Here is a 55,557-nt window from a genome sequence, read left to right as displayed (position 1 = left end):
TCCGATCCATCCCGAACTGTTCGATCAGCTCTACACGAGCTGGGGCTCGCTCGAAAAATTCCAGCGCACACGCGGCGTACTGCGCCTGATGGCGCAGGCCATCCACGAGCTGTGGATGAGCGGCGACCCGTCGGTGATGATCATGCCCGGCAGCGTGGCGGTGAGTTCGCCACGCGTAGAACCCGAACTGCTCCACTATCTGGACGTGAGCTGGCAATCGATCATCGCCGGCGATGTCGATGGCACGGCATCCACGCCCTACAAGATCGATCAGTCGGCCCCGAACCTGAATCGCTACTCGGCCACGCGGCGAGTTGCCCGCGCGATCTTTATGGGAACGGCGCCGACACACCAGCAGCAGAACACCGGCCTGGACGACAAGCAGATCAATCTCGGCGTCGTGCAGCCCGGAGAGCGCCCGGCAATCTTCGGCGATGCGCTCCGGCGGCTGACCAACCAGGCCAAGTTCATGCACGCCGATCTTGGCCGGTACTGGTACTCGATGTCGGCGAGCCTCAACCGCATTGCGGCAGACAAGGCAGCCCAGGTAGAGGCTGCTCTTGTCGACGTCACGATCGACACCGAGCTCGGAAAATATGTCAATGGCCTTGCAGATCGCGGGCATTTCGACGCCGTGCAGGTAGCCCCTGCCTCCTCGGCCGAGGTGCCTGACGAAGCTGGCGGAGTGCGAGCAGTTGTGCTCGGCGTGGCGCACCCGCACAATGGCCGTGACGGCTCCGACGCCCTGATCGAGGCGAAGGACATCCTGATGCAGCGCGGCAGCACGCCGCGCGTCTATCGCAACATGCTGGTGTTCATCGCTGCGGATGCCCGTCAGCTCGACAACCTGAAGGACGCCGTGCGCGCCTCCCTGGCATGGGGTGAGATCGTTCGTGACACCGAACGGCTCAACCTCACCCAGAGCGACAGCGCGCTCGCAAAGGCCAAGCTGGCTGAATCGAACGAGACGATGAAAACCCGCCTCAAGGAGGCGTGGTGCTACCTGCATTATCCAGTGCAGGAGAGTGCTCAGGCCGATGTAGAGTGGGCTTCCGGCAAGATTCCGGCGCAGGATGGGCTGCTGGCGCGCGCGAGCAAGAAGCTCGTGGCGGAGGAAGGTCTGCTGACCGAGTTGGGGCCAGCGCGGCTTGATCGCGATCTCCAGAAATACATCTGGAATGGCAAGCCGCACCTCTCTCTGAAAGACCTGCGGGAGTACCTCAACCGCCACATCTATCTCCCGCGCGTGAAGAACCAGGACGTCCTGGTCAAAGCCGTGCAAGCGGCCGTTAGCGCCATGATTCCTGGCCCCTTCGCATATGCCGAACGATGGGATGAGAAGGCGGACAGCTATCTGGGTCTGGCAATTGAGCGCGCCGGCAACGCCGTTGTTGTCATCGATAGCGATAGCGTCATCGTAAAGCCGGACGTCGCGGAGGCGCATCGTCCGACACCCGTTCAGCCGGGGCCGGCGGGCACTCCCGCGGAGCCGGGGGACGGAACGCCGGTTCCGGGCGAGCAGCCCAGTGGCGGCACATCCGAGCCGACTCCCGCCGAACGGAAGCCGACCCGATTTACCGGTATGGTGATGATTTCCGCCGAGAGACCGGCGAGAGACATGCATCAGATCGTCGAGGCCATTGTCGAGCAGCTCACGATACTGCCCGGAAGCGATGTGAAGCTCAGGCTCGAAATCGAGGCCGAAGTTCCCTCCGGTCTCGACCGCGCCAAAGTACGAACGCTCGTCGAAAACGCCAACACTCTCGGATTTGTCGAAAAGTCGGTCGAATAGCCAGGCGGACCGCGGCGTGGTCTGTCCGTCACCGATGTCAGGCCGGCGGGTGAGATACCCTTGGCGTGTGGCCCAGGGTGCGCGCCAGACTCAGCAGCCGTCGGCATGCGGGGTTATCGTTTCGGGCGGACCAGACCATGCTGAACGGCAATACCTCACCAGCGAGTTGCCGATAAGCGATGCCAGGAAACTGCGCGACGGTCGTAGCCTCGCTCGTCAGCGTGAGGCCGCGACCTACGGCAACCAGGGAAAGGATGTTGTCGCGTCCGACCTGTTGGGGGTGAATCTCAGGATGGCTGCCGAGGTCTGCAAGGTGTGCAACCAGGTAGTCGTGGATTTCCTGGCCCGGGGCAACATCGCTCACGATGAACCGCTCCGACACCAGGTCCGGCCATCCGAGTTCGACCTTGTTTGCCAGGGGATGATCGTCGGGCAACACGACGAAGACCCTCTCGTACCACAGATGCTCGGTCTCACAGCCGTCCCAGGTCTTCGTGCCCGTTATAAAGGCCACGTCGAGTTTCAATGTCCGGACGGCAGCGACGTGCTCCGCCGGGTTTCCCTCGATGGGATCGACCCGGACATTCGGATGGAGTTTACCGAACCGTCGCAGCAGGTCGAACAGGAAGCCGGACGCAAGCGACGAGAAGACGCCGACCCGGACGTGTCCCTCCTCGGACCGGCCAACCGCAGCGACTTCACTGGCGCCTGCGTCGATATGCCGGAGCGCCGTTCTCGCTGGCTTCAGAAACCGCTGGCCGGCAAGCGTCAAGCGAACTCCGCCCGCATGACGCTGAAACAGGGACGCGCCGAGTTCATCTTCCATGTCGCGAATGCGGCGGCTGATGGCCGACTCTTCGATATCGAGTGCTCGGCCCGCTTTTCGGAAGCTGCCGTGCTCTGCCGCCGCCACGAAATAACGGAGGTGTTGGAGCTTGATGCGGCTGCGCGGCAGCTCGGGTATCAGGATTTCATCTGGAGCATTGTCGCTCGGACGCGGAACGATATTTTCCGCCCCATCCACGATCACAGGTTCCCGTCTGCCCGAGGGTTGCGGCCAATGCCATCCATCGGGCAGGATGGTCGCGCCCTACCCTCGAAGCCGCTTGATGCTCCTGCCGCGCGGTTTTCCCTGCGTCGTGTCGTCATATTTCGCCCACGCAAGAAACTTAACAATATTCAGTTAGCGGTATCGTGCAGATTGACATTGCCAACGTCAACGGAAAATTAATGGCATTAAGTAAACTCCGGTCAGCCGTCCGCCAGCAGGAGAGAAGCAATGTGCCTTCCGAAACGATGATGCCCTGGTCCTTGGAACCGCAGTCGGCACCCGGGGCAGTGCGACCGCAGCGCGGGCAGTACTGATGGCCCGCCCGAAGAAGGAAGACGCGCTCGACATTTCCCGAAGAGCGGTCGAGGAGACCATCCGGCTCCTTGGCGAGAGGGACGATTTCGATGTGCCGCTGGCGGCGGTCGCCGAGGCGGTCGGCTGTACCGCGCCCGCTCTCTACGGGCATTTCCGCAACAAGGACGCATTGCTGCGGGCGGTGCACGATGCTGGATTCCGGCGGCTTTATGAGGAGAAGCTTGCGCTTTCGAAGCGCTTGCGCTCCGATCCGCTCGCATATCTGCGTGAAGGCACCCGCGCCTATGTCCAGTTCGCCTTCAACAATCCGACGCTATACCGCCTGATGTTTTCTCCACCGCCGGGCGTCGCCGCGGACCAGGATCCACTTTCGTCCGATGCCGGAGCGTCCGTGCTGGAACTGGCTGTGAAGGCGATTAAGGCCTGCCAGAAGCGGGGCTTTCTCCCCGGAATGGACCCGAACCGGTACGCTTTCACCTACTGGGCAGCAGTTCACGGCGCGGTCACCCTTGCGCTGCAGAACCGAGCGCCGGGTGACGAAGCCCGGTTCGACGCGGCGATCGTCGTCATTGATACGCTTCTCGAGATCATCGCGGCCACCGCTCCTGATCGCAGGTAGTACAGGTCATTGGTGGCCGCCCGACCTGCTGCGCTTCTCCTTCGCGAAACCCCGGTCGGTGGCGATGAACCGCTCCAGCATCGGCACGATCAGCTTGGCCGGGTCTGTGGCGGGCTGACCGGACTCGCACGCCAGGACCTCGGAATAGGCGACGAGGTCGCGATGAAGCGGTCCGGGCAGTTCCACCGTCACCTTGACCGGTCTGTCCTCGACGATGGGTCCGAGTTTCAGCTTCGCCATGGTCAACTCCTGTAGGGTTCGAGAACGAGGTCGCGGGTGACGATCACCCTGACCGGGAAGCCCGGCCGAACGGTGAGCGTCGGCGCAACCTGCAACTGGCGCTGGATGATCTGCTGACCCGCCTGGTTGATGGTGTCCTGCGCCCCGTCGCGGATGGCGCGGATCAACCGATCTTCGTCACTGGTGGCGAGTTCCGTGCCGACCGCGAGCAGCGTGGAGAGGCCCGCAGCCTTCATCAGATCCCACCAATGATAGTCGACTCCATCCTCGAGACCGGCATAACCGCTGGCATCCGCGCCGGGCTGGCGTTCGAGCACGACCGAGCGGCCGTTGGGCAGGATCAGACGATTCCAGACGAGCAGGACACGGCGCTGGCCGAAGGTCACGCCGGCATCGTATTGCCCGATAATCCTCGTGCCTTGCGGGATGAGGAGCAGCGATCCGGTCGGGCTGTCATAGACGTTTTCCGTAACCTGTGCGGTGATCTGTCCGGGCAGATCGGACCGGATGCCGGTGATCATCGCGGCCGGGATAACAGCTCCCGCCTGAAGGATGTAGGGCGATGCCGGCGGCACGATGCGATCGAGCGCAACAATCTGGCGATCCACAGGGCCGTTGAGGAAAGCCGTGTGCCGATCCTGTCCGGCCGTCTCGCCGGTTTGCGAGCCAAGGTCGAGACCGGCCAGACCCGGACCTCCGGTGGCAATTGCCGTGCCCGGAGCGGTTTGGAAGAAAACGCGGCTGAGGCGCGCCGCCTCTTCCTCGGCAAGCCGGCGCTGCTCCTCCGGGTCGACGGCCGGCGCCGCCACGACAGGTGGTGCGACCGGCTGTCCCCGGTTTTGCGCATCAAGGATCGGGCCGCCGAGATCACCTGGCAAAGGTGGTCCAAGGACCGGGCCGGTATAGTCCCTCGGCAGGCCGGACAGGCCATCGGCCGTGGGACGGTTCTCGGTTGAATAGAGTTCTTCGCCGCCCTGCCCTGCGTCCCGGGTCTGGAGCGCATAGATGAGCGCTCCGCCGATCCCGAGCAACGCGACGGCGCCGACACCGGCAAGCATCTTGCGGGAAAGCCGCGTCACGCGCGGCGGATCTGCGCGCAAGCGCATGGGTGTGGCCGTTGCCGCGCTCGTGGTTGTCGTGGTGGTTGCTTCCTCGGTCATGATGAGGCGCCTCCGGTCGCGCGGGCCGGTCGGGCGGCCGCCTGCCGCTGTTCGATCCGGACGATCCGGACAGTCTGCTGGCGCTCACCGCTTCCGAGGCGCAGCTCGGCCGCGCCGAACAGGCGGTCGACGATCAGGATGTTCTGGTGGATGCGGCTGTTGACGATCTGTGGCTCACCATCCGAGCCGAGCACAAAGATCGGCGGCATCTCGCCCTGGACGATGCCGCGCGGGAAAACGACGTAGACGCGCCGGCCATCGTCGAAGACCGAGATCGGCCGCCACGGCGGGCTGTCGCCGGTCAGACCATAGCGATAGTTGCGCGAGGCCTCGGCCGGGATGACGGGCGCGGCCGGGACCGACTGACGCTGCCCCGCCGGCGGCGCGGGATAGGCCCAAGCGACGGCAGGCATGTAGAGCTCCTCGCGGGCGCGCAGCTCGATCATGTAGATGCGGCGATCCGTGGTGATGACCAGATTCGTCGAGATGTCCGGCCGCGTCGGCTTCACCAGCACATGAACGCGCCGGTGCGCACCGCTTCCGCTCTCGGTATCACCGATGATCCATCGTGCGGTATCGCCCGCCGCGATCGGACCGGCGCCAGTGAGGCCCTCACCTGGCTCCAGGGCGATATTGGTGATCTGCCCCGGCGCCGCATAGACCTGATAGAGGGCGCCCTCGGACCACGGGTAAATCTGGATGGCGTTGTAATAGCCCTCGCGGCGCGGTTCGACGCGGGCGGCGGCATTGGCGTTCTCCACCCGTCCCGCCGGCGTGCCTGCGGCTGCACCGCCCCGCGCGACGTTCCAGGAGGGAGGCGTGTGCAGCGGACGCGGCCGGTCGTCGGTGACAGGTGCCTGCGCCACAGGGAGCGGCGGGACGTCGGCATCGTAACTGAACTGAGGAACCCGATTGGTGGCACATCCAGCCAGCGCCGTCGCGGCCAGCAAGGCCACGGTCGCGGGGTTGCGGAGAGCCGGAAAGCCGGACTTACGGATCCGCGTGCGGGTCATTGGCTCATCTCCCGCGACCAGTTGATGGCGTTGACGTAAATGCCGAGCGGATTGGCACGCAGCCGTTCGGCGTCGCGCGGCGTCTGGATCACGATGGTCAGGATCGCGGTCCAGCGCTCGGTGGTGGAGAGTTGGCCGTTCTCGTATTGGCGTTCGGTCCAGGCGACGCGGAAGGAGTCCGGTGACGCCCGGATCACCGAGGAGACCTCGACCGCCACCTGCTGGCGACCAACGCGCGTGAAGGGGTCATTCGCACGGGCATAGTCGTTGAGCGCCGCCGCTCCCCGGTCGGTCGTCCATTCATAGGCGCGCAGCCAGTTCTGGCGGACAATGATTGCGTCGGCCGGAATGGCCCGCACCTGCTCGATGAAGCGGCCGAGATGCCAGGCGATTTGCGGGTCGGTCGGGCGGTAGTCCGCGGTTGCGGGCGCTACCGTCTGCGCCTGACCGAGATTGTCCACCTGCACCACCCAGGGCACGATCGTCCCCTGCGCCGACTGCCAGACCAGGGCGGCGGCGAAGCCGGCCGAGAGGACCAGCGAGCCGAAGGCCATGTAACGCCAGTTCCTTGCCTGAACGCGAGCCGAGCCGATGCGCTCGTCCCAGACCTGCGCGGCCTTCTGGTAAGGCGTCTCGGGTTCGGGTGTTTTGCCGTAATGTGTCGATGATCGTTTGAACAGATTCATGAGCGGTCGCTTTCGGAAAGATTGACGGAAGAGCCGGAGCCGTGGCTGTCGCCGGAGCGCACGGCATGGCCCGCCATGGTCGTGCCGTGGCCAAGCGCTTGTCGGCGCTGCATCTGCTGCGCCCATGCCGGAGGACCGCCAGCGGAGGCCGAGGCCAATGGGGCGGCGGCATCGCCTGCGCCGCCGACGGTGCCCATGGACGATGACCCGCCTGTCGCGCCGAACCCGGCGCGAACACCATCGGAGAAACTGGACCTGACGCTCTCGTTTGCCCTGGAGGCGGCGCGTTTCAGCGGCGAGGCGGCGGCGGAACCGGCTGCCCGGGCGACACCTCCAACACCGGAGACGACACCTGCCGCACCGGACTGGCCCAGCGATCCGACGCTATAGGCGGCTGTGGCGCCTCCCGCGGCGGTCGCGCCACCACGGACGGCCGCGGCTCCTCCCGACAGGGCGGCCGCGCCTCCCCTTGCGGCCATGCCTGCGGCGGCGCCGCCCGCCAGGACCATGCCACCGGCGGCAAGCCCGGTTCCGACAGCCGAGCCGGCGCCGAGCTGCGGCCCGCCCGACACGAGGCCCGAGGCGATACCGGGGCCGAAGATGCCGAGGCCGAGAAGGGAAAGTGCGGCCAGCACGATCGCCATGGCGTCATCGATGGTCGGGGTCGTGCCACCAAAGCCTGCGGTAAACTGGGAAAACAGCGTCGAGCCGATGCCGATGATCACGGCGAGGACGAGCACCTTTATGCCAGAGGAGACGACATTGCCGAGCACACGCTCGGCCATGAAGGCGGTCTTGCCGAACAGACCGAAGGGAATGAGGACGAACCCTGCAAGCGTCGTCAGCTTGAACTCGATCAGCGTGACGAAGAGCTGGATGGCAAGGATGAAGAAGGCGAGCAGCACCAGCGCCCAGGCGAACAGCAGGCAGGCGATCTGGATGAAGTTCTCGAAGAAGGAAACGAAACCCATCAGATCCGAGATCGCATCGAGCAGCGGTCGGCCTGCATCGAGGCCGGTTTGTGCGACGCGGCCCGGGCGCATCAGATCGGCCGCGGAAAAGCTCGTGCCCGAGGCCTGCAGGCCGAGACCCGCAAAGCTGTCGAAAACGATCTTCGCGAGATTGTTCCAGTTGCCGATCAGGTAGGCGAAGACACCAACGAAGAGGGTCTTCTTCACCAGCCTAGCGATGATGTCATCGTCGGCACCCCAGCTCCAGAACAGTGCCGCGAGCGTCACATCGATGACGATCAGCGTAGTCGCGATGAAGGCGACTTCGCCGCCGAGCAACCCGAATCCGCTGTCGATATAGCTCGTGAAGACGCCGAGAAAATTGTCGATGACCCCCATCCCGCCCACGGCTCATCGCTCCCCTTCGACTGCCGGGGCGGCGGGCGCCGGAGAACGGCCAAGGAAGCGGTCGCGGGACTCTGCCCAGGCCGAAAGACACTCGGCGTCGCTGGTGGCGGCTTCTCCGAGTCGCTGGCATCGCCGAAGCGTCAGGCGCAGAGGATCCGCCTCGGGCTGGAGCTCCGGCGCGGATCTCACCCGCGCCGGTTCCTCTTCCCGGGTCATCTCGATCACCGTGGCGGTGATCGCTATGGCGATGAATATGATCGCCCCGATCCGGGCCAGCATTTTCCCATCCATGGGAAACCCTCCCGGGATCAGTTACCGCGGTTGAACATCTGCGCATTGCCAGGCTGATAGCCCGAGCCAGGTGTCAGAAAGCGCTCGCGCTGGATGCGGCCTTGTTCGGCGGCTGTCGCCCGGTCGGCCTCGAGCATGGCTGTGGCGCGGCCATTGGCGGAGATCACCGCGATGAGGTCCGAAAGCTGTTGGGATTGCAGTGCGAGAAGCTGGTTACCCGCCTGCGTCGCTTGCAGCGCACCGACCGCATTCTGGCTCTGATCGACCAGCGCGGACATCGCGCTGCGATTGCTGTCGATATTGCCGACCACGCCGGCCTGGACGCGCATGGCGTCCTGCAACCCGCCCACGGTGTTTTCCCAGCGCGAACGGGCATCGGCGATCAGCTGCGCGTCGGTGGCCGAGATCGACAGCTTGCCGTAGTCCTCCTGGAACATCCGGTCGATCTGCTGGACGTCGAATGCGATGCTCTGGGCCTGGCTCAAGAGCTGCTGGGTGCGCTGGATGTTTTGCTGAAGCTGCTGGAGCGAGGAGAACGGCAGGCTCGCCAGATTGCGGGCCTGGTTGATCAGCATCTGCGCTTCGTTCTGAAGCTGGGCGATCTGATTGTTGATCTGCTCCAGGGATCGAGCGGCTGTCAGCAGGTTTTCGGCATGATTGGTCGGATCGTAGACGATGCGGCCGAACCCGCCGAAAAAGGCGTGTGCGGGTGTGGTAAGCACCGGCGCAAGCGGCGTCGCAAGCGCCAGGGCGAGCAGCGAGACACGCGTGAAACGGTGCATTTTGGGAAAGGTCACAGGTCGATCTCCTCTTGGTTGAACTATTCATCGATTGAGAATTCGTCTTGGGGCCCGGCTTGGCTCGAGATGCCTGGTGCCGGCTCATCCTCCGGGCCCGAAGGTGGCCCCGGGACGAGATTGGGGAGGCCGGGGATCAGGTCGGCGGCCCAGTCCACGCCGCGATGGCGCAGCCAGGCGGCAAGGAAGCCGTCGGCCCCATGCTCGGCGTGGACGCGCTCGATGGCGGCCTGATCGGATTTGGAAGACGCGGCGCAGAGCGCGAGTCCGACTTCGCTGAGGCCCAGCTCGAACAGCCGGTTGCCGCGTCTCGACTGGCAGTAATAGTCCCGCTTGGGTGTCGCCCGTGCGAGGATCTCGATCTGGCGATCGTTGAGACCGAAGCGGCGATAGATGGCCGTGATCTGCGGCTCGATCGCGCGCTCGTTCGGCAGGAGCAGCCGCGTCGGGCAGCTCTCGATGATGGCGGGCGCGATCGCGCTGCCATCAATGTCCGACAGGCTCTGCGTGGCGAAAATGACCGAGGCGTTCTTCTTGCGGAGCGTTTTCAGCCATTCGCGGAGCTGGCCGGAGAAACCGTCATCGTCGAGGGCGAGCCAGCCCTCGTCGATGATGAGCAGCGTCGGGCGGCCATCGAGCCGGTCGCCGATCCGATGGAACAGGTAGGACAGGACCGCAGGCGCCGCCCCCGTTCCGACCAGCCCCTCGATTTCGAACGCCTGCACGTCGGCAGAGCCGAGGTGCTCGGTCTCGGCATCGAGCAACCGGCCATAGGGACCGCCGACACAATAGGGTCGCAGCGCCTGTTTGAGGTCATTGGATTGCAGCAGCACGGCGAGGCCGGTGATGGTGCGCTCCCCTGGGGGCGCGGACGCGAGCGAGGACAGTGCCGTCCAGATGTGTTCCTTCACCTCCGGCGTGACGGCGACACCCTCGCGCGCCAGGATGGCGCCGATCCATTCGGCAGCCCAGGAACGCTCATAGGCGTCGTCGATGCGGGCGAGCGGTTGCAGCGACACCAAGGCCTCCGACCCTTCGGTCAATCCGCCGCCCAGATCGTGCCAGTTCCCGCCCATGGCGAGCGCCGCGGCCCGAATGGAGCCGCCGAAGTCGAAGGCGAAGACCTGGGCTCTCGCGTAACGGCGGAACTGGAGCGCCATCAGCGCCAGCAACACCGATTTGCCCGCGCCGGTCGGGCCGACGACAAGCGTGTGGCCGACATCCCCGATATGGAGGGAAAGCCGGAACGGCGTACTTCCCTCGGTCTTGCCGTAGAACAAGGGGGGCGCACCGAGATGGTCGTTTCGTTCCGGCCCCGCCCACACAGCACTCAGGGGAATCATGTGGGCAAGATTGAGCGTCGAGATTGGCGGCTGCCGGACATTGGCATAGGCATGACCAGGCAGAGAGCCGAGCCAGGCGTCGACGGCATTGACAGTCTCGGCCATCGCCGTGAAGTCGCGGCCCTGAACGACCTTCTCGGCAAGCCGCAGCTTTTCGTCGGCGATGCGCGGATCGGCATCCCAGACCGTGATCGTGGCCGTGACATAGGCCATGCCCGCCATGTCCTGCCCGAGTTCCTGCAGGGCCATATCGGCGTCGGCGGCCTTGTTGGCCGCATCGGTGTCGACCAGCGCGGATTGCTCGTTGGTCATCACCTCCTTGACGATCGCGGCGATCGACTTTCGCTTGGCAAACCATTGCCGGCGGATTTTGGTGAGCAGCCTTGTCGCCGCGAGCTTGTCGAGGAGGATCGCCCGCGTGCTCCAGCGATAGGGAAATGCCAGCCGGTTCATTTCATCCAGCAGGCCGGGCGTCGTGGCGGTGGGGAAGCCGATGATGGTGAGGACACGCAGATGCTGATCGCCGAGGCGCGGCTCCAGCCCGCAGGTCAGCGGCTGGTCGGCAAGCAGCGCATCGAGATGCATCGGCACCTCCGGCACGCGTACGCGATGCCGGTTGGTGGAGATCGTCGAGTGGAGATAGGTGAGCGTCTCTGGGTCATCGAGCCAACGGCATTCAGGCATGAAGCCGTCGAGTAGGGCCAGAACGCGGTCGGTCCGATCCACGAAGCCGCGCTGCAGTTCCCAGGGGTTCACGCCCGATTGCTCGCGGCCCTCATAGAGCCAGGTCTCGGCACGCGCGGATTCCTCGGCCGGCGGCAGCCAGAGGAATGTGAGGAAGTAACCCGACACGAAATGCACGCCGGCCTCCTCGAATGCCGCCCTGCGCTCGGCGTCGACCAAGGCCGATGCCGGGTCGGGAAACAGGCTTTCGGGATAGGTCGCGGCCTCGCTGCGCTGAGCCTCGACAAAGATCGACCAGCCGGAGCCGAGACGACGGAGGGCATTGTTGATGCGGCCAGCCACGGCGACCAGTTCGGCGGCGACCGACGAATCCAGATCCGGCCCGCGAAACTTCGCCGTTCTCTGGAAGCTGCCATCCTTGTTCAGCACCACGCCGGAGCCGGCCAATGCGGCCCAGGGCAAATAGTCTGCCAGGCGAGTGGCGGTGCGGCGGTATTCGGCCAGGTTCATCATCGCCGCGCCCTCACACCGCCAGGAAAGCCGGGATACGCAGATGCCGGCGGCCGACTTCGACGAAGAGCGGGTCGCGTTTTGCCGCCCAAACCGCCACGAAATGTCCCACCGCCCAGATCGCCAGACCGACCAGCCAGAGGCGCAGGCCGAGGCCCACCGCCCCGGCGAGCGTTCCATTCAGGATCGCAATGGAACGGGGAGCGCCGCCCAGCAGGATGTGTTCGGTCAGCGCCCTGTGAACCGGGATGGTGAAGCCCGGCACGGCATCGAGCTGTTCGAGAACAGCCGCCATCAGATGAGCGCTCCGCCGCCAAACGAGAAAAAGGACAGAAAGAAGCTGGATGCAGCGAAGGCGATGGAGATGCCGAAGACGATCTGGATCAGCCGTCGGAAGCCGCCGGAGGTGTCGCCGAAGGCCAGCGTAAGGCCGGTGACGATGATGATGATGACGGCGATGATCTTCGCGACCGGTCCCTCGATCGATTCGAGAATGCTCTGGAGCGGGGCCTCCCAGGGCATGGATGAACCGGACGCATGCGCGGCCGGGGCCATGAACAGGCTGACATAGGTGACGGCCGCGGCTGTCGCGATGTGACGGCGAATGCGCAAGGCGTGACGGATCATTCGGGCTTCCCTTCTGAACTGGTTGCGGGGGTGATGCGGTAGTCGCCGTCAGGACCGAGCCCATCGACGCGCGCGAGTTCGACAAGCCTTCGCGCGGACCCGCGCCCGGCGAGGACGGCGACCAGATCGATCGTCTCGGCGATCAGGGCGCGCGGCACGGTGATGACGGCTTCCTGGATGAGTTGTTCGAGGCGGCGCAGCGCGCCGATGCCGGAGCCGGCATGGATCGTGCCGATGCCGCCCGGATGTCCCGTCCCCCAGGCCTTGAGCAGGTCGAGCGCTTCGGCGCCGCGCACCTCGCCAACGGGGATGCGGTCCGGGCGAAGCCGCAGAGAGGAACGGACGAGGTCGGAGAGAGTCGCCACGCCGTCTTTCGTGCGCATGGCGACGAGGTTGGGCGCGGCGCATTGCAACTCGCGCGTGTCCTCGATGATGACGACGCGGTCCGAGCTGTTGGACACCTCGGCAAGAAGAGCGTTGGTCAGGGTCGTCTTGCCAGTCGAAGTGCCGCCCGCGACGAGAATATTGGCGCGCGCCGCCACGGCCTCGCGCAATGTCGCGCTCTGTTCGGGTGTCATGATGCCGGCAGCGACATAGTCGTCGAGCGTGAACACCGCGACCGCTGGCTTGCGGATGGCGAAGGCAGGCGCGGCGACGACAGGCGGCAGCAAGCCTTCGAAGCGTTCGCCGGTCTCCGGCAGCTCGGCGGAAACCCGCGGCGCCCCGGCATGCACCTCGGCACCGACATGATGGGCGACGAGCCGCACGATGCGTTCACCATCGGCTGCGGGCAGAATCTCCCCTGTATCGCCAAGGCCCTCGGACAACCGGTCCACCCAGATGCGGCCATCGGGATTGAGCATGACCTCGACGACCGCAGGGTCGTCCAGAAAGCGGGCGATGGCGGCTCCGAGCGCGGTGCGCAGCATGCGCGAACTGCGCGCGCGTCCTTCTGGATTGTTATGTGAAGCCGCCATCTTGTCCCCGTTCTGGCCGGGAACAATTCGGTCCTGCCCCGACGGGGACGATTAAAAGAACCCGAATTCGGGTGGATTCAACAACTGTCTTTCGGAGTAGTACTGTAGCGTGCAAATACAGGAAATCGGCGGGATTGCCCGGCACCGTCGGCTCGCTGCACGGCCCCTATGATGGTTCCGATCGCGCGGGGCTGACATCTTCGCTGATCTCCTGCCGGAGCTGCGGTCCCGCCGCAAGGCGGCGCCCGAGCGCACCGACGAATGCTTCATAGCGTTCGCTCGCCTTCGCCCGCGCCGCCTGTGCCGCCGGCTCGGGCAGCGCTGGCGTGCTGGTGAGCCAGAAGCGCACGAAAACCGCCAGGGTTTCGACCGAGATCCCGACATCGCGCTCCAGCCTTGAAATGCGCCGGTCGATCTGGTCGAGCCGCTTGACGATGGCCGCTTCACGACGTTCGTCGGCATCCGGCGACAGAAAGGACGCGATCGCGGCTTCCGCGATCATCGATCGGGACTGACCACGGCGCGCAGCGAATTCCGCCAACATCGCCATGATCTCGGGGTCGAGATAGACGGAGACCGGAGATTTCTTCTTGCGTGCGGTCTTGGCCATCAGAGGTCCATCCCGTCACCGGGATCCATGCTCACCTGACGCGCCACGTTCAGCCCCATCACCTGCGTGAGGCGCCGGCTGCGGGTTGCATCGTCCTCACCGTCCTCATCAGGTGGATCGAACTCGTTCTCGATTGGCTTCCTCTTCTCGATCGGATTGGCGTGGCTCAACTCCGGCTGATGCCGGCGCTCGGAGCCGGTCGGATCTTCATCCGGATCGCCGGACGTCTTCGTGGCCGTATCGAACAGCGGACGCAGCGGCACCGGCAAGGCGCTCCAGTCGTCGGACTGTGGATTGTCGGATCGGACCATTTCCGGGGGAGCGAGGACACGCTCCTTGAAGCGCACATCCTCGAAATAGCGGGCCTTCTTCGCGCGGATCGGCGGGGTGCCTGCCAGCATGACTATCTCGTCGGAGGGCGGAAGCTGCATGATTTCACCGGGCGTGAGCAACTGGCGCGCCGTCTCGGAGCGGGAGACCATCAGGTGCCCGAGCCAGGGCGAAAGCCTGTGGCCGGCATAGTTCTTCATTGCCTTCATTTCGGTGGCCGTGCCGAGCGCATCGGACACGCGCTTGGCTGTTCGCTCGTCGTTGGTGGCGAAGCTCACGCGCACATGGCAATTGTCGAGTATCGAATTGTTCGGGCCGTAGGCTTTCTCGATCTGGTTCAGAGACTGGGCGATCAGGAAGCTCTTGAGACCGTAGCCCGCCATGAAGGCCAGGGCGCTCTCGAAGAAGTCGAGCCGACCGAGAGCAGGAAACTCGTCGAGCATGAGCAGGAGCCGGTGCCGACCTGCCTCGGTCTGCAAATCTTCGGTCAGACGGCGCCCGACCTGATTGAGGATGAGGCGGACAAGGGGCTTCGTCCTATTGATGTCGGACGGCGGCACGACGAGGTAGAGCGTCGTGGGCATTTCGCCCGCCACCAGGTCGGCGATGCGCCAGTCACAGCGGCGCGTCACCTCGGCGACGACGGGATCGCGATAGAGACCGAGGAACGACATGGCGGTGGAGAGCACGCCCGAGCGCTCATTGTCGGATTTGTTCAGGAGTTCGCGCGCTGCGCTTGCAATGACAGGATGCGGGCCGCCTTCACCGAGATGCGCGGTCTTCATCATCGCATCGAGTGTCGCTTCGATCGTGCGCCTGGGGTCGGACAGGAACGAGGCCACGCCAGCAAGGGTCTTGTCGGGTTCGGCGTAAAGGACATGCAGGATGGCCCCGACCAGCAAGGCATGACTGGTCTTTTCCCAGTGATTGCGCCGCTCAAGACTGCCTTCGGGATCGACCAGGATGTCGGCGATGTTCTGGACGTCGCGGACCTCCCATTCACCGCGCCGAACCTCGAGCAGCGGATTATAGGCCGACGAATCCGGATTGGTCGGATCGAACAGAAGCACCCTGCCGTGCCGGGCGCGAAAGCCCGCTGTGAGCTGCCAGTTCTCACCCTTGATGTCATGGACGATCGCCGACCCTGGCCAGGTCAGGAGCGTGGGCACCACCAGGCCGACGCCTTTGCCAGACCGTGTCGGCGCGAAACACAGGACATGCTCCGGCCCGTCGTGACGAAGATAGGCGCGATCGAAGCGCCCGAGCACGACGCCATCGGGATCGAGGAGTCCCGCGGCCTTGACTTCATCGGGTCGCGCCCATCGGGCGGAACCATAGGTTTCCGCGTTCCGTGCTTCCCGCGCTCGCCAGACCGACATACCAATCGCGACGGCAATGGCGATGAATCCGCCCGATGCCGCGATCATCCCACCCGTGGCAAAGATACCCGGCGCATAAGCTTCATAGAAATACCACCACCAGAAGATCGCGGGCGGATAATAGACCGGCCAACCGCCGACCCGGAACCATGGCGACCCGAGCTGCGCCTGAAACCCAAGCTCCCATGCCACGTATTGTGTCGCCGTCCATGTCGTGACGAGGACGATCAGAAAGACGGTGATGATCTGGCCCCAGAGAATTTTCGTCGCGGACATGGTGGTTCCTTCCTTTGAGTGTCAGAGCCCGAGGCCCCGTTTGCGGCCGAAACTCCAGTCGATGCCGCCATCGCCCCGCGCGACGCCCGAGACGTGGCGGCCGAGATTCTTCTCGAGCGAAGGGGACCAGGGCACGAGCTGGAAGCCGAGGCCGTCGTCGATCATGGCGAAGCGGCCGGATGCCAGCGCCAGTCGCTGCCGGTAGGTGCCGGAGACATATTCGCCGCCGGCGGCCCGGTTGAAAGGCAGGCCGGTCTCATCCGCCAGCTTGCCGCCGAGCGCGTCGAGTTCGCGGCGCCGCAGCGTGTCGATCAGGTTGCGGCTGAAGACGATGCGTCGCCCCTGACGCTCCGCCAGCCCTTCCTGCAGAAGGCGCTCGGCGCGGCAATCCATCGCTTCGCGAACCTCGGCGCCGAAGCCACCGGAGGAAACATCGATCCGCTCGCGCGCGACGGCCTGCCGGTCCAGCCAGGTCGCGCCGGACGCCGAGATCTGGCCTTGCAGGTCGAGATCGGAGCGGACGGCGATCGCCACGCGGCGCTGCCCTCTCGCATCGTCGAAGCTGCGAAGCTCGACGATCGATCCGGGAGCGCTGTCACCCGCGGCATCAAGATCGGGCAGCTTGATGTGATGGGTTCGGCCATCGACGCCATCGACCACCGCATAGGCAGTCCCTTTCAGCTCGTCATCGAGCCCACGCTCGACCAGCCGGCCGATGACCGGGGTATCGAGACTCTCGGCGGCAAGCACATAACCTGCGGCGCCACGCTCGATCCCCTTCTCGGTCAGAGCCCGGTGCATGCGCTTGATAATGTCACCGCGCTCTCCCAATTGGCGCAGCGTTGCCTCGGCATCCTGGCTGATCGACCATTGCCCGGGGCCGACCTGCTCGGCGAGGCCGAGCGATTCCAGCTTCCGGAGCCGCCCGATTTTAAGGGCCTGGTATTCATCTGGCTGGCGTTCGGGATGCGGCGCCAGGTCGATCGCACCAACATCGCGGGCATCACGGACGAGTTGGCGGTCGAGTTGGGTCCAGCGCTCCGCCTCGATCTGCCGTTCGAGGGCGCGCCGGATGTCGTGATCGGTGCGCGGCCCCAATTCCATGGTGATGAGATCGCGCGCCCGGTCGCGCATCCCTTCCTTGATATAGTCGCGTGAGATCACGAGGTCCTGCCCGTCGTCGCGAACGCCGCGGACGATCAGATGGACATGGGGATGCTCGGTGTTCCAATGATCGACGGCCACCCAATCGAGACGCGTGCCGAGGTCCTTTTCCATCTGCCCGACGAGATCGCGCGTGAAGGATTTGAGATCCGACATCTCGAGCGCGTCGTCGGGTGAGACGATGAAGCGGAAGTGATGTCGATCATCGCCGCAGCGCTCGGCGAAGGACCGCCCGTCGGCAGCCTCCGTCTCCGGCCCGAACAGACGAGCCTTCTCCCCGTCCCGGGTCACGCCGTCGCGGCTCAGGTAATCGAGATGCGTGCCCAGGGGCGCGGCGCGACCGGCATGGCGCACGACGCGCGCCTTGACCACGGCGCCCCGCGACCGGGCGGTGATGAATCGATTGGCCAGAATGCTGGCCCGCTGCCCATGCCCGAAGCGCGAGCGGTCCCCGGAAGTAACGCGACCGGTGCGCGACACCGTTCCCCCGGCCTTCTTGGCCGCCGCGAGTGCCTGGGCGATGAAGGGACGCACATGCTGTGCCCGTGTCGAGCGGATGCGGCCAGGGCGGATGCGAAACTCGCGCTCACCGGCCATGGCCCTGCCCCACAATGTGCGAAAAGCCGAGCAATTCCGGGCAGGTAAACAGTTCCGGCACATTGCGCTGAGACGCCGCAATGTGTGAAACGCGCTGGAAAACCCAATAAAAACAACCGACCGCCCGGCCCACAATGTGCGGCCTTTTATCCTGCCATCGTCCGGTCGTGGTGCCCGCACCCGACCCCTTCGCCCTCCATGATGCGCAAATGCTCGCCAGAGCACGATGGAGCGTTCGGCCGGTCATGGCGCATCACCCGTGACTTGAGCGGCAACGAAAATGCCTTCCGCAGCGCCCTGATCTGCTCCCGGAACGAGAGCGCGGGTGCTTTGCGGCTGCGTATCGGGCGCAGTATCGCGGTTCCCGGCCCGCGCCACGAAGAGCGGCGCCTCGCGCCAATCGGGCGGCGGTGCGGGCGTGACAGAAGCCGTGCCGGGCGGCCCATCCGCACCCAAGATCGGCGCGAGGGTCGCGACATAGGCGCGCGTCTCTGCGGGCAGATTGCGACCGTCGGAAAGGTATTCGTCGTAGCGACCCGGTCCGGCATTATAAGCCGCCAGCATGGCCGCGATATTGCCGTAGCGATCGAACATCTCGCGCAAGTAAGCCGCACCCGCGAGAATATTGTCGCGACGATCGAAGGGGTCACGGCCGAGCCGGTGCCGCAAGCGCAGCCCGGCCCAGGTGTCGGGCATGATCTGCATCAGGCCCATCGCGCCGGCCGATGACACCGCCCGCAGATCGCCCGCGCTTTCGACGCGCATCACCGCGCGGATCCAGTGCTCCGGAATGCCGAAGCGGAGCGAGGCTTCCGCGACATACTGGGCGTTCGGATCGCGCAGAATGGCCTGAGCCGCGGGTGCGGCCGAGACCTGCGCCAGTCCAACAGACGCGAACGGGATCGACAGGCCGAGAAGGAGAAGTGAGACAGTGCGCCGGGCGACGCGAAGCCGCCCGAACGCATGACCCTGGCGGCGCCGGAAGCGAAGCTGGGGCATCGCTCAGTCCTTTCCGTCGCGCCTTGGCGCGCGGCTCCAGTGCAGCGACCACGACGTCGCGTCGGCGCCGTTCTGGAACAGGGCGGCGCGCATCGGATGCGGCAGGGCGGGATCGTCGATCAGCACCGAGAGATAGTCTCCGGCTTTCTCGCCCGTGCGCGACCAGGCGGCGCCGACCTCGGGTCCGGAGTCATCCGAGCCGAGATGAACACGATGATCGGGCGCGTTCTCGACTCCTGCGGCATCGACCGCGACGATGGCGATCTCGCTGTCGAGCGTGAGGGTCTGGATGCGGCCGGAGAAGCCGGATTTCTGCCGGGTGAACTCACCGATTTGCGGCATGGCATTTTCCTTTCCTGTGCGGCGGAGTGGGCCGGGAACGGGCGACATGTCCGCTCCCGAGCAGGCGTTCACCGCGTTGACGCCTGCCGTTCGAGGCGGCCGTCGCCGCTCCCGTCGATCCAGATCGGCACGACGCGCGCAGTGACGGATGCGAGGGGGAGCGGCCCGAAATACCGGCCGTCCATGCTGTCTTCGGTGTCCCAGTTCATCAGGAACACTTCGCCATTGGAGATCACCCGGCAGCCCTGCCAGGAAGGCAGTTGGCGGCCCCGGCTGTCGCGTTCGCGGGCTTCGCCATAGGCGTGATCGTAAGCCGTGATCTGAGCGCCATTCCGGCACACTTGCGTGCCGGGGAGCGCCAGAACGCGCTTGATCAGGGGAACGCCGCGCGGGAGATAGCCGCGGGCGTCGAGGAAGCCCGAGAGATCGTCCGGTGGCATCACCGCGACAAGATCGCCGACCTCGAGCCGCCCCACAGGGCGAACGGAATAGAGGCCGATCGGCGCGCTGGCCGAGGCATTCCAGATGAAGCGGGGACCGTGGCCGGTCAGATGCGGCGCGACGATCAGCGCGCCCGCCGTCGCCATGGCCCAGACAATGGCGCGGCGGCTCATGGCTGGACGCTCCGCCGTTTCAGCCAGGCGCGGTGCTGGGCTGGCGCATAGGGACGCGGCCGCTCGCCGGCGGCCAGCCGGTTGTGGACGTGCCGCCAGTGATCGGGCGAAACCTCCACCGCATCGATACCCGCCGCTTCGATCGCGTCGATGATCTGAAGGGTACGTTCAACCTTGGGCCAGCCATGGGTTCGCAGGAGAAGGACACCGCCGGGATCGACGAGCGGCACGGTCTGATAGGCTTCACCCGCTCGCGGGGTGCGCAGGATGTCGAGCCGGGACTCGATGGTCCCATGCTCGTTGGCGGCCCAGCGAACGAGCGCGAAACTGGAGCTCGGCCGGAAAGTAAGGACACGCCGGCGGCGGTCCAGGATCTCCTCACGCACAGCCATGCCGAACCTGATCCAGTGTTCGACCGACTTCTCGACCCAGATCAGCTCAACACGAGTGAACCGGTCGGCCATGTGCGCAGAGCGAGCCTGACTGTGTGTCGTGCTTGGGGTCATTCGCCATCTCCGCTGGTTGGGGGGAATTCCCGCGCGAGGAGATCGCGCAGCATGTCGGCGACGGTCGTACCGCGCCGGAAGGCGGCGATCTTGATCCGTCCCCGCAACTCGGGCGTCACGTCGATGGTCAGCCGGGCGGTATTCGTGGTCGCATCGCCGCCTTTCGGGAGCGGTCCGGCCTTGATCCATTGTTCGGGATCGGCGGGACGGGTCGCGAAGCCCTTCCGGTTTGTCCGGGCGCTCATGATGCGCTCCGGGGACTGCCGAGATGCGCCACCTCGGCCGTCAGCGCCGAGATTTCGCGCGCGGCCGCGCTCTCATGGTCGAGTTCCCGGACGATCCGTCCGGACTGCGCAGCGGCGGCGAAAGCAATGCGCTGACCGATGCGACTGGCCAGGGCCGGTGGGTCATGATCCGCGAGCATTTCGGCCGTATCTCGCGCCAGCACAGTGCGCGCCCCGCATCGGTTCAGGACGAAGCGGGCCACCAGTTCCGGCCGGTAGATGCGCGCCTCCGAGATCAGCGCCAGCATTTCCGCAGACGCCCAGCCGTCGAAGGGCGACGGCTGCACCGGGATCAGCACCATGTCCGTTGCCAGCAGCGCCGAGCGCATGAGTCCGGCCACACGCGGCGGCCCATCGATGACGACGAGATCGGCATCCCTGGCAAGCGCGGGGGCTTCGCGATGCAGTGTGTCTCGGGCGAGACCGATCACGCTGAACAGGCGCGGCAACCCCTCGCGAGCGCGCATCTCGGACCAATCGAGCGCCGAGCCTTGCGGGTCGGCGTCGATGAGGATGACCCGCCGTCCTTGCATGGCCCATTCGCCCGCAATGGCGAGCGCCAGCGTCGTCTTCCCGACGCCGCCCTTCTGATTGAGCAAGGCGAGGATCATGACGCGCCTCCGGAGCGATCGCCGGAAGACGTCGTGGGGGTGCGCTGACGGGCTGCGGGAGTGTCGGCGGAGGCGTTCCGATCCAGCGTCTGGCGCTTGTCGCCGGACGTCACTTTCAGCGCATTGCCGACCTTCACGATGAGCTTTTGCACATCGCGTCTGCGCTCTTCAAAGTTAGATTCTTTGTTAGACTCTAAGTTAAGGGCGCGATTTTCGACGCGATTTCCGTGCGTTACGCCCTGTTTGGGTTCCCGATAGCACGAGCCCCGGGTTCCCGATAGCACGGTAGTCCGGGTTCCCGATGGCACGAGGCCATCCACAGGTTTTCCACAGGCTGGGCTGCGCTCGAAGGCCAGCAACATCCGGCCGCCGTGTTCGATCTCGGTGAACAGCGTGTAGCCGGGGAGCGGCTGGCGCCGAATGATGTCGCGCAGCTCGAAGGCGAAGCGCTTGAACGGCGACAGACTGCCCGATTTCTGGTGAAGGTGGCGGAAGTCGAAGCGCCAGCCGTCCTTCTGCCGGCCGCCATGCTTGCGGACGAGACGGTAGAGCCAGCGTTCGAGTCCGCCCGTCAAATCGAAATAGGCCCTGTCGATCGTGAGGATGAGCGCATCGTCGAGGACGGCCTGGTAGAACCAGTCCGGGACGATCATCTCGACGCCGTCGGGTCGGCCGTTGCGGTTGGTTCGCTCCTGCCACTCGTTGATCCAGGAGAAGCGGTGGCGGCGTCCTTTGGCCGTCTGACGCAGCGTGGTCGATATCGTTGTGGATTGCAGCCGGTCCAGTGCGGCCTTCAGGCGCCGGTAGTCTCGCAGGCTGGTGCCGCGGCCGATGAAGGTGAGAATCTCGTAGGGCGTCGCCATCATGAGCCGCGAGGTTCGCAGTCCGGCATCGCGTGCCTCCACGATCTGGCTCGCGGCCCAGATCAGGATGTCGGCGTCCCAGATGGTCGCCATCCCGTGATCGGGGACCGCCTCGACGCGGATCGAGACGGCTCCCGCGCTGAAGTCGATCGGCGCAACGCGATGGGACTTTGAAAGGGAGAAGAAGGGATAGGCCATGAGATCCTGCGCGTCTCGTGGCGCGAAATCTCCCGGAAGCGCTCTGAACAGATCGAGCTGCCCGCGCTCCGACAGGGTTCGACGCCGTCCTGTCATCAGCGGGCGGAGCGAACCGCCCGCGGTGAGGCCGGCGGCATCTGCCGCTTGGGCGGAACCAGCTGGCCGCGCGGATCGGTGGTGGAGGTCACCGCGCCGCGGTCGGCCCAGGCTTTGAGATCATCGACGGAATAGACGACGCGCCCGCCGAGCTTGTGATAGGCGGGACCAGTACCGTAGGTGCGGTGTTTCTCGAGTGTCCTGGCGGACAGGCTGAGAAATGCAGCCGCCTCTTTCGTGCGTAGGTAGCGCGGCGGCAGAACGGCGGGATCGGGATGCATGGATCGAGCCTCCGTGGGGTTGCGGGACGCCGCAGAGGACCAGCGGCGATTTGCGACCACGGTGGCGGAGAAAGATCGGCGGGGTGGATGGGGAAGATTGGGGGCGAAGAATCCCCACCCCCCGGGCAGAGCGGCGGATTCAGGCCTTGCGCTTGTGCCGGAGCAGCCTGCGGTAGCCGCCTTCGATCAGGGCGGTGGCGCTTTCGATCAGTCCGATGACCGTGTCGCGGAGCGCGGATGTTCGCCAGGGCTCCGAGGCGATGCGCTCGGAACCGAACATGGCAATCGCGATTTCCCGGTAGGTGGCGCCGTTGCTGCGGCCATCGGCCGCCTGCATCATCTGTCGCATCCGCCGTCGCTGATAGGGTGTCACGCGCGCGTCGTGCGGGACTGGCCCTGCGTTTGCGGCATGCCATAGACGGAGAACGGCCTGAAGTCGGTCGGGTAGATCGCTGTCGAGGGGCAGAACGATGGAGGATGGGCTGCCGACGTCGCAGCCGGTCAGATAGAGGAGTTGCGCGTCGGTATAGGCCTCGTGAATCGCGTACAGGCCCTCCGGGCCTTCGCGGCCGTCAGCAGGCGCGAGCGGAGGCGGTGACGGCAGGAACGACGGCGCGGTGTCGATGAGCAGAACGGCCGGATTGACGAGCGGCGACCAAACGACCTGTTGTTCGAGCATGGAAAGGCTCGGTCGCGCCGGGAAATCGCAACCCCCATAGATGCTGGGCGTCATCGGTGTAGGGGTTTGTCTCCGCATTCATGGCGGCGAGTTCTGCGAAATGCTCCTGATAAGGTTCGGAGCGGCGCAGGCATTCCCAGGCAAGGCCCTCGACCGAGAGGCTGTCGTAGAACTCGTAACGATCACTTTCGCTCCACTGGGATGTGTCTGGTCGCATCCTCCCCTCCTCGCTCTGTCGGAACGGTCGAGTTGTTCAACGATTCCAGCATCATCCGCATGCGGGAAGATCGAGGGATGGCATTGAGCGATGCCGGTTTGGCATCGCTTCACGGCCCCGCCTCACGGGTCAGTGCCGGGGCGCGGATTGCCACAGGAGGTGGCGATATCCGGTTCGGGTCATCCATCTCGCTCGCGCCAGATGGCTGTCATGGACGCGGCGCGCGCGCGCCGGCTCTAGGAGAGGGTCAATCCCGAACAGGACTTCCACCGCTTCGGTCCACTCGGCACCGTCGGCGGCGGCGTCCAGGAGCCGCATGTAAAGCTTGATGTGCGTCCGGTCGTAGGCCGTCAGTTCCTCGACATCGGGAGCATCATCCTCGAATGGTTCGATCATCGAGGACATACCGGCCGCTCCAGGGACAAAATAGCCGTTGGGTGAATGGCTCGCGAGCGGTCACAGGTTGTAGCTGACGGCGAAAGACGCGCTCGCGCGGGCCAAGTATTCCCCGACCCTTTACCGGCGTCCTTTCTCGTCGCGATCATGAACAAGCAGCACTCCCTGTCCGCGTTCGGTCGACAGGAGAACTATTCCAGCCGCTTCAAGAGCCCGGCGAACCTGATCGCGCGTAGTCTCATAAACCTCGAGCCGGTTTTCGGATTCGAGGCGCTTTAGCGCTGTCAATGATACACGGGCCTTATCTGCGAGCGTCTCCTGTGTCCAACCCAGTAACGCGCGTGCGGCCCGCGACTGTCGGGAGGTGATCATGCATGATCACCTCCCATCGCGACCGGCGCGCATTCCAGAACTACGACTATAATAGTCGTTCTGCTCCGATCTTCTATCTGAAATCGCAGATCCTGAGCCCGGCTTTGCGTGCGTCCTGGCTCAACGCTTCCGAATCGATTCGGCGACAGCGGCCGGGGCGGGTGACGGCTTTCCTGCGAGCAGGGAAGAGGCCCCGACCTCTCGGCCGGGGCCTTGCGCGCCTTAGTCGCCGTTGCGGCGGTTTGGGCGGGACCAGATGAGGGAGTAACCCTCGCCGTCCTCGTCATCGAAGAGGTTGGCGTAGATCGGAGCGGTGAAGCTCGGATCGTCCAGCTTGAGGCCCAGATAGTCGCGGCCCTCGTTGGAGCGCTTGGACCAGGCGGCGCCGATCTCGGCGCGGCCGACCAGGACCCGGTGGCTGGGGGCGTTTTCGCCGGTGGCGCGCTGGTCTGGGACGATGCGCACGCCTTTGGCCTGGACGCTGAGGGTGACGATTTCGCCGGTGAATTCGTTCGAGCCGGTCTTCTTGAAGGTGCCGATGGTCGCCATTTTAAGTCTCCGTTTTCCGTTTTCGAGCCCGCACCATTGCGGCCTCGATGGCGATCGACAGGACGGAGACGATCGCTGGCGCACGCCCGCGCAGCAGGGGGCTGGACAGCAGAGGAGGAACTTTCTTGTCTCCGCGAGGAATGACGGTGCCTGCACCGGCAGGGGAAGAAAGTTGTGACGGTGCTGTTGCGCCGAAGCGGTCGAGGCAAAGCCGGTCTTCGGCCAGATCAGGCCATTGAAGAGGCCGTTTGGAGCGGTTGAGAGACAGGCATGGAACGGAGACGATGGCGCCCAGAAGGAACCAGGAAATTGGACCCGACCGGCATCACGGCACTTTCGTCGCCCCTCGTCCCAGGCCGTGCGCGTCCTTCCACCTGAACGGTTGCACCGGCATCGTCCGCGTCACCGGGTTTCAGGATCGGCAGGCGAGTGCCGGAGCTGACATCTTGCGCTACCGTTTCGGCCGCGCGCAGGCCTCACGCCGATCCGGGTCGTACACTCCGATACATCCCCGCCCGCCTGCTGACGGGGATGGCCGGTGTCACGCTGCCCTGGCTGTCCGTCCAACTGCCGCTATGCGTCGTCACGCGCGCACAAGGTTCCGGTCCGCCGGGCCGGCGGCCGCCCATCCCGCGAGCCGGAGGAAAGCCGTCACGCCCACGGCGATCGCGCCAATGATCGCGAATACCAACTGCCAGGTCTCGGACGGCATCGTGAGTTTGACGATGCCAAGCGTGGCATAAAACCCGGCCAGCACAGCGGGAGCGACGAAGACCAGGGCGATCAGCATGCGCGCCCAGAGCGGGCGGACGAGCATGAGCAGACCCTGCGCAACGGCCAGGGTCAGCCCTGCGGCGAGGAGGCCGACGACGCCCGCGCCGAGCCATCCCGCACCCGTGCCATAGGCCCAGGTGCCGGCATTCACACCGATGAGAAACGGCAGCGCAAAGACCGCGAGGTTGAACAGCAGCCAGCACATCGTACCGATGGCCGCAATGGAAACGAGGATGCCCAGAATGATCATGGCGGTGGCTCCGTGCAAAAGCTTGAACGGTTGCGCCTGCCACCACCTCCACGGCGCAAACCGGAATATAGCATGAACATGCCTGTCTCGGCGAGACGGAATGCCAGGTCCGCTCCCGCGACTTCGGCAGGACAATGTGGAGGGCAGCGCTCATGCGCTGCCCGTGCCGAAGCGATAGACCGGGATGCCCATCTTGCGGGCCTTGTCGGCCAGATTGTCCTGGATGCCGGTTCCGGGGAAGATGATGACGCCGATCGGCATGAGGCTAAGCATCTGGTCGTTGCGCTTGAACGGCGCGGCCTTGGCGTGTTTCGTCCAGTCGGGCTTGAACGCGACCTGCGGCACCTTGCGGTTGTTGGCCCAGGTGGCGGCGATGCGCTCAGAGCCTTTCGGCGTTCCGCCGTGCAGGAGCACCATGTCCGGGTGCTTGGCATGGACCTGATCGAGCTTGTCCCAGATCAGCCGGTGGTCGGTGGTATCGCCGCCCGAGAAGGCGATCTTCGGCCCGGCGGGCAACAGAACCTCGTTGTCCGTCCGGCGCTTGGCGGCGATGAAGTCGCGGCTGTCGATCATCGCCGCGGTCATCTGGCGGTGGTTGACCCGTGAGCCGGAGCGCGGCGACCATGGCGTGCCGGTGGTGCGCAGGTAGATGTCGGCGGCGGTATCGCGGAAGAGCTCCATGCAGTCGCGGCGCTCGATGAGGCTCTGGCCGATGCCGATCAGGGTCTCGAGCTGGACGGATTTGACCTCCGAGCCATCCTGTTCCCGTTGAAGCCGCTTCTGCGCCTGCTCGTTGTCGTCCAGTTTGCGCTCGATCCGCTCGACGGCGCGGTGGAAGGTGTTGACGGTGGACCACATGATCTCGTCGAGGTCGAAATCGAGGCTGGTGTCGGCCATGCTGGAAATCAGGGCGTCGAAGATATCGGCGACAGCGGTCTGGATGACGTGATCCTCGGGGGTGATCCTGGGATCGGCCTCGTCCTCCGAGGGACGGTAGCCATAGAGTTCGAGATCCTCGATGACATGGCCGGTCGGGGAGGTGCTGTGATCGGGTTCGAGTTCGTCATGAGCGTCCATGGGGTGCGTCCTTCGGCTGGACCGCGACCGTCGCGGCCTTCATGGCGACGACAAGCCCACGGGCGATCCGGTCTGGCAGCCCGAGCCCTGGCGAGGGCCTCGATGGCAAAGCCGGACTATTTTGCCTCGCGCTGCAAAGCCCCGAAGGGGCGGCGGAAAATAGTCCGGCGGCGCCATTGCCGGGCCGGACCGATTGTGGGCCGCTCGCCCTCTCGAAGGCCGAGGCGCGGTCCCCTGGCCGTGGGGTGCAGTCCCATATGCCCATGACAGCCGGAACCCGCCCGATCACACCCCCATCCCGGCTATGCAGCGAGGACCATGAAGCGGCTGACGTCCTCGGGGGCGAGTTGCACCCGCACCTCCGCCCGAAGCGCAGCCAGCCCGCGCATGACGAGATCTTCGTTGAAGTCCCCCAGCATGGGCGAGAGCGTGATCGCCTCGATCCCGGCCCCGTGTGCCCGGTCGACAAGGCTATCCCGCGCGCCGTCACCTGCCGGATCGTTGTCGCGGACGATATAGAGCCTGCGCAAATCGGCCGGAAACAGGATGGCGGCAAGATGCCCGGCCGAGAGTGCGGACACCAGCGGCATCTGGGGCATGGCCTGCCGCAGGGACAATATGGTCTCGATACCCTCCCCCGCCGCCATGACATCCTGCGCCTCGCCAAATCGGACGGCGTTGCCCAGCAGGTCGCCCATCGCCTTGCGCGGCGGATCGATGGGCGCCTTGGCCGAGCCGTCACGGGCGAGCCAGGTCCGGTGCGCGCCGGTGACCTTGCCATTGAGATCGGTGACCGCGGCGATCATCGCGGGCCAGGTCTCGGTCGGCCCATCGCCCTCGGGCCGCCAGTAGCAGTTCGGATGGAACCGAAGATTTGCGGTTCCGCGTAGATCCGTAATGCGGCGCTTGCGCAAATACGCTTCTGCGGCGCTGCCCGTGATCGGCCGCGTCATGCGCCAGAGCCTGTGCGCCGCCTCGGACGAACCCGAAGTCACTGGTGGTGTTCGCGCTCGAAACGTAACCGGTTCCGGTTCGGGATGCGGCAGGCTGAGGAACCGCCGGGCCTCCTCGGCCACATCCGCGAAGTCGCTCAGGCCGAGGGATTCCCGGATCACGTCGAGCAGGTCGCCATGCTCGCCGGTCGCCGGGTCGCTCCATTTCCCGGCGACACCCTTGGTACTGTCATGCAAGCGGACGAACATCGAACGCCCGGCGGTGTTGCGGACGTCACCAACCTGCCAGTAATTGCCCTGCTTGCGACCGTTCGAGAGATAGGCGCGGCACACCGCCTCGGCCTGACGGCCGAGACGCTGCGCGAGATCAGTGGCGTCGAGACGGGACATTACGCGGCCTCCCGCTCACCGATGCGCTCGACCGGGAAGCGGTCGAGGAGCCTGGCCGTAATCTCCGGCCCGGATGCACCGACCGGCACGAAGAGGCGCAGCTTCCACGAGATGATTTCGCTGAAGAGGCCATAGGCGCGCAGGCGCTCCCGCATCAACTCGGTGAAGCCCGAAAGCTCGATGCGGTTCGCACCCATCACGCGGGCGCGGCGCAGCTGCAATCCTTCGGCGAGATCGAAGATCGTGCGGCCTTCCAGCAGTGCGGCATAAACCGCATCGGGCGTCAGGCCGGCGGGGACACCGCTGGTCGAGGCGCTGGCAGCCCATGCGGGCGAGACGCGGCGGCCGATAATGCGCTCACCCTCATCGGTCTGAAGGCGATAGACGCGGGAAGACTCCTGCGGCAGGCGCTTCCATATCGGCAGCAGCAGGCCCGTCACCATATGCAGCGTGCTGTCGGTGCATTCCGGCACCTCGGCGAGTTCGGCCCTCCAGGCCGCGCCGAATGTCTCCCGGTCGACCTCGGCCCAATGGGTCTCGCCCATCATGCGCAGGGGGACGTTCTGCGCCTCCATCGGCCGGATCAGCCGGACGCGCCGCTCGATCTCGCCATCGTCCAGCATGATGCTGGTGGTGGGGATCTGGACAGCGGCACGGCCGGAACGCTCATTGACCAGCAGCTTCGCGCGGGGATCGTCAAGTTCGGCCGTCGCTGCATCCAGCGTGACCGGCCGGTTACGCCTGCGCTCGGCAATGGTCAGGAGCCGGGTCTCGGCGCCGGTCGCCGGATGGGTGTAGATTGCCTGCCGGTCGGTGACGGTGAAGCTCTCGGCGCGCAGGGTTTCCAGACCCATGTCATAGGTGCCCGAGGCGATGGCCCCGTCGATCCGGGCCTCGAGCAACTGCTCGAAGGCCGAGAACAGGATGCCCTGGAGTTCGATGGTCAGCGCCAGGAGGCGGTTTAGGAAGGTGGTGATTGGTGGCAATTCGTCCTTGATGCCATTGCTGTCCATCAGCTTGAGACCGGTGGCGGATTCGAACCGCTCCAGCGGGCAAGCCTCTACCTTTCCGCGCACGATCAGCAGATAGAGCTGGCGCAAGGCGTCGCGGGCATAGCTGGATTCCAGATTGTCCTCGGGCCGGAACAGACCCTGTCCGCCGGTCTGGCGCTGGCCGCGCGTGATGGCGCCCAGCGTATCGAGACGTCGAGCAATGGTGCTGAGGAAACGCTTCTCGGCCTTCACATCCGTTGCGATGGGCCGGAAGAGCGGCGGCTGCGCCTGATTGGTGCGGTTGGTGCGACCCAGCCCCTGAATGGCGGCATCGGCCTTCCAGCCGGGTTCCAGCAGATAGTGAACGCGCAGGCGCTGGTTCCTGGCCGAGAGTTCAGCGTGATAGCTGCGCCCGGTTCCACCCGCGTCCGAGAAGACCAGGATGCGCTTCTGGTCATCCATGAAGGCCGCGGTCTCGGCAAGATTGGCGGAGGGCGCCCGGCTTTCGACAGCGAGGCGTGCTGCCGAACCTTCGCCTCGGCGCACGATACGCCGCGAGCGTCCCGTCACCTCGGCGACCATGTCGGTCCCGAAATGGTGCACGATCTGGTCGAGCGCGCCGGGAACGGGTGGCAGGCTGGCGAGCTGCTCGATCATCTCGTCGCGCCGGGCCACGGCCTCGCGGCTTTCGACCGGCTGGCCGTCGCGGAAAACCGGGCGCGACGACAGATTGCCCTCGCCATCGGTGAAGGGTTCGTAGAGCTGCACCGGGAAGGAATGGGCGAGATAATCGAGGACATATTCCCGCGGCGTGATGTCCACGCGGACGTCATTCCATTCCTCGGTCGGCAGTTCGGACAATCTCCGCTCCATGAGCGCCTCACCGGTCGAGACGATCTGGATGACGGCGGCATGACCCGCCTCCAGATCCTCCGTGATCTGCCGGATCAGGGTCGGCGTCTTCATGCTGGTCAGCAGATGGCCGAAGAAGCGCTGCTTCGCGCTCTCGAAGGCGGAGCGTGCGGCGGACTTGGCCTGCCGGTTCAGTGTGCCCTCGCTGCCGGTGATATTGGCCGCCTCCATCGCGGCATCGAGATGGTTGTGAATGACGGCGAAGGCTCCGGCATAGGCATCGTAGATGCGGCGTTGCTCGCCGCTGAGCCGGTGCTCGACCAGTTCGTATTCGACGCCATCATAGGAGAGCGACCGTGCGGTATAGAGGCCGAGCGCCCGCAGGTCGCGGGCGAGCACCTCCATGGCCGCCACGCCCCCGGCCTCGATCGCCTCGACGAATTCGGCCCTTGTGCCGAACGGGAAGTCGTCGCCGCCCCAGAGGCCGAGCCGCTGTGCATAGGCGAGATTGTGAACCGTGGTGGCTCCGGTCGCCGAGACATAGACCACACGGGCGTCCGGCAGGGCGTGCTGGAGCCGCAGGCCCGCGCGTCCCTGCTGGCTGGCGGCGATATCGCCGCGTTCTCCCTTGCCGCCGCCGGCATTCTGCATGGCATGGCTTTCGTCGAAGATGATGACTCCATCGAAATCGGAGCCCAACCAATCCACGATCTGCCGCACCCGCGAAACCTTCTCGCCGCGGTCGTCGGACCGTAGCGTAGCGTAGGTGGTAAATAGGACGCCTTCGGTGAGCGTGATCTGCTTGCCCTGGGCGAATCGCGAGAGCGGCGTGATCAGCAGCCGCTCCATGCCGAGCGCCGACCAGTCGCGTTGTGCGTCCTCGATCAGTTTGTCGGATTTGGAAACCCAGACGGCCTTGCGGCGACCGCGCAGCCAGTTGTCGAGGATGATGCCGGCAGACTGACGCCCCTTGCCCGCGCCGGTGCCATCGCCGAGCATGAAACCCCGACGGAAGCGCACCGCGCCTGCCGCATCCTCGGGCGCCGCGCTGACATTGTCGTAGGTCGCGTCGACGGTCCAGGCTCCCGCCAGATAGTCGGCATGGGCCTCGCCCGCATAGATCACCGTCTCGAGCTGCGCATCCGACAGGCGCTCATGGATGTCGGCGGGCAACATTGGTCGATAGGACGGGCGGGGCGGCGCAACCGAGGCCATGGCGGCGGATTGCACCAGCTTGGTCGGATGCGGCTGCGCACGGGGAATCTGCAGGGATTGCAGAGCATATTCCTCGTAGATGGCGTCCGACAGACGCGCCCCGTCAGGCGGCGTCCAGTCGAGCGTCTCGTAGGTCAGTTCCACGCCGTTCGGATCGCTGGCCGGGGCTGCAACAGGCCGCATCGCAGCCGGTCGGGCGAGATAACCACGCACGGTCTTCGGCGCGGCAGCCGGTGCGGAAACGGCAACCTTCGGCAATGCGGCCGGCAGGCGGGGCGGCACCTGCACTTCGACCCAATGCAGCAGCGACGCGACGTCCGGGGCCATGCCCGGCGAGGTCGGGAAGAGCGACGGATCCTCGACGGGCAACTTGTCGATGACGGTCAGCCGCGTGTCGATGCTGGTGCCGTGCGGGGCATAGACCGCGCCATCGACAGCCGCGGTGAACATCACCCGCCCACGTTCCTGCAACCGAGCAAACGCATCACGCCAGGCAGGCGCGTCAGGACCGAAGTTCGCGCCCGTGATCGCGACCAGCCGGCCGCCGGGGGCAAGCCGGTTGAGCGCCGAGGCGACATGCCGATAAGCCGCATCGGCCATGCGCCCGGTGACATTGGCCATGACGGAGAACGGTGGATTCATCAGGACCACGGACGGGACGGCGTCAGCCGCGAGGTGATCGTCGATCTGGGCGGCATCGAACCGGGTGACGGGATTGGCCGGAAAGAGGGAGGACAGCAAATCGGCGCGGGTCTCGGCCAGTTCATTCAGGATCAGCGATCCGCCAGCAATCTGGGCCAGGATCGCCATCAGCCCGGTGCCCGCCGAAGGCTCCAGCACCACGTCATCCGGCGTGATCGCGGCCGCGCTCAGCGCCGCGAAGCCCAGCGGGACCGGCGTGCTGAATTGCTGGAAGCTCTGGCTTTCTTCCGAGCGCCGCGTATGCGTCGGCAGCAACCCCGCGATCCTCGTGAGCGCGTCGAGCCGTGCAGCCGGAGCCGCGGCTTTACGGAAAACCGCCTTTCCGTATTTGCGCAGGAACAGGACGGTCGCGACTTCGCAGGCGTCATAAGCCGCCTTCCAGTCCCAGGCGCCGGTGGCGTCGGAGCCTCGACAAGCGGTTTCCATGGCGGCGCGCAGGACTGCTGCGTCAATGCGCTCGCCGCGTTCCAGATGGGGAAGAAGGAGAGTGGCCGCGGCAAGGATCGCCGGCGCAGGGGCAAGCGGCGCGACCGGACCGGCCGCGGGAGAAGCCATGTTCATGGGAGGAAACCTCGGGAGAGCGGGAACGGGAAAGCCCGGTCAGCGCTCTCTCTCGACCGCCCGGACTCGCCCCGTCGCGGCGTTCCTCGGACTCTGAATATCGCCGAACGAGAAAAGCGCCCCGACCAGGCGGTGGGGCGCTTTTCGATCAACCGAAGCGGCGACCGGCCTCGGTGAATGTGTATTCGTTCGAGATGATGGTTTCATCGACAACCTCGTTGGGCGAGAGATAGTCGTATTCGCGCTCGAGCTGGCGATAGAGCCAGCGGGCAAGATCGCGCAGCGCCTCGATCACCGCACCTTCGGCATCGGCGGTCATGTCCTGCCAGGCCGGGCTGTCACGCTCGACAGAAATCGCCATGCAGTATTCGTGATAATAGTGCCCGCGATGACTGGCCTCGGCGCGCAGCTGGTAGAAGTTGCGCCTCTGGATCGCCTGAAGCACATCGGCGATCCGGTGCAGGGCATCGTCCTGCGGGGCATAGTCCCGGATGCGTTTCGCCGCACCCTTCGCATAGGACCAGGAGCCTTCGTAGCAGGCCCCGTCCCCTTGCGACCAGAAGCCCCGGAACCAGATGCAGGGTTCCTGCCGCGTGCCCCCACCATAGAGACGAACAGGCCGGGTCTTGAGGGAAATGCCGAGGATTTCCGCGATCCGCTGGAAATCCTCATAGACGGCGTCGTACCAGTCGTAGTCAAAGCCGCTCTCGCGATACCAGGCGCGGGCCTTCTCCTTCGCCGCATCGGAAAGTTCGTCCAGACGGTAGACGGTGGTTTCGATGATCTCAGGCATAGGGGTCGCCTCCGTCCAGCACAGCGGCGAGCCATCCGTCGGTATAGATCCAGTCCACCGTCTCACCGGTGGCGAGGTCGAGTACATGTGCACCACCCCCGAAACCATCGACCCGCGGCCTCGAACAGGTGTTGGCGTATTGCATGCCCCATCGCCCGGTCAGGCCGAACTCGGCGGCGCAGCGCATGACGAACCGGATCACATGCTCGGGATCGCCGGTCCCGTCATCGCGCATCCACAGATGCGTGCCGCCATGCTCGGGCTGGATCGACAGCATGAACCCATCCGAGGGCGGGTCCTCGGTGGCGTTCTCGTCGGACAGCGAATTGTAGAGTTCGAGCGCACGGGCGGCGTTCTCGGGGGTGCCCACATCGAGCAGGCAGGAGAAATGCGTGTAATAGTCAGCCATGGCGGCCTCCGGACATGACAAGGCCCGGCTCGAGACCGGGCCGAATAGACAGGAATGGATGGAAGATCAGGCGGCCCGCGGGAGGCTGAGCAGCTCGGCGGCGGTCTCGCGCCAGAACGCATCGACCAACCGCGCCTCGAGCAGGCTGGCGCGGTGGCGCAGGTCGCGCGCCGATCCGTGTTCCCCACGCCCTGACGCGGCGAAAGCCATGCCACGCAGACGGCTGGCCTCGGTCACGACACGGCGCGCCTCGGCGTCGGACGCGACCGGCTGCCGCCAGAGGATGATCCCGGCACGGACTTCCCCTGCGAGCACCAGGCCGTATTCGCTGTCCTGAATGACCGCGATGCGCGGCTGGAAGTTCAGCCCGTCGTCGCGACACGCGTGGATGTCGCCGCGCGACACGCGCAGAATGGCGAGGTCCATGGCCTCTTCGGGGGATTGACGCGTACCGAGCGGCACGGTGCGATCGAATGCATGGGCGTCGTCGCCATCATGATAGCTGGCGGCGCCGAGGCAGGTGACGCGCAGCGGCAGCTTCCGGGCACGGCAAAGCGCCGGAAGCACATCAGCGGCAAGAATCTGGCCGATCGAGCGGAAGGTTTCGTGGCGGGAAAGGGTCATCGGTATTGCTCCGCGACGGGCGGTGGAGGCCTCTCCTCCACCTTCCGACCCGTCACGGCCAAACCGGCCCGCACTCTCCCTCTCGTCGCCGAGGGCCTCGGCCCTGGTGCTACCTCCGGCGATGGGTGATCATCGCCAGGGGGAAGGCCCGGGACGCGCTTCCGCGTCCCGAGTGGTCGGGGATGAGGCGCTTTCGCGCCTCAGGCCCATGGATCGAGCTCCAGCTTCACCATGTCCTCATCGCCATCGAACTCGTTGGCGGGCATGGCGCCGTGGGTGCCGTCGCCCGCTTCGAACACGACGATCGAGACCATCAGCGTGGCGGCGAGGCTGGCGGCGAAGGCGGTGGCATCTGCATAGGACATGGGTTCCGGCTCCTGTCTTGGAGGCGGGGGACCATCCCCCGCGCGACAGGCGCCCGAAGTGTCTGACCGGATCTGCACTCACCCTCGCGCGTTCGGGTTCCCCCGAATCCGCGAGGGCGGCACGCGCAGCGTCAAGCCGACCCCTTGGGGTTGAATGCAAAGAAGCGGATCAGACAAAGGTTTGCGAATGGAAGCGGGGGGGTGGTGCCATGCATCTGACCGGTTGCCGGAGACCCTTCGCAGATGCCTCGCCCAGCCCGCCTTGCTGGCGCGCTGGCCGAAAATTCGTGTTCGTACGGGGCCGGACGGCAACCGTCGCCCATGACATCGATGGCTAATGGCGAAGCTGGAGCCCGGTCCATCACTGGCGGCAAAGCGATAACCGGCGGCGCCACATGGGGGCGGAACCGGCCTTGCCGCTCAGTCCCAGAGCCCATCGGCGATTTCGCGCGCGATCATGGCGCGGGCCTTCATCATCACCTCGTCACCCGACGTGTCGACATGGCCGAAAAACCGCGCCCTGGCGCCATGCGCTGTCCAGTCGGCGTAGCGGCAATATTCGCGGGCATCGAGGCGGAACGCTCGCATGTCCTCGGCCCAATGGGGCTTGGGCTCCACCACCACGGTGACGCCGTCGCGCGTCTCCTCCCAGGGCAGCGAGCGCTCGGCTGGGGGATTGTCGCGGTCCTCGTGGAAGATCTCGTCGATATCGATCAAACCGGTCATTGGGCTCTCCAATGCAAAGCCCGATCACAAGGACCGGGCGGATCGTGGGGGATGGTCGTGGTCAGGCTGCCCCTGGGCCGGAGCCCGGATGCGGTGGACCGCCGGCGTCCGGCTCACCGTCGGCCGCAGCGGCGAAGGGGTCGACCAGCTTGTGAATCGGCTGGGCGCGGCCCATCCAGGGCTGGGGCCGGATCGAACGCACCCAATCGGCAAAGCTCGGAATGAAGCCGAGATCCTCCAGCACATGCTGTTCGCCGACCAATCGGACGGGGACGACGCGGCCGGTCGAAACGGTGATGGTCGGCCCGAAAACCCGCTCCAGCTCGAATATGCCCTGGGCGTGATGGCGCAACGCCCGGTGCCGGAAGTCGGCGATGATCTCCTTCGATTCATCGAACCACTGATGCAGCGGCAGATAGTCCTCCGCGGTGCCGCCCCATTTTCGCGCCGAGGACAGCGCGTGATGATAACAATGTCCCATTGCCGCCTCCCTCAGAACTGATGCGTGAAGTTTTCGGTGGCGGTGTAGCGCTCGTTGTAGTCGAGCGTGATCGCATGCGCCGCCACATCGAAGGTGATGTCGCCATAGGCGCCGTCGGAGTTTTCCCAGCCGCAATGCGTCCGCTCCAGCACGTCATAGGCCAGGCTTTCGATGGCCGTCGCTATCGCGATGATGGATCGGTCCGGCTCGGATTGGCCCCAGACGGCTTGCGCGATCTCGATCGTGCCCTCGGGCATCGGGATGGCATCGTCGCCAGACCGGACCTCGACATTCTCGATCTGACCGGAATCGCCATAGCCGTCGAAGGTCACGACGACATGCGTGACGCCCGCGGATGCGAGGGCATCGAGCAGCACGCCCTTGTTGAGGTTGAACAGTTCGGCCTCGAGCTGGGCACGAAGGGCATCCAGCGTCCTCCACTCGGCGAGCGCCGAGCTGGTGTCAGGCGCGGCTTCGGTATCGTCGGTCATCGGTAGCTCCTGAAGAAAAAGCGCCGGGCGCGGTGGCCGGGCGGATGGAGAATCGAGAGGGAAGATGCGGGGCGGCCGGAGCCGCCCCGCATGCGGAGGTCATTCAGCGGCGACCATGTGCTGCTCCTCCTCCTCGGCGAGGTCTTCATCCTCGCTATCGCCTGCCAGGAACTCTGGCAGTTCGTCGGCCTCGACATCGGCGGAGGCGATAGCGTCGGTCTCCGCGCCGGGGTCGATCATGCGCAGCGGCTCGGGCAGCCAACCGGTTTCCGCGAGCAGTCGCTCAGCCTCCTTCGCCATGTCGCCCTTCTTCAGGTGGTCGATAAGCTCGGCCGCCCGTTCGCCCGCCCCCTCGCGCACAGCTTCGAGAATGCGCGGCTTGGTCACGCGGCCCAGATAGTTCGCGACCGTCGGCCGCCAGCCCACCGCCACCATGTCGAGTCCGGTTGCTCGCGCCAGCCGGTCGGCCTGCGCCAGCCGCACGTCAAGGCCGTGCTGGCTGACTCCCATGCCGCCATAGGGGTTCGGCTTCTCGTAGAGCGCGTTGACGCCAAAGCTCACGCAATGGGCGAGAAGCTCCATGCGGGAGTCCTCGTCGAGATCGGCCAGCCAGTCCCAGAGCGCCGCGTCATCTGCGGGGATATGATCGCCCCAGCGTTCGTGCCGTTCGGCTACCGCCCGCGCCGAGGCGCTGTCGCGCAGATCCTCGGCCTGCGCCGGGAAATGCACCTCGCGGACCTGGGCCTCGATGCAGCCCCGCGTCGAATGCGGGAGGAATGTGTCCGTGACCAGCCGGTGCAAAAGCGCGGTCATGGCGACATGGGGCTTCGTCGCCACGGCATCTCGGAGCGCCAGTGTACGATGCGCAGTCAGTTCGCTGACCAGGCGGTCGGGAAGCGGCCGGATCGTCTCGACCTCATCCTCCTCCTCGTCTGCCTCGGTGGATCCGCCAGCCGTCATCACGGCGCGCTGGACGCCAGCCGGCTGATCGCCCTCGGTCGCCGTGCCCGCATCGTCAGCGCCATCGTCGCCCTCGGGCTCGACCGTCCCCCCATCCTCGGGCCGGACATAGCCACGCTCGACCAGCAGCGTTCCATCGGAGTCGATGCTGACGAAGGCGCCGGCCCGGGCCATCTGCTCGGGCGCATAGGTCATGGGACGGCGACCGTAGGCCTCCAGCGCCTCTTCGATCTCACCGAGGCGCTGGTCGACCTCGTCGGGAAGCTCGTCCGCCTCGGCATATTCGGCCTCGAGCCGGTCGTATTCGTCGCGCAGCGCTTCGCGGGTCGCGCGTTCCTCCTCGGTCAGGTCGACCGTGGCGCCGACGAGTTCCCGCAATCCGTGTTCATGACCATAGGGAAAGGTCACGGCGATCTCGATCCATTTCCAGCCCTCGGCGGCGACGGTCTCGGCCTCGGCCTTGAGCTTCTCGCTGACGAGACGGTCGAGCAGGACGGCGTCCTGAAGCCAGCCGCCATCGTCGGACTGGAAGAGATCGCGCAAGACGTAGCCGCCCGCATCTTCATAGGCCGCGATGCCGACGAATGCCGCCCGCTTGTCCGATGCCCTGACCGTGGTCTCGGTCATCAGGCGGCGGATGTAATAGGGTTCCTTCTGCCAGCCGTCCTTGATCGCCTCCCAGACCTGCTCCTGGCGCGCATGGTCCTCCGAGATGGTGAAGGCCATGAGCTGTTCGAGGGTCATGCCGTCCTCGGCATAGATGTCGAGCAGCGCGGGAGAGACCGAGGCCAGGCGCAGGCGCTGTTTCACGATCTTGACGTCGACGAAGAAGGCCGCCGCGATTTCCTCCTCGGTCATGCCCTTCTCGCCCATCGCCTGGAAGGCGCGGAACTGGTCGAGCGGATGCAGCGGCGCGCGCTCGACATTCTCGGCGAGCGACACCTCGTCGATCAGGATGTCGGCGCCGGCCTCCGACACGACACAGGGCACCGGGGCGGTCTTGTTGAGGCGCTTCTGCTTCACCAGCAGTTCCAGCGCCCGGTAGCGGCGGCCGCCGGCGGGCACCTCGAACATGCCGGTCTCCTTGCCCTCGGCATCGACCACCGGCCGGACATGCAGCGACTGGATCAGGCCGCGCCGGACGATGGACTCGGCCAGTTCTTCGACCGAGACGCCGGCCTTCACGCGCCTGACGTTCGACTGGGAGAGCACGAGCTTGTTGAAGGGGATGTCGCGCGAGGACGACAGGGTGATCTTCTGAACGGCAGTACCCATGTTCTTCACTCCATGACGGACGCCGGGGAGCCTCTCTCTCCGGCAACCAGCCCGTCGCGAACTCCCCATCCCTCCTTTCACTCTCCCGGCCCCGTGCCGGCGCAATTCCCCTTGACCGTCAGATCTCGCCTCGGGCGCGCAGGCTGGTCTCCCGGCCGGCGCCGGTGATGATGTGGTCATGCAGCGTCAAACCCAGAGCCGCGCAGGCTTTCTGGGTCTCCCTCGTCATCGCGAGATCGGCGGCCGAGGGCTCGGGATCGCCGGCCGGGTGATTGTGGACGATGATCAGCGCGGAGGCGTTGAGCGCCAGGCTGCGCCGCAGCACCTCGCGCGGATAGACCGGGACATGATCGATCGTGCCGATGGCGAGGCATTCGTCCGAGATCAGCCGATTCTTGCGGTCGAGATAGAGGACATGGAAGCGCTCCACCTCGCCGCGGATGGTGAGGGCGCAATAGTCCAGCACCGCCTGCCAGGAGGACAGAACCGGGTTCTGGTTGAGGTGGCGCAGCAGGATCTGGCGGGCTTCATACACGACAGCCTGCTCCTGGGCCGAAAGCGGTGCGGACTGCGGCTCCACACCAAATGTCTTCTGATGTCGGGTCATGTTCAGGTCTCCCGACGGGCAGCCGGCCAGGCGCCGGGACTTTCACCGCGTCACGGCGAAAAGCGCCGCCCTCTGCCTCGGAGAGAGCGGCGCGGGATCGCAAAGCCGGAGAGCCGGAAATCAGGCTTTCCGGGGTTCCGTATCGGCGGCTTTCAGGGTCGATCCGGCATCGTCGCGAGCGCGGGCGTAGAGACTGCGCTCGGCCGCGCGGATGCTGCCGGTAGTCCGCGCAGCCTCGGCCCAGACCGAAATCGGGAAATCGCCGATGAAGAGCAGGTCGCGCTCGATCCCCATCCCAAAGGGCAGCCGGATCGATTCGAGCTCGCTGAAGCTCCAGCTTCCGAGTTCGGGACAGCCGATATCGGCCAGGCCGAACATCACATCGCCGTCCTCATCCAGCTCGGTCGCGAGCCAGACGCCCTCGCCGAAGGGATTGAAGAATTTCACGACGGGGACGTGATCGGCTCCGCGCTGCCGGCCATTGGCGAGGAGCTGCGCGCGCTGTGTACGGGTCATGAGGATCATGCCGCCACCCTCCGCTCGGTCGAGTTCGCATCCGGTTTGACGCTCTCCTCGTCGGGCAGATGCGCCAGCAGCCAGTCGGCCGCCTTACTGGCCTGCGAGGCGGCGCGGACGATGGCACGGTTGTCCTCGCGCAGCACCTCCAGCCAGGAGCCGATGTAGTCGGCATGGCGCACCGTTGGCACGATGCCGAGCGAGGCGCAGCAGAAGGCCGCGTTCATCTCCGCGACCAGCTCCTCGAAGGCATACTTCTTCGTGCCGAAGCTGCCCGAGAAATCCCGCCCCAGGCGCGAGGCATGACCTGTGGCGTGACCCATCTCGTGGAGCGCCGTCCTGTGCCAGTTGATCGGCTCGAAATAGGCGGCCGGCGGCGGCACCTGGACGTAGTCGAGCGCGGGAACATAGAAGGCGCGATCCCCGCCGATGCGGAAATCGATGCCGGTCGCCTCGATCAGCGCCTCGACCCTCGGCTCGATCATGCCGGGCGGCGGTGGTGGGGCCTCGATCGCGATGTCCTCGGGCAAGCCCTCGCATTGCGCCGCGTTGAATACGGTGAAACGCTTCAGGAACGGAATGCTGCTGGCTTCTTCACCCGACTCCCGAGCGCGGCGCTTCTCGTCTTCCGGCGTGAAGCGGTCGGCATAGACGACGGTGGTGCCGCGCTCGCCCTTGCGGACATTTCCGCCCAGCGAGAGCGCTTGCCGGAAGGTGAGCCAATGCTGGGTCGGATAGCCGTGCTGGACCACGGCGCCCCAGAGGAAGAGGACATTGATCCCGGAATATTGCCGCGCGGTCGCGGCGTTTCTCGGCATGGCGAGCGGCGCCTTCGCCGCCGCCGTCCCCCAGGGCTGGACCCAGGGCAGCCGCCCTTCCTCCAGCTCGGCGATGATCTTGTCGGTGATGTCGTCATAGAGATTGCTGCGGGCGCCGTCTTGGCGGGCGCGGTCCTGTCTGGCCATCGGTTTGATCTCCGCGACGGGCGCCGGAGGCCACTCCTCCGGCCCTCAACCCGTCACGGAAAACCCGTCCGCACTCTCCCTCTCAGGGGGCGTTGCGGGGTCTCCCCGCAGATGGGGGTGTGCCGGCAACGATAGTACCGGCCAGGGGGAAGGCCTTCCCCCTCCAGGCAACCCCGTATCAGATATGTCGCACCCTGGTGGTGAGCAGCCTTGCTGATCGGGTCACTAGAGCGTTGAACACTTGGAATGTCGGCTGCGCGTACCCCTGCTGCCGTCGGCTGCGACTGCGCAAATGACCGCTTGTTCGTTTCTCGGAGGTCCAGACTGGTGAGTTTCTCACTTTGCTGACAGAGTGGAAACAAATCTACGACCCCGCGCGATCCACTGTATCAACTCATCTTCGGTCTCCACGCCTGCCGGACCAACGAGGACAAACCCGCGCGGCTTGCGCCCGCCGGACATTTCCATTGGGCGTACGTGGTGTTCGTCCAAGGCCGCATCGTATCCATCGTGCCCAACTCTCACCATCAACGCGTCCCCAGTGACACCGCAGCACATGTGGCCCCCAATCATGAAACACAGCGCACCCATCATCTTCCGTTCCCGCAGATCGCCCGTCTCCGGCAAGACGTTGCGAACGCGGGCGGCTAGGGCCTCATCATAGGCCATGAGAGCAATTTAACCCTTTTCGGCGGAGACAATTTCCCGCAGCCTGACAAGGCTCGTTTCCCAGCCCGCGCGTGTCTTCTCGCGAATCTCCGCGTTTGGTAGGTTCGCGTGGCGCAGCGTCAGGCGCACACCTTCCGGGTGTGGCTCGATGTCATAGGTCAACGTTGCGGGCTCGATTGGCGCCCCCACAGGCTTCCATGTGTGGATAAGCTTGCGCGGTTCATCTACGGTGATGAACTCGCCTTCAAGCTGATAGGGCTGGCCGCCACCGACACCGGCTGCTGCCCAGCGACCGCCTTCGCGGACATCGCCGCTCCACTCTTCGGTGTTGAACACGCCTGGCCGGACCCACCAGTTGCAGATTTCTTTCGTGGTCAGTGCCCGGAACAGGCGTTCCGGTGAAGTGTTGAAAACCGACGAAGCCTCAACATCCCCCGATTTCGGGTCCGTCGTCGCCGTTACCTTGCCATCGTGCCCCAGTGATGTTTCATCTGTCATCTATGGTCTCCCTTTCACCATTGATCACAGGCTATCGGGGTAGTACGATTTCGTAAATACGGACAAAAACGATAGTATGATGGCGCTGGATAACGACACCGATCATGGGCCAGGGGTCTCCTTACTGACGGGCCTCGATATGAGCCATATCACGCTTTGCCCGGCCATCGCGTTCGGAAAGATTGTCGGCGGCCGTTACAAGCTGCACATCCTCTGCGTCCTGCATCGCGGTCCGCTTCGTTTCGGCGAGATTGGTCGGTCGTTGGTGAAGGGTGGTTTAGGCAAGCCAATAACTCCGCGTATCCTAAGCCGCGAGTTGAAGGACATGACTGAACTCGGGCTGCTGCATCGCCAGGAATTTCTGGTCGTGCCGAAGAAGGTAGAGTATTCGCTCGCCCCGCGCGGCAGGGCCCTTCTGCCGATCCTGTCGGAAATCGTTCGCTGGGGCGCGACTGGAGCGCACGAAGACATTCTGGAAATCCGCAAGACCGGACATTGGCCGCGCTGAGGAAATTCAGCACTTTGGGCTCAAAGCTGCCGCTGCTGGGATGATCGTGTCAGTCGAGAGGTGCGATCACCGACACATCTGGCAAGGGTCTTTTCCACCGGTCCCGAACTCTCGATCAGAACCTGCCCTCTACCGGAAATCCCGCGCCTTCACCCTGATGCCGCCGCCCTCCGGCCCCTGCTGCCCGGCCGGCGCCATCTCGCGCTGTCCGACGCTCGCCAGATCCCGCGACAGATCGACGATCCGATGGGCGACGAGATGCACGACCTCGCCCTCGCGCTGAACGCGGCCCCGCACAGCAATCATGCTCGATGAGAGAATGACCCGCCGATAGCGCTCGAAGATCTTCTGCCAGACCACGAGATTGGCGATGCCGGTCTCGTCCTCGAGCGTGATGAACATGACGCCGTTTGCGGAACCGGGGCGTTGGCGCACCAGCACGATCCCCGCCGCCTCGAGCCAGCGCTGATCACGGGCCGCCATCGCCTCGGCGCAGCTGACGATCCGGCGCCTCGCCAGGTCCTCGCGCAAAAAGGACACCGGATGGCGGCGCAGCGACAGGCCGATATGCCCATAATCCTCGACCACCTCGCGACCGGCAGGCATCGCTCTGAGCGCAATCACCGGCTCGTCGAGTTCCGGAACGGTCCGGCCCTCGCGCTCCGAGGCGGCGGCGAAAAGCGGCAGTTCCTCGTCGCGCAGCCCCTTGATGGCCCATTGCGCCTCGCGCCGGGCGAGGCCGAAGGCTGGGCGGAATCCGTCGGCCGCCGCGATCTGATCGAGCGCCGCGACGGGAACGCCGGCCCGCCGCCAGAGATCTTTGACCGAGGTGAACGTCTCATCGCCCCGCGCCGCCACGATGGCGGCGGCATGGGCATTGGCGAGGCCCTTGACCATTCGCAGTCCAAGACGGACCGCGAGACGTCCGGCGCATAAAAGCCCATGGGCTGGGCGTTGAGGAGCGCGGCGCAGAAGACATCCGGGTGCCAGCATTTGAGCCAGGCCGAGGCATAGGCGATCAGCGCGAAGCTCGCCGCGTGGCTTTCGGGAAAACCATAGGAGCCGAACCCTTCGAGCTGCTGGAAGGTCCGCGCCGCGAACTCCTCCTCATAGCCGCGCGCGATCATCCCCGAGATCAGCCGGTCGCGGAACTTCGAGACCCCTCCGGTATGCTTGAAGGTCGCCATGCTCTTGCGCAGGAGATCGGCCTCGCCTGCGGTGAAGCCCGCGCATTCGATGGCGACGCGCATGGCCTGTTCCTGGAACAGCGGCACGCCGAGCGTCTTGCCCAGCACCTTCTCCAGCTCGGGCCGGGGATAGTCGACCTCTTCCAGGCCCTCGCGCCGGCGCAGATAGGGATGAACCATATCGCCCTGGATCGGCCCCGGCCGCACGATCGCGACCTGCACCACTAGGTCGTAATAGGTCCGGGGCTTCAGGCGCGGCAGCATCGACATCTGCGCCCGGCTCTCGATCTGGAAGGTGCCGAGCGTGTCGGCCTTGCGGATCATCGCATAGGTGCGCGGATCCTCGGCCGGAATCGACGCCAGATCGAGTCGGATATCCTTGTGCTCGGCCAGCAGGTCTAGCCCCCGGCGCATGCAGCTCAGCATGCCGAGCGCCAGGACATCGACCTTCATGAAACGCAGCGCGTCGATATCGTCCTTGTCCCATTCGATGATCTGACGCCCCTCCATCGCCGCGGGCTCGATGGGGACGAGATCGTCGAGCCGGTCATGGGTCAGGACGAAGCCGCCTGGATGCTGCGACAGATGCCGGGGGGCGCCGCGAAGCTGGGCCGCCAGTTCGAGCGTCAGGCGCAACCGGCGATCCTCCGGGTTGAGGTTGAGATCGCGGAGCTGCTGCTCGGTCACACCGGCCTCGGACCAGCCCCACAGCTGGCCGGACAGCGTCTGGATCAGGTCTTCGGGAAGCCCCAGGGCCTTGCCGACGTCCCGCAGGGCGCCCTTGGAGCGATAGCGGATGACGGTCGCGGTCAGCGCGGCGCGCTCGCGGCCGTAATGCTCATAGACCCACTGGATCACTTCCTCGCGCCGCTCATGCTCGAAATCCACGTCGATGTCGGGCGGCTCGCGGCGCTCCTCGGAGACGAAGCGCTCGAAGAGAAGATCGTTGCGGCCGGGATCGATCGCGGTGATGCCGAGCACATAGCAGACGGCGGAGTTCGCCGCCGATCCGCGTCCCTGGCAGAGGATACCGCGCGACCGGGCGAAGCGGACGATGCTGTTCACCGTCAGGAAGTAGGGCGCGTAATCGAGCTTGCCGATCAGGGCCAGCTCATGCTTCAGCGCGGCTGTCACCTCTTCGGGGACACCCTCGGGATAGCGGCTCGCCGCGCCCTCCCAGGTCAGCCGCGCCAGGGTTTCCTGCGGGCTCAGCGCCGGATCGTCGCGCTCTTCGGGATATTGATAGCGCAGCTCGTCGAGCGAGAAGCGGCAGCGATCCGCGATCTCACGCGTCCGGGCCAAAGCCTCGGGCCAGCGCGCGAAGAGCCGGTGCATTTCGGCGGGCGGCTTCAGATAACGGTCGGCATGGCGCTCGCGCCGGGTTCCGAGCGCGTCGACGGTGAGATTGTGCCGGATCGCGGTGACGACATCCTGCAGGATACGGCGGCCGGGCTCATGGAAGAGCACGTCATTGGTCACGACGGTGGGCACGCCGAGACGCGCGGCGAGCGCCGACAGCTCCCAGAGGCGCATCTGGTCATTGGGCCGCCGCCGCAGCGTCAGGGCGAGATAGGCGCGATCGCCAAAGGCATCGCGCAGACGCCTCAGACGCAAACCGCAGGTCTCGTCGGCAAGGTCCGGCGCCAGGACCGCGATCAAGCCCTCGCCATAGGCGACGAGATCGTTCCATTCGAGGTGACAGCGCGCCTTGCCCGCCCGCCCCTTGCCGAGCGAGAGCAACCGGCAGAGCCTCGAGTAGGCCGCCCGGTCGGTCGGATAGACCAGCACCGACATGCCGCAGGCAAGATCGAGGCGGCAGCCGACGATCAGCCGCACCCCGGCCTCCTTCGCCGCCTCATGGGCGCGCACGATGCCGGCCAGCGTGTTGCGGTCGGTCACGGCGAGCGCCTCGATCCCCATTGCGGCCGCAGTGGCGAAGAGCTCCTCGGCCGAGGACGCGCCGCGCAGGAAGGAGAAATGCGACGTCACCTGCAATTCGGCGTAGGCGGGCGCGCTCATCCGAAAATCCCGTGCAGGAACCAGCGATGCGAGCCGGTGGCGGCATCCTCGCCATCGCCAGAGCGGAAGATCCAGAAGCGTTCGCCGGCATCGTCCTCGACCCGGAAATAGTCCCGCACCGCCTGTCGCTCGGCATCGCGTTTCCACCATTCCCCAAAGATGCGCTCGGGGCCGTCGGCCCGGCGGACCCGGCGGCGCACGCCCTTCCAGGAGAACCAGTTCGGCGGATGGTCCGGCAGGAGCGCCATGGTCTCGATCGGCTCCGGCCGGGCGAGGAGCCGCGACGGGCGCGGCCAATGGTCGGGCCAGCCCGCACCCGTATCCTCGGCAAGTGCCGGCAGGCGGCGGACCGAGCGTTCGGGCACGTCGCTCGCCACCGGCGCGAAGCGATAGACCGCCCGCGCGCCGACCCGGTTCGCCAGCGTGTCGATCAGGCCGGAAAGATCCGGCGCGCCCTCGTCGATCAGGCTGCTGGCCGCCTGTTTCGAGGCCAGCGGTTCGGCCAGGGTGGCGGTCAGCGACATGATCTCGATGCCGAAGCCCGGTGCAATGGTCTCGATCTTGTCGCAGAGAAACCGGGTCAGGCGCGCGGGATCCCGCACGGGCATGGCCAGGCCGATGCGCACCGTCTCGATCCGGTTGTCGACGCGGTGGCAGAGCAGGTCGAGACGGCGCGCGCCGAGGCCCCGCGCTTCGAGCGCTTCGCAGAGCGCCATAACCAGCTTGCGAATATAGCGCGCGATGGTCTCGGCGGCGCCGATCGGTTCGGCGAAGACGCGGCGAACCGAGACCAGCTCCTCGGGCCGGATCGGTTCGATGGGTTCGGCGACCGCGCCCAGGGCCTGATCGAGACGCCGGCAGAGCTCCAGCCCGAAGCGCCGCGTCAGGGGCGCGCGCGGCTGCCCGACCAGGTCGCCGATGCGGACAAAGCCGAGATCGTATAGCCCCGCCGCGATCGCGGGTGGCAGGCGCAGGGCTTGCAGCGGCAGCGGCGCGAGGACCGGGACGGTTTCGCCGGGAGGGGCGACAAACAGCGGATCGGCCGCATAGCGCGCCAGCGCATGGGCCGCGCCCCAGCTATCGGCGATGGCGGCGCTGGCGGTGACGCCGGACATGACAAGCCGTCCGGTCAGCGCCTCCAGCATGGCCGCTTCACCGCCGTGCAGATGGTCGGCGCCGGTCGCATCGATCACGATCCCGTCCGGCGCATCGACGGCAACGATCGGACTGAAGCGTTGCAGCACCCAGAGCGCGAGACGTTCGAGGCTGTCCAGGTCGGCTTTTGGGTCGGCGGGCTCAATGAGGAGGCCGGGGACCATCGCCTGGGCCTTGGTGACGGGCATTCCGGCGCGCAGGCCGAGCGCCCGCGCGGCCGGATCGGCCGCCGTCACCACCCGGCGGTTCTTCTCCCTTCCGGCGACGACCAGCGGCACTTCACCGGGCGGCGCTGCGTCGCCCGCCTTCCGCCGCAACCGGTCTGTCGGCCAGTTCGGCAGGAAGACGGAGATGACCCGAGCCATCGCACGCCTCCAGTTCGATATCGAGACATTCGCCCGCTCGCGCCCGGATCAGCTCGACCAGCCAGCGCGGCCGCCCGACACCGGGAACCGGAAGGGGCGCGGACGGCAGCGCCGAGATCCGCCAGCGGGTCATCGCCGCCGTCGGCTGCCCGAAATCGCTGGCCTCCGCCTGCCGCCGCCAACGGCGCAGCGCGATGCAGATCGTCGCCGAGCCTTTCGCCGCGAGATGCAGCCGCCGCGAGGCGGTCATCGGCAGGCGCGCGATGTCGCCGACGACCGCCCCCAGCCCGCCATGCCGCAGCCCTTCCTCCATACAGGCCAGAACGGCCTTGTCGTCCCCGGCTTCGACGAAGATCACCCGGCCGGGCGGCAGTCCGGCCTGCTCCAGCCCCGGCGCGAAGAGATCCTGCAAAGCCACGCACCAGAGCACCTGGCCGGTGGTGCGGGCGGCGATCCCGGCGGTGAAACAGGCCGCAGCCGCCCCATCCACCGCCCCGTTGCCGCCTCCCGCGACTTCATGGAGGTTGCCGAGCGCCAGCCCGCCACCGGGCAGCTTGTGGTCCAACGGCGCAATCCCGAAGGGCAGCACCTCGTGCGTACGCACGCCATCGCCTTCGAGGCGCGCGATGCGCGCCCGAAGTTCGGCAATGGCTGGGCTGTCTGCACGGCTGGGCATATGAGGATGGCGTCTCCGGGGCTTTGCACTGGTCGATTCCGTTGCTATGTTCTTTATTTGTTCTCTTGTGGGTCGAGAGTCAATCTCAGTCATCCCGGAGGTGATCAACGGGGTGCAATGCCCTAAGGTGGGGTAAAGTATTAGGAAGGAGAGCGGCGGCCGCCAAACCCACGGTCGGCCGGCTTTGAGGAAACAGGTCAGGCCCGTACGGATTCCGCGGCAACCTGACGGGTGTTGCGGCACTCAGGAAACTGAGTGCAACCGTGGAATACCGTGTCGTTCCGTCCCCGCCGCTCCACCATCTGCCCGACCAGACAGCGGGGACATTGATCGAGTTCCCTTCCGTCGACGGTCTCGAACCGGACGTCGTCCCCGGCAATCTCGCAAAGCTCCCGAATGTACCGGGAAGGCTTGCGTCCATTGCACAGGATGAATGTCCCCCTGCTGGCACGGGTGAGCGCGACATAGAAGAGGCGGCGTTCCTCCGCATAGTCGAAGGTTTCAGGCCGAGGGATGACGAGATTGAGCAATTCGTCGTCTTCGATCCGGCTTGGAACGCCGTAGTCGCCTTCGCTGACGTCCAGCAGGATTGTGTAGTCCGCTTCGAGACCTTTCGAGCGGTGAAAGGACAAACCAGCTACATCGATACTGGAGAAACCAGGGGCCTGACCGCCGAACGGATCCAACTTGTTGTAGCGCCACAAGACCAGAACCTTTAGCTTTTGTCCCGGCTCCTGTCGCCATTGACCAGCGATGCCCTCGAGAAAGACGTTCAAGCGCTCAAGCAGCTGGAAGCACGCCGTAGGAAAGCTTGGCTTGCGCCATTCGACACTGACGGGAATAACGCGGATTGAGCGCGGTATGGCAGCGCGTGTTGAACGCACGGTCTTCTTGATCTGCTCCGGATTGCGCTGAACGAAGCGCGCGGCGGTTTCAGCTAACAGCTGGTTGCACCGGTACGTTTGCTCCAATCGGCCCTGCCAGCAGGCGCCGAAATTCGCTTCGAACTGCGTGAAGATCGTGATGTCCGATCCGGCGAAACGGTAGATCGATTGCCAATCGTCCCCGACAGCAAAAACCTTTGTGAAGGGCTTCTGGTGTTTGAGCGCCTTGATCAGATTGGCCCGCGGATCTGAAATGTCCTGAAACTCATCGATCAGGATCAGCGAGAATGGGCTCTGGTATCGCCCCGTCTCGACGAGCTGCACTGCATCACCGATCATCGAATCGAAATCGATACGCTTGGCCTCGTCGAGCTTGCGACCGTAGGCTTCGGCGATTAGCCACACAGCACGCGCAAAGTGCCGCGCGCGCGGTTTGTCATGCAGAGATTTTGCCCGCTCGAGGAGCATGTCCAGAGTCAGCTTGCTGGCTCTAATGTGCTTGATGCACACGCCGATCAGCTTCTGGTAGTGCGTGATCACCACTGGATCGATCGCCTTGAAGATCTCCTCGACGCTCTTCTTCGCGAGCGAGATGTCGCGTTTGACGAGCTCTGCCTCGAGATGCGGTAAGAGCGTTCCGTCTTGTGCCTGCGCAGACGTCGTTTCGAAGAAGTCCAGCTCCTCCCGCTTGTATCCGGCCCGCTTGGTCCTCGTGTGCTCCAAGTAGTTCTCAAAGGGCGAAGAGCCATCCGCGTTGATCGCGAAATGCTCATGGAACGTGTTGGTCAGCGGGTAGTGGAAATCAGGCTGGACAAACCGCCGGTTCCCGTCCTCTTCCTCGAACGAGATCTGCTTCTCGTACTCGAAATCGACCGAATTGACCCAGAGCCAGTTCACTATCCGCTGCTCCTGCAGCGACCTGACGTAGACGTCCGGAGCCAGGGTTCCGATGATACCGCCGCCCTTGTCGTTCCGGTCGGCGATGTAGCGATTGTAGTCCGCCTCGGAATCAAAGACCTCCGCGGGAATATCCGCCTTCGGCAAAATTGAGAGGAGGTCGATCCACAACCGGTGAAACTCTGTGCTCGTGTCCATCAGTTCGCGAATGATTTTTTCGATCACGCGGGCCTCGCCGGCAGGATGTTCGACCCAGTTGGCCAGCTGTGGCGGTCTTCCCTCAGTTTCCTCAATGATCCCCCTGCCGAGCGCGTGAAACGTGGTCACCCTGCATTCCAGCGCGTCCTCATCGATATTGAGCTGCTTTGCGATCCGCTCTTTCAGCTCATCGGCTGCACTTTTGTTGAACGCAAGGACGAGAATTTCGCTCGGGTGGTACAGGCCCTTCTCGAGCACGTAGGCGACTTTACCCACCATGGTCGCAGACTTGCCGGAGCCGGCTGAGGCCACCAGCAAATTGTTGTCCTCGAGCCGGATGCAGGCCTCTCGCTGCTCTTTGGAAAGCGAGAAACCGCCCAGGTTCGAGAAGAACCCGTCGAACTTTTGCATTTCGTGAACAACGAAGTTTTCGTTGTAGCGGCTGCGAACGCTCGGGTCGGAGAGCATGGAGAACGAGGTTGGGAGATAAGCCCTTAGCGAATCCGGGATGAGAAGGGCGTCAAACAGCGGGTGCGACAAGGCCTGTGACGCCGTTCCCGGGACGCTGGCGATCGCCCGGCTGACATCGGCATGGGCGAGGTATTGCCTGTTGCTGTCCGTAATTGCGCGAACTTTTCTGTCGACCTCCCGCAGGTGTTCCTTGTCGGAATCGATGAGCTCGGCGAGGTGTTGGTTCACAAAGGCCAGCAAGTCGTCGCGGAGGGTCTGAGCCATCTTGGCAGTCAGCCCTGACAGGGAGTCGATGCGACCCTTCGACCGTATCTCGACAGTGTGCCAAAGCAATGCCTTCGTCGACGAAACAGAAGTGACTTCAAGGCACTGGATTTCGTCCTCTGTCGCCCTTCTTAACCGAATGCGGTCCCGAGACGAGGCGTTGAGGATTAACCTCCAATTCTCCGACAAGAAAAGGCGTGCCCATAGGCTGGGGCGGAATGTGCGAGATCGTCCAAGCATCAGAGCCTTTGCATGCCAGGTCGGCTGTCCAGATCACAAAGCGATCGATCGGAACCCGCTCGCCTGAATCCTTGTGATTTGCCGTTAGGTGTACGCAAGTAAATCAACGTCACTGACTACAGTATCCATTCGATCATCATGTAACTGGGCAAGCCTGGCAAGGCATGGCACAAACACGTAGCGGCGGCACGTCTTGCACTCGGCTGCGGCGCGCACGGGCAAAGGTCTTCGACTGCGCCGACGAGAGCTCGGGGAACCGCGCAGCTGCGAACGCCAGCCACCGTCGATGAAATCGCAACGAGGAGAGGCGCGGCAATGTGCAACCTGTATCGCATTACGACCAACCAGCAGGCGATCCGGGAGTTCGTGGCCGCCACCCATGACAGTATCGGCAATCTCGAGCCGTCAATCGACGTCTATCCCGACCGGCCGGCGCCAGTGGTGCGCAACACCGAAGACGGGCGGGAACTTGCCTCGTTGACCTGGGGTATGCCCACGCCCATCGAATATCTGAAATCCCGCGATACGCCGGACACCGGCGTTACCAATATCCGCAACACGACCAGTCCCCACTGGCGCAAATGGCTCGGGGTCGGGCAACGCTGCGTGGTCCCGGCCACCGCCTTTTCCGAATATGGGCAAAAGCCCGATCCGGTCACCAGGCGCAAACCGCTGCACTGGTTCGCCCTCGATGAGACCCAGCCCCTGTTCTTCTTCGCGGGAATCTGGACGCCGTGGCGCGGAACCCGCGGCTCGAACCGGACCCCGCGTCCGGGCGATCATCAACTGTTCGCCTTCCTGACCACCGAGGCCAATGGCGTGGTGAAGCCGATCCATCCGAAGGCCATGCCCGCCATCCTGACGAGCCACGAAGAAGTCGAGACCTGGCTGACCGCCGACTGGAACGAAGCCAAGACGCTGCAACGGCCGCTGCCCGATGATCGGTTGGTGATCCTGGAAACGCCAGCCAGCACGGCCGCCACCGGCATGCTGCCGGGTATATGAGCAAGGATCCGGAGGACGGAATGGGCCGGAAGGAAGAAGAACAGCTAGCGGCCATGCTCTCCAAGGCGATGGCGATGATCTGCGTTCGCAACAGCATGCTGGAGGACCTGCATGCCGGGCCGGTCCCGGTCACGAAGACCGGAGACTATTCCGATGTCTTCGTCATCGACGCGGACGGCAATCGCATTCCCTGGAGAACTGTGTCGAGGTTCGACGATGACGAGATGCGCGACCTGATGCGTCAGGTGGTCAATCGCCTCTACACGTTCCAGACCTGTTTCGCCGAGCCGCAGTTCCAGGCCGTGATCGACAAGTGGCTCGGGGTGGCGCGCAACTGGGACGAACCGGTCCTCGACGAGCGGCTTGCGGGACGGCCCTCATAGCGAATTGCGTGTGGACAGGGAGCGCTTACCGACTGCACCACCATTCTTCGCCATCGGGCCAGGAGCGGGCCAGCCTCTCCGCAATAAGGATGTCGCCGATGTCGCGCCCGCCGATTCTGATCGTCACGAGCGTCCGCGTGCCGGTGTTGTCCGGCTTCCCATATTCGACAGTCCAGTCATGCGAGTTCAGCAGCTCGATCACCCGGCCACTGGCTCGGTGTGCCAGCGCAACTTCGGCCTCGCCACCGCAGATGTGCGTTTGCGGTTCCGGGGTGTCATAGCCCTCCATGCGCAGCTTCTCGCCATCGATCCAGATCGTGTCACCGTCGACGAGACAATATTCGTCAGCGGTACGCGCCTGCCCCGGAACACACTTCGCGAGCTGCGGCCGAGGCTGAGCCTTGGCAGGTTCCGGCAGGCCGCCGACCGCCCAAAATAGAGCGAGGGAAAGCACGAAAATCTGCCAGCGGAATGTGGACGATGGGTGAAGACGAATTTGCATGGGCGGATCTGACCTACCGCAATCTGAGTGAAGGGGTGGATCGCCATGGTTGGAGGCCAGCCAAGCTTTCAACTTCCAGCCTCACCGAGCGACGCCGCGATGTCGCTGATCGAGCGGAGCATAACGAGGGGATCATCCTTGGACGGCTCGAAACCGCGCCGCCTCCAGAATTCGGCGGCTTCACCATCGACGGCATTGACCAACAAGGCCCGCCCGCCAATCAGCGAAGCGGCCTGAACGCAGCGTTGGAGGGCATGTTTCACAAGGCCGGTGCCAATGCCCAACCCTGCCCATGCTGTGTCGGTCGCGAGTTGGCCGAGCAGCATACACGGGACCGGGTTGGGCGGCTGCCCCGTCCTGATCGAGCGAGGCAGAACCGAAGGCACCACACCGGTAGGCGCAAGGCCGTAGTAGCCGACCACGCGCCCGGCCTCATGCACGACGAGAACAGCCGTGAAGCCCTTCTGCTGATTGGAGAGGGCGCGCGTCTTCAGCCAGTGGTCAAGAGTCGGCTTGCCACAGGAGAACTCGGACACATCGTGAGCGGCGGTAAGCGGTTCGGGACCCGAAAGGAGCAAGGGCTTACCGCTTCGCCACGTACCCGGGCTCCCAAGGCGCGGGGCGCTTCAGGACTTCGACCATCTCTGGAACCGGTGCAGCAGGACGCGCCAGCACATCCATGAACTGGGCGAAGCCTTCCGGGCTCATCCGGATCAACCCCTGCTCCATGACGACCTCCTCGGCGGCGCGCACAGCGGCGTCGCGCACGAAATCGGTGCGCGAGCGGCCGCGCAGGCTGGCGGCGCGATCGATCATGGCGACATCCGCCTCGGGCAGGCGCATCGAGATCGGGTATTCCTTGCGTTCGGCGGTCGTGGCCATGGCGAATCTCCTTGGTCGGCATATGGCGACTTGTATCGCTAATTACAATACGATAAGATTGCCTCAACAGTCAATGACCTCACGAGGAGAGCGACGAGGCGGATAATGACCAGGCCAGCAAGAGATTCCGACAGGTTATTTTGCTACGCTAAGGCACGCCCGGCTACGCTAGGCCTCGCCATGGCACGATTGCCCGCACAAATCGCCGCCGAATATTCGCCTTCAATTTCCGTTGCTTATGCTTCCCTCCGGGCAAATGCTGCAAGCTATGACCTTGCGAGCCCCAGGAAACCCGGCAAAGATGACAGGAGGAGAGCGCGAAGCGCTGCTCGAATCCTTGCTGCTGGACGCGCCGGAGCTGACGTTTACGCCGCGTGGCAATCCCGACCCTCGCCTTCTGCGTCTGGTCGGCATCCTGGCGAGGCAGGCGGCGCAGGAGTGCTATGCAGAGGAAGTGAAGATGTCACGGCAAAGGAGGAAGCGCTCCTCCTGATACGGATGGGAGCCCTGTTTTGAAAGTCGCGATCTACGCCCGCTATTCTTCCGACAATCAACGCGACGCCTCCATCGCCGACCAGTTCCGTATGTGCCGCCTCCATGCCGAAAAGCAGGGCTGGCATATCGTCGAGGAGTATTCGGACCACGCGATCTCCGGCGCGTCGCTGATCCGCCCGGGCATTCAGGCGCTCATGGCCGACGCTATGGGCGGCCGTTTCGACTTGATCCTCGCCGAGGCGATGGATCGCCTCTCCCGCGACCAGGAAGACATCGCCGGCATCTTCAAGCGCATGTCCTATGCCGACGTGAAGATGTTCACCCTGTCGGAAGGCGAGGTGACGCACCTGCATGTCGGCCTCAAGGGCACGATGAATGCGCTGTTCCTGAAGGATCTCGCCGACAAGACCCGCCGCGGCCAGCGCGGCCGCGTCGAGGCGGGCAAATCGGGTGGCGGCAATGCCTATGGCTACGATGTGGTCAAGAAACTCGATGCGAACGGCGAGCCGATCCGCGGCGATCGCACCATCAACGAATTCCAGGCCGAAGTCGTGCGCCGCATCTTCCGCGACTATGCCGCCGGCAAATCGGCCAAGACCATCGCCTTCGCCCTGAACAAGGAAGGCATTCCCGCTCCGTCAGGCGGCGACTGGGGATTCAGCACGATCAACGGCAACCCGAAGCGCGGCAACGGCATCCTCAACAACGAGATGTATGTCGGCAAAATCGTCTGGAACCGCCAGCGCTTCGTCAAGGATCCGAACACCGGCAAGCGGCAGGCCCGCCCCAACCCGGAAGAGGAATGGGTCATTCAGGAAACGCCGGAGCTGCGCATCCTCGATGACGATCTCTGGAACGCGGTGAAGGCGCGACAGGAGAAGAACAAGATCGCCCGGAAGGAGAACGGCGAGGCCGATCTCTCCCGGATCAATACCCGCCGCCGCCCCAAATATCTCTTCTCGGGACTGACCAAATGTTCATGCTGTGGTGGCGGCTATTCCGCGATCTCGGCGACACTGATCGGATGTGCGACGGCCCGCAACAAGGGGACCTGCGACAACCGGGTCAACATCCGCCGCGACGAGTTGGAAGCGCGTGTGCTGAACGCGCTGCGTACCAAACTCGTCGATCCGGAGCTCTTCGCCCATTTCTGCGAGGTCTTCACGCAGGAGATGAACCGGCTGCGCATGGAAGGTCGCGCTGAGATCGCGTCGGCCGAGGCGGAGATTGCGAAGATCGATCGGGAACTCGAGACCCTACTCAATCTGATTCTGAAGGGTGGCGCCGCTGACGCGCTCAACGCGAAGATGGTGACGCTGGAGAAGCGTAAGAAGGAACTGGAACTGTTCCTGGCCGAAGCCGACGAGCCGCCACCGCTGCTGCACCCAAGCATGGCACTGCAATACCGCAAGCGGGTCCAACAGCTTTACGACGCCCTGCAGGACGACGACGAGG

Annotated in this window: 59 protein-coding genes and 2 pseudogenes (1 of these 61 only partly in view); 7 read left to right on the top strand and 54 right to left on the bottom strand. The window is 65.2% G+C overall.

Features of this window, described 5'->3' with window-relative positions:
* Positions 1-1,792: the 3' portion of a DUF499 domain-containing protein gene (locus tag I9P22_RS04960; protein WP_199258249.1), read on the top strand. Its footprint begins 1,505 nt before the window's first position; the window shows 1,792 of its 3,297 coding nt (coding positions 1,506-3,297); its start codon lies off the left edge, out of view; its stop codon occupies positions 1,790-1,792.
* 37 nt (positions 1,793-1,829) lie between these two features.
* Here I9P22_RS04960 and I9P22_RS04955 read toward each other — a convergent pair whose 3' ends face one another.
* A complete protein-coding gene (locus I9P22_RS04955) occupies positions 1,830-2,822 on the bottom strand; it encodes a LysR family transcriptional regulator (RefSeq protein ID WP_332909003.1) in 993 nt (330 codons plus the stop codon).
* Between the two features lie 334 nt (positions 2,823-3,156).
* Between I9P22_RS04955 and I9P22_RS04950 the strand changes: the two genes are divergently transcribed.
* Entirely contained in the window at positions 3,157-3,777 is a 621-nt protein-coding gene (locus tag I9P22_RS04950) for a TetR/AcrR family transcriptional regulator (protein WP_199258248.1), read from the top strand.
* Positions 3,778-3,783: 6 nt separating this feature from the next.
* Here I9P22_RS04950 and I9P22_RS04945 read toward each other — a convergent pair whose 3' ends face one another.
* The 44 genes from I9P22_RS04945 to I9P22_RS04735 all read right to left on the bottom strand — a co-directional run bounded on the left by I9P22_RS04945 (position 3,784) and on the right by I9P22_RS04735 (position 41,971).
* Positions 3,784-4,017, bottom strand: coding sequence for a DUF2274 domain-containing protein (locus tag I9P22_RS04945; RefSeq protein WP_199258247.1), 234 nt, complete (start codon positions 4,015-4,017; stop codon positions 3,784-3,786).
* A gap of 2 nt (positions 4,018-4,019) precedes the next feature.
* Entirely contained in the window at positions 4,020-5,177 is a 1,158-nt protein-coding gene (locus tag I9P22_RS04940; RefSeq protein WP_199258246.1) for a TrbI/VirB10 family protein, read from the bottom strand.
* Positions 5,174-6,190, bottom strand: a complete 1,017-nt coding sequence (gene trbG, locus I9P22_RS04935) for a P-type conjugative transfer protein TrbG (RefSeq protein ID WP_199258245.1) — start codon at positions 6,188-6,190, stop codon at positions 5,174-5,176. The genes I9P22_RS04940 and trbG overlap by 4 nt, the downstream gene beginning before the upstream one ends.
* A complete protein-coding gene (gene trbF, locus I9P22_RS04930; protein ID WP_012112711.1) occupies positions 6,187-6,876 on the bottom strand; it encodes a conjugal transfer protein TrbF in 690 nt (229 codons plus the stop codon). The genes trbG and trbF overlap by 4 nt, the downstream gene beginning before the upstream one ends.
* The gene (gene trbL / locus I9P22_RS04925) at positions 6,873-8,234 is read right to left on the bottom strand and encodes a P-type conjugative transfer protein TrbL (protein ID WP_199258244.1); all 1,362 of its coding nucleotides are present in this window, start codon (positions 8,232-8,234) and stop codon (positions 6,873-6,875) included. The genes trbF and trbL overlap by 4 nt, the downstream gene beginning before the upstream one ends.
* 3 nt (positions 8,235-8,237) lie before the next feature.
* On the bottom strand, positions 8,238-8,525 hold the full coding sequence (gene trbK-alt / locus I9P22_RS04920; RefSeq protein WP_173933162.1) for a putative entry exclusion protein TrbK-alt: 288 nt from the start codon (positions 8,523-8,525) through the stop codon (positions 8,238-8,240).
* Between the two features lie 17 nt (positions 8,526-8,542).
* Positions 8,543-9,307, bottom strand: coding sequence for a P-type conjugative transfer protein TrbJ (gene trbJ / locus I9P22_RS04915; protein WP_199258258.1), 765 nt, complete (start codon positions 9,305-9,307; stop codon positions 8,543-8,545).
* Between the two features lie 38 nt (positions 9,308-9,345).
* Positions 9,346-11,862 (bottom strand): conjugal transfer protein TrbE, encoded by a 2,517-nt coding sequence (gene trbE, locus I9P22_RS04910; protein WP_233253223.1) that lies wholly within the window; start codon positions 11,860-11,862, stop codon positions 9,346-9,348.
* Positions 11,863-11,872: 10 nt separating this feature from the next.
* Positions 11,873-12,154, bottom strand: coding sequence for a VirB3 family type IV secretion system protein (locus tag I9P22_RS04905; RefSeq protein ID WP_012112716.1), 282 nt, complete (start codon positions 12,152-12,154; stop codon positions 11,873-11,875).
* Positions 12,154-12,486, bottom strand: a complete 333-nt coding sequence (locus I9P22_RS04900) for a TrbC/VirB2 family protein (protein ID WP_173933166.1) — start codon at positions 12,484-12,486, stop codon at positions 12,154-12,156. The genes I9P22_RS04905 and I9P22_RS04900 overlap by 1 nt, the downstream gene beginning before the upstream one ends.
* A complete protein-coding gene (gene trbB, locus I9P22_RS04895; RefSeq protein ID WP_456299608.1) occupies positions 12,483-13,415 on the bottom strand; it encodes a P-type conjugative transfer ATPase TrbB in 933 nt (310 codons plus the stop codon). Before trbB ends, I9P22_RS04900 begins: the two co-directional genes overlap by 4 nt.
* A 214-nt stretch (positions 13,416-13,629) precedes the next feature.
* A complete protein-coding gene (locus I9P22_RS04890) occupies positions 13,630-14,073 on the bottom strand; it encodes a ribbon-helix-helix domain-containing protein (RefSeq protein ID WP_199258242.1) in 444 nt (147 codons plus the stop codon).
* The gene (locus tag I9P22_RS04885; RefSeq protein ID WP_199258241.1) at positions 14,073-16,058 is read right to left on the bottom strand and encodes a conjugal transfer protein TraG; all 1,986 of its coding nucleotides are present in this window, start codon (positions 16,056-16,058) and stop codon (positions 14,073-14,075) included. Before I9P22_RS04885 ends, I9P22_RS04890 begins: the two co-directional genes overlap by 1 nt.
* A gap of 21 nt (positions 16,059-16,079) precedes the next feature.
* Positions 16,080-17,819: a relaxase/mobilization nuclease domain-containing protein gene (locus I9P22_RS04880; protein WP_199258240.1), complete on the bottom strand. Its 1,740-nt coding sequence runs from the start codon at positions 17,817-17,819 to the stop codon at positions 16,080-16,082.
* Positions 17,820-18,062: 243 nt separating this feature from the next.
* Positions 18,063-18,818, bottom strand: a complete 756-nt coding sequence (locus I9P22_RS04875; protein WP_199258239.1) for a lytic transglycosylase domain-containing protein — start codon at positions 18,816-18,818, stop codon at positions 18,063-18,065.
* A gap of 3 nt (positions 18,819-18,821) precedes the next feature.
* Entirely contained in the window at positions 18,822-19,160 is a 339-nt protein-coding gene (locus tag I9P22_RS04870; protein ID WP_199258238.1) for a DUF736 domain-containing protein, read from the bottom strand.
* 68 nt (positions 19,161-19,228) lie between these two features.
* Positions 19,229-19,774 (bottom strand): S26 family signal peptidase, encoded by a 546-nt coding sequence (locus I9P22_RS04865; protein WP_199258237.1) that lies wholly within the window; start codon positions 19,772-19,774, stop codon positions 19,229-19,231.
* Positions 19,771-20,238, bottom strand: a complete 468-nt coding sequence (locus tag I9P22_RS04860) for a DUF2840 domain-containing protein (RefSeq protein WP_233253222.1) — start codon at positions 20,236-20,238, stop codon at positions 19,771-19,773. Before I9P22_RS04860 ends, I9P22_RS04865 begins: the two co-directional genes overlap by 4 nt.
* A 38-nt stretch (positions 20,239-20,276) precedes the next feature.
* Entirely contained in the window at positions 20,277-20,525 is a 249-nt protein-coding gene (locus I9P22_RS04855) for a hypothetical protein (RefSeq protein ID WP_199258235.1), read from the bottom strand.
* Positions 20,522-21,175 carry a ParA family partition ATPase gene (gene parA, locus I9P22_RS04850; RefSeq protein WP_199258234.1) on the bottom strand — a complete coding sequence of 218 codons (654 nt, stop codon included), beginning with the start codon at positions 21,173-21,175 and terminating at the stop codon, positions 20,522-20,524. Before parA ends, I9P22_RS04855 begins: the two co-directional genes overlap by 4 nt.
* Positions 21,172-22,236: a replication initiator protein A gene (locus I9P22_RS04845; RefSeq protein ID WP_233253221.1), complete on the bottom strand. Its 1,065-nt coding sequence runs from the start codon at positions 22,234-22,236 to the stop codon at positions 21,172-21,174. The genes parA and I9P22_RS04845 overlap by 4 nt, the downstream gene beginning before the upstream one ends.
* Before the next feature lie 95 nt (positions 22,237-22,331).
* A complete protein-coding gene (locus I9P22_RS04840; protein WP_107815995.1) occupies positions 22,332-22,613 on the bottom strand; it encodes a helix-turn-helix transcriptional regulator in 282 nt (93 codons plus the stop codon).
* A gap of 139 nt (positions 22,614-22,752) precedes the next feature.
* Complete coding sequence (locus I9P22_RS04835) at positions 22,753-23,292, bottom strand: DUF2285 domain-containing protein (protein WP_199258232.1); 540 nt, start codon at positions 23,290-23,292, stop codon at positions 22,753-22,755.
* Complete coding sequence (locus tag I9P22_RS25035; RefSeq protein ID WP_408635148.1) at positions 23,186-23,509, bottom strand: transcriptional regulator domain-containing protein; 324 nt, start codon at positions 23,507-23,509, stop codon at positions 23,186-23,188. Before I9P22_RS25035 ends, I9P22_RS04835 begins: the two co-directional genes overlap by 107 nt.
* Positions 23,510-23,638: 129 nt before the next feature.
* On the bottom strand, positions 23,639-23,914 hold the full coding sequence (locus tag I9P22_RS04830) for a DNA -binding domain-containing protein (protein WP_199258231.1): 276 nt from the start codon (positions 23,912-23,914) through the stop codon (positions 23,639-23,641).
* A 111-nt stretch (positions 23,915-24,025) separates the two neighbouring features.
* A complete protein-coding gene (locus tag I9P22_RS04825) occupies positions 24,026-24,277 on the bottom strand; it encodes a helix-turn-helix domain-containing protein (protein ID WP_081750462.1) in 252 nt (83 codons plus the stop codon).
* A 222-nt stretch (positions 24,278-24,499) separates the two neighbouring features.
* Complete coding sequence (locus tag I9P22_RS04820; protein ID WP_012112733.1) at positions 24,500-24,826, bottom strand: DUF736 domain-containing protein; 327 nt, start codon at positions 24,824-24,826, stop codon at positions 24,500-24,502.
* A gap of 583 nt (positions 24,827-25,409) precedes the next feature.
* Positions 25,410-25,850 (bottom strand): hypothetical protein, encoded by a 441-nt coding sequence (locus I9P22_RS04815; RefSeq protein WP_199258230.1) that lies wholly within the window; start codon positions 25,848-25,850, stop codon positions 25,410-25,412.
* A 150-nt stretch (positions 25,851-26,000) separates the two neighbouring features.
* Complete coding sequence (locus tag I9P22_RS04810) at positions 26,001-26,927, bottom strand: DUF2493 domain-containing protein (RefSeq protein WP_199258229.1); 927 nt, start codon at positions 26,925-26,927, stop codon at positions 26,001-26,003.
* 302 nt (positions 26,928-27,229) lie between these two features.
* Positions 27,230-28,270 (bottom strand): DUF7146 domain-containing protein, encoded by a 1,041-nt coding sequence (locus I9P22_RS04805; protein WP_199258228.1) that lies wholly within the window; start codon positions 28,268-28,270, stop codon positions 27,230-27,232.
* Positions 28,270-32,592, bottom strand: a complete 4,323-nt coding sequence (locus I9P22_RS04800) for a strawberry notch family protein (RefSeq protein ID WP_199258227.1) — start codon at positions 32,590-32,592, stop codon at positions 28,270-28,272. The genes I9P22_RS04805 and I9P22_RS04800 overlap by 1 nt, the downstream gene beginning before the upstream one ends.
* A 148-nt stretch (positions 32,593-32,740) precedes the next feature.
* Positions 32,741-33,385 carry an antitoxin of toxin-antitoxin stability system gene (locus I9P22_RS04795; protein ID WP_199258226.1) on the bottom strand — a complete coding sequence of 215 codons (645 nt, stop codon included), beginning with the start codon at positions 33,383-33,385 and terminating at the stop codon, positions 32,741-32,743.
* Positions 33,378-33,794: a hypothetical protein gene (locus I9P22_RS04790; protein WP_199258225.1), complete on the bottom strand. Its 417-nt coding sequence runs from the start codon at positions 33,792-33,794 to the stop codon at positions 33,378-33,380. The genes I9P22_RS04795 and I9P22_RS04790 overlap by 8 nt, the downstream gene beginning before the upstream one ends.
* A gap of 66 nt (positions 33,795-33,860) precedes the next feature.
* Positions 33,861-34,418: a hypothetical protein gene (locus I9P22_RS04785; RefSeq protein ID WP_199258224.1), complete on the bottom strand. Its 558-nt coding sequence runs from the start codon at positions 34,416-34,418 to the stop codon at positions 33,861-33,863.
* A gap of 200 nt (positions 34,419-34,618) precedes the next feature.
* On the bottom strand, positions 34,619-34,783 hold the full coding sequence (locus I9P22_RS04780; RefSeq protein ID WP_155987181.1) for a hypothetical protein: 165 nt from the start codon (positions 34,781-34,783) through the stop codon (positions 34,619-34,621).
* 420 nt (positions 34,784-35,203) lie between these two features.
* Positions 35,204-35,509: a hypothetical protein gene (locus tag I9P22_RS04775; protein ID WP_199258223.1), complete on the bottom strand. Its 306-nt coding sequence runs from the start codon at positions 35,507-35,509 to the stop codon at positions 35,204-35,206.
* A 61-nt stretch (positions 35,510-35,570) separates the two neighbouring features.
* Positions 35,571-35,990 (bottom strand): DUF6915 family protein, encoded by a 420-nt coding sequence (locus I9P22_RS04770; RefSeq protein WP_233253220.1) that lies wholly within the window; start codon positions 35,988-35,990, stop codon positions 35,571-35,573.
* 11 nt (positions 35,991-36,001) lie between these two features.
* A complete protein-coding gene (locus I9P22_RS04765; protein WP_137390461.1) occupies positions 36,002-36,481 on the bottom strand; it encodes a DUF6878 family protein in 480 nt (159 codons plus the stop codon).
* A gap of 99 nt (positions 36,482-36,580) precedes the next feature.
* Positions 36,581-38,716: a ParB/RepB/Spo0J family partition protein gene (locus I9P22_RS04760; protein WP_199258222.1), complete on the bottom strand. Its 2,136-nt coding sequence runs from the start codon at positions 38,714-38,716 to the stop codon at positions 36,581-36,583.
* Between the two features lie 118 nt (positions 38,717-38,834).
* Positions 38,835-39,323, bottom strand: a complete 489-nt coding sequence (gene radC / locus I9P22_RS04755; protein ID WP_199258221.1) for a RadC family protein — start codon at positions 39,321-39,323, stop codon at positions 38,835-38,837.
* Between the two features lie 120 nt (positions 39,324-39,443).
* The gene (locus tag I9P22_RS04750; protein WP_199258220.1) at positions 39,444-39,848 is read right to left on the bottom strand and encodes a DUF2958 domain-containing protein; all 405 of its coding nucleotides are present in this window, start codon (positions 39,846-39,848) and stop codon (positions 39,444-39,446) included.
* On the bottom strand, positions 39,845-40,804 hold the full coding sequence (locus I9P22_RS04745; protein ID WP_199258219.1) for an ArdC family protein: 960 nt from the start codon (positions 40,802-40,804) through the stop codon (positions 39,845-39,847). The genes I9P22_RS04750 and I9P22_RS04745 overlap by 4 nt, the downstream gene beginning before the upstream one ends.
* A gap of 336 nt (positions 40,805-41,140) precedes the next feature.
* Entirely contained in the window at positions 41,141-41,473 is a 333-nt protein-coding gene (locus tag I9P22_RS25030; protein ID WP_199258218.1) for a TfoX/Sxy family protein, read from the bottom strand.
* Between the two features lie 9 nt (positions 41,474-41,482).
* Complete coding sequence (locus I9P22_RS04735) at positions 41,483-41,971, bottom strand: SRPBCC family protein (RefSeq protein ID WP_199258217.1); 489 nt, start codon at positions 41,969-41,971, stop codon at positions 41,483-41,485.
* Between the two features lie 79 nt (positions 41,972-42,050).
* Between I9P22_RS04735 and I9P22_RS04730 the strand changes: the two genes are divergently transcribed.
* Positions 42,051-42,479 (top strand): winged helix-turn-helix transcriptional regulator, encoded by a 429-nt coding sequence (locus tag I9P22_RS04730; RefSeq protein ID WP_199258216.1) that lies wholly within the window; start codon positions 42,051-42,053, stop codon positions 42,477-42,479.
* A gap of 129 nt (positions 42,480-42,608) precedes the next feature.
* Here the strand turns inward: I9P22_RS04730 and I9P22_RS25130 are convergent, their stop codons facing one another.
* From I9P22_RS25130 to I9P22_RS04710, 6 genes and pseudogenes are all read right to left on the bottom strand, one after another.
* Positions 42,609-43,103, bottom strand: a complete 495-nt coding sequence (locus I9P22_RS25130; RefSeq protein WP_332909005.1) for an OB-fold nucleic acid binding domain-containing protein — start codon at positions 43,101-43,103, stop codon at positions 42,609-42,611.
* A 159-nt stretch (positions 43,104-43,262) separates the two neighbouring features.
* Positions 43,263-43,376 (bottom strand): annotated as a pseudogene (locus I9P22_RS25125) (helix-hairpin-helix domain-containing protein); the annotation flags it as partial.
* 86 nt (positions 43,377-43,462) lie between these two features.
* Positions 43,463-45,685 (bottom strand): annotated as a pseudogene (locus I9P22_RS04725) (error-prone DNA polymerase); the annotation flags it as partial.
* Positions 45,682-47,205 carry a Y-family DNA polymerase gene (locus I9P22_RS04720; protein WP_199258215.1) on the bottom strand — a complete coding sequence of 508 codons (1,524 nt, stop codon included), beginning with the start codon at positions 47,203-47,205 and terminating at the stop codon, positions 45,682-45,684. The pseudogene I9P22_RS04725 and the gene I9P22_RS04720, both read right to left, overlap by 4 nt.
* On the bottom strand, positions 47,120-47,974 hold the full coding sequence (locus I9P22_RS04715; RefSeq protein ID WP_233253218.1) for an ImuA family protein: 855 nt from the start codon (positions 47,972-47,974) through the stop codon (positions 47,120-47,122). Before I9P22_RS04715 ends, I9P22_RS04720 begins: the two co-directional genes overlap by 86 nt.
* Before the next feature lie 104 nt (positions 47,975-48,078).
* Positions 48,079-50,595 carry a UvrD-helicase domain-containing protein gene (locus I9P22_RS04710; RefSeq protein ID WP_233253217.1) on the bottom strand — a complete coding sequence of 839 codons (2,517 nt, stop codon included), beginning with the start codon at positions 50,593-50,595 and terminating at the stop codon, positions 48,079-48,081.
* Between the two features lie 555 nt (positions 50,596-51,150).
* Between I9P22_RS04710 and I9P22_RS04705 the strand changes: the two genes are divergently transcribed.
* Entirely contained in the window at positions 51,151-51,840 is a 690-nt protein-coding gene (locus tag I9P22_RS04705) for an SOS response-associated peptidase (protein ID WP_199258213.1), read from the top strand.
* Entirely contained in the window at positions 51,837-52,223 is a 387-nt protein-coding gene (locus I9P22_RS04700) for a hypothetical protein (protein ID WP_233253216.1), read from the top strand. Before I9P22_RS04705 ends, I9P22_RS04700 begins: the two co-directional genes overlap by 4 nt.
* 25 nt (positions 52,224-52,248) lie before the next feature.
* Here I9P22_RS04700 and I9P22_RS04695 read toward each other — a convergent pair whose 3' ends face one another.
* The 3 genes from I9P22_RS04695 to I9P22_RS04685 form a co-directional block, all read right to left on the bottom strand.
* Positions 52,249-52,725: a thermonuclease family protein gene (locus I9P22_RS04695; RefSeq protein ID WP_199258212.1), complete on the bottom strand. Its 477-nt coding sequence runs from the start codon at positions 52,723-52,725 to the stop codon at positions 52,249-52,251.
* 68 nt (positions 52,726-52,793) lie between these two features.
* Positions 52,794-53,303, bottom strand: coding sequence for a GNAT family N-acetyltransferase (locus I9P22_RS04690; protein WP_199258211.1), 510 nt, complete (start codon positions 53,301-53,303; stop codon positions 52,794-52,796).
* A gap of 4 nt (positions 53,304-53,307) precedes the next feature.
* Positions 53,308-53,607: a type II toxin-antitoxin system TacA family antitoxin gene (locus I9P22_RS04685; RefSeq protein ID WP_199258210.1), complete on the bottom strand. Its 300-nt coding sequence runs from the start codon at positions 53,605-53,607 to the stop codon at positions 53,308-53,310.
* A gap of 301 nt (positions 53,608-53,908) precedes the next feature.
* On the opposite strand from I9P22_RS04685, the gene I9P22_RS04680 reads away from it, so the two are divergent.
* Both I9P22_RS04680 and I9P22_RS04675 read left to right on the top strand, forming a co-directional pair.
* On the top strand, positions 53,909-54,100 hold the full coding sequence (locus I9P22_RS04680) for a hypothetical protein (protein ID WP_120443149.1): 192 nt from the start codon (positions 53,909-53,911) through the stop codon (positions 54,098-54,100).
* A 19-nt stretch (positions 54,101-54,119) separates the two neighbouring features.
* Positions 54,120-55,557: recombinase family protein (locus I9P22_RS04675; protein ID WP_199258209.1), on the top strand; the 1,438-nt coding region annotated here is incomplete at its 3' end.

It is taken from the genome of Paracoccus binzhouensis (assembly GCF_016446475.1).
Classification (GTDB): Bacteria; Pseudomonadota; Alphaproteobacteria; order Rhodobacterales; family Rhodobacteraceae; genus Paracoccus; species Paracoccus binzhouensis.
The sequence above is the reverse complement of the archived record's forward strand: the minus strand, read 5'-3'. Positions and strand labels throughout refer to the sequence as shown.

Coding starts and splice junctions, on each gene's coding strand:
- I9P22_RS04950 (WP_199258248.1), top strand. CDS start 3,157: ATGGCCCGCCCGAAGAAGGAAGACGCGCTCGACATTTCCCGAAGAGCG.
- I9P22_RS04945 (WP_199258247.1), bottom strand. CDS start 4,017: ATGGCGAAGCTGAAACTCGGACCCATCGTCGAGGACAGACCGGTCAAG.
- I9P22_RS04940 (WP_199258246.1), bottom strand. CDS start 5,177: ATGACCGAGGAAGCAACCACCACGACAACCACGAGCGCGGCAACGGCC.
- trbG (WP_199258245.1), bottom strand. CDS start 6,190: ATGACCCGCACGCGGATCCGTAAGTCCGGCTTTCCGGCTCTCCGCAAC.
- trbF (WP_012112711.1), bottom strand. CDS start 6,876: ATGAATCTGTTCAAACGATCATCGACACATTACGGCAAAACACCCGAA.
- trbK-alt (WP_173933162.1), bottom strand. CDS start 8,525: ATGGATGGGAAAATGCTGGCCCGGATCGGGGCGATCATATTCATCGCC.
- trbJ (WP_199258258.1), bottom strand. CDS start 9,307: ATGCACCGTTTCACGCGTGTCTCGCTGCTCGCCCTGGCGCTTGCGACG.
- trbE (WP_233253223.1), bottom strand. CDS start 11,862: ATGATGAACCTGGCCGAATACCGCCGCACCGCCACTCGCCTGGCAGAC.
- I9P22_RS04905 (WP_012112716.1), bottom strand. CDS start 12,154: ATGGCGGCTGTTCTCGAACAGCTCGATGCCGTGCCGGGCTTCACCATC.
- I9P22_RS04900 (WP_173933166.1), bottom strand. CDS start 12,486: ATGATCCGTCACGCCTTGCGCATTCGCCGTCACATCGCGACAGCCGCG.
- trbB (WP_456299608.1), bottom strand. CDS start 13,415: ATGCTGCGCACCGCGCTCGGAGCCGCCATCGCCCGCTTTCTGGACGAC.
- I9P22_RS04890 (WP_199258242.1), bottom strand. CDS start 14,073: ATGGCCAAGACCGCACGCAAGAAGAAATCTCCGGTCTCCGTCTATCTC.
- I9P22_RS04885 (WP_199258241.1), bottom strand. CDS start 16,058: ATGTCCGCGACGAAAATTCTCTGGGGCCAGATCATCACCGTCTTTCTG.
- I9P22_RS04880 (WP_199258240.1), bottom strand. CDS start 17,819: ATGGCCGGTGAGCGCGAGTTTCGCATCCGCCCTGGCCGCATCCGCTCG.
- I9P22_RS04875 (WP_199258239.1), bottom strand. CDS start 18,818: ATGCCCCAGCTTCGCTTCCGGCGCCGCCAGGGTCATGCGTTCGGGCGG.
- I9P22_RS04870 (WP_199258238.1), bottom strand. CDS start 19,160: ATGCCGCAAATCGGTGAGTTCACCCGGCAGAAATCCGGCTTCTCCGGC.
- I9P22_RS04865 (WP_199258237.1), bottom strand. CDS start 19,774: ATGAGCCGCCGCGCCATTGTCTGGGCCATGGCGACGGCGGGCGCGCTG.
- I9P22_RS04860 (WP_233253222.1), bottom strand. CDS start 20,238: ATGGCCGACCGGTTCACTCGTGTTGAGCTGATCTGGGTCGAGAAGTCG.
- I9P22_RS04855 (WP_199258235.1), bottom strand. CDS start 20,525: ATGAGCGCCCGGACAAACCGGAAGGGCTTCGCGACCCGTCCCGCCGAT.
- parA (WP_199258234.1), bottom strand. CDS start 21,175: ATGATCCTCGCCTTGCTCAATCAGAAGGGCGGCGTCGGGAAGACGACG.
- I9P22_RS04845 (WP_233253221.1), bottom strand. CDS start 22,236: ATGGCCTATCCCTTCTTCTCCCTTTCAAAGTCCCATCGCGTTGCGCCG.
- I9P22_RS04840 (WP_107815995.1), bottom strand. CDS start 22,613: ATGCATCCCGATCCCGCCGTTCTGCCGCCGCGCTACCTACGCACGAAA.
- I9P22_RS04835 (WP_199258232.1), bottom strand. CDS start 23,292: ATGCTCGAACAACAGGTCGTTTGGTCGCCGCTCGTCAATCCGGCCGTT.
- I9P22_RS25035 (WP_408635148.1), bottom strand. CDS start 23,509: ATGCGACCAGACACATCCCAGTGGAGCGAAAGTGATCGTTACGAGTTC.
- I9P22_RS04830 (WP_199258231.1), bottom strand. CDS start 23,914: ATGTCCTCGATGATCGAACCATTCGAGGATGATGCTCCCGATGTCGAG.
- I9P22_RS04825 (WP_081750462.1), bottom strand. CDS start 24,277: ATGATCACCTCCCGACAGTCGCGGGCCGCACGCGCGTTACTGGGTTGG.
- I9P22_RS04820 (WP_012112733.1), bottom strand. CDS start 24,826: ATGGCGACCATCGGCACCTTCAAGAAGACCGGCTCGAACGAATTCACC.
- I9P22_RS04815 (WP_199258230.1), bottom strand. CDS start 25,850: ATGATCATTCTGGGCATCCTCGTTTCCATTGCGGCCATCGGTACGATG.
- I9P22_RS04810 (WP_199258229.1), bottom strand. CDS start 26,927: ATGGACGCTCATGACGAACTCGAACCCGATCACAGCACCTCCCCGACC.
- I9P22_RS04805 (WP_199258228.1), bottom strand. CDS start 28,270: ATGTCCCGTCTCGACGCCACTGATCTCGCGCAGCGTCTCGGCCGTCAG.
- I9P22_RS04800 (WP_199258227.1), bottom strand. CDS start 32,592: ATGAACATGGCTTCTCCCGCGGCCGGTCCGGTCGCGCCGCTTGCCCCT.
- I9P22_RS04795 (WP_199258226.1), bottom strand. CDS start 33,385: ATGCCTGAGATCATCGAAACCACCGTCTACCGTCTGGACGAACTTTCC.
- I9P22_RS04790 (WP_199258225.1), bottom strand. CDS start 33,794: ATGGCTGACTATTACACGCATTTCTCCTGCCTGCTCGATGTGGGCACC.
- I9P22_RS04785 (WP_199258224.1), bottom strand. CDS start 34,418: ATGACCCTTTCCCGCCACGAAACCTTCCGCTCGATCGGCCAGATTCTT.
- I9P22_RS04780 (WP_155987181.1), bottom strand. CDS start 34,783: ATGTCCTATGCAGATGCCACCGCCTTCGCCGCCAGCCTCGCCGCCACG.
- I9P22_RS04775 (WP_199258223.1), bottom strand. CDS start 35,509: ATGACCGGTTTGATCGATATCGACGAGATCTTCCACGAGGACCGCGAC.
- I9P22_RS04770 (WP_233253220.1), bottom strand. CDS start 35,990: ATGGGACATTGTTATCATCACGCGCTGTCCTCGGCGCGAAAATGGGGC.
- I9P22_RS04765 (WP_137390461.1), bottom strand. CDS start 36,481: ATGACCGACGATACCGAAGCCGCGCCTGACACCAGCTCGGCGCTCGCC.
- I9P22_RS04760 (WP_199258222.1), bottom strand. CDS start 38,716: ATGGGTACTGCCGTTCAGAAGATCACCCTGTCGTCCTCGCGCGACATC.
- radC (WP_199258221.1), bottom strand. CDS start 39,323: ATGACCCGACATCAGAAGACATTTGGTGTGGAGCCGCAGTCCGCACCG.
- I9P22_RS04750 (WP_199258220.1), bottom strand. CDS start 39,848: ATGATCCTCATGACCCGTACACAGCGCGCGCAGCTCCTCGCCAATGGC.
- I9P22_RS04745 (WP_199258219.1), bottom strand. CDS start 40,804: ATGGCCAGACAGGACCGCGCCCGCCAAGACGGCGCCCGCAGCAATCTC.
- I9P22_RS25030 (WP_199258218.1), bottom strand. CDS start 41,473: ATGGCCTATGATGAGGCCCTAGCCGCCCGCGTTCGCAACGTCTTGCCG.
- I9P22_RS04735 (WP_199258217.1), bottom strand. CDS start 41,971: ATGACAGATGAAACATCACTGGGGCACGATGGCAAGGTAACGGCGACG.
- I9P22_RS04730 (WP_199258216.1), top strand. CDS start 42,051: ATGGCGCTGGATAACGACACCGATCATGGGCCAGGGGTCTCCTTACTG.
- I9P22_RS04720 (WP_199258215.1), bottom strand. CDS start 47,205: ATGGCTCGGGTCATCTCCGTCTTCCTGCCGAACTGGCCGACAGACCGG.
- I9P22_RS04715 (WP_233253218.1), bottom strand. CDS start 47,974: ATGACTGAGATTGACTCTCGACCCACAAGAGAACAAATAAAGAACATA.
- I9P22_RS04710 (WP_233253217.1), bottom strand. CDS start 50,595: ATGGCTCAGACCCTCCGCGACGACTTGCTGGCCTTTGTGAACCAACAC.
- I9P22_RS04705 (WP_199258213.1), top strand. CDS start 51,151: ATGTGCAACCTGTATCGCATTACGACCAACCAGCAGGCGATCCGGGAG.
- I9P22_RS04700 (WP_233253216.1), top strand. CDS start 51,837: ATGAGCAAGGATCCGGAGGACGGAATGGGCCGGAAGGAAGAAGAACAG.
- I9P22_RS04695 (WP_199258212.1), bottom strand. CDS start 52,725: ATGCAAATTCGTCTTCACCCATCGTCCACATTCCGCTGGCAGATTTTC.
- I9P22_RS04685 (WP_199258210.1), bottom strand. CDS start 53,607: ATGGCCACGACCGCCGAACGCAAGGAATACCCGATCTCGATGCGCCTG.
- I9P22_RS04680 (WP_120443149.1), top strand. CDS start 53,909: ATGACAGGAGGAGAGCGCGAAGCGCTGCTCGAATCCTTGCTGCTGGAC.